This is a genomic window from Streptomyces sp. NPDC043427, from assembly GCF_056436655.1.
The window spans coordinates 113,284-170,954 of sequence record NZ_JBWKCC010000020.1; the positions used below are offsets into that span (position 1 = coordinate 113,284).

Sequence of the window (57,671 nt, forward strand, 5' to 3'; positions counted from 1 at the left end):
TCAGCCGCAGGAAGGTGGACTTTCCGGAGCCCGAGGACCCCACGAGGAAGACGAACTCGCCCTTCTCGACCTCGAGGGACACATCCCTGAGGGCAGGGTGGCTCTGCTTGGGGTAGACCTTGGAGACGTTGTCGAATCGGATCACGGATGCACCACGGGTCGCCGGGGGTAGATGAGCGTGACCATACGCGAAGCGGGTACGCGAGCGCAGGCGCCGGACGGGGTTGCGCCTGTGTTGTGCGCTTTTGTACCGAGTGAGAGCCGCACACCCTTCGTCGAGCCGTCCGCGGGGCCTACCGTCAAGAGGGCCGCGCTGAATTTGCCGGAACCTGGCACAGTGGAGGGGGAACGTTCTCGTTTCCGAGAGCGTTGTCTACGTGGAACCGGTGCAAGGAGGGCGAGCGCATGACGTACGACCGGCTGGTGTGCGCTAACTGCGCGGCGCCCGTGAGCGAGGGCCGGTGCCCGGTGTGCCGCGCCAACCGCGAGCGGCTGCAGCAGGACAACTTCTTGGCGGGGCTGAACCCGATGGCGCTCATCACGCTGTTGGCAGTGCTGATCGCCGCGGTGGCGCTGCTGGCGCACCAGACCGCGTAAGGGCCACAGCGGCCCGCTGAAGACGTGCGAGGGGCCCGGAGCGATGCGCTCCGGGCCCCTTACGTGTGCGACGTCCGTACGTTCCGTACGGCAGCGGCTACCGTCAGGCAGCGGCGCCGCCGCGGCCGCCCACCAGGCGCGGCAGGATACGGAAGCCGACACCGCCGGCGATCATCGTGGCGGCGCCGATCACCAGGAAGGTGGTCTGCGCGGCACCGGTCTCGGCGAGCTCCTGACCGTTGCCCTGGGCCTGTGCGTCGGAGCCGGAGTTGCCGGAGCCGGATCCGGTGCTGTCCGATCCGGTGTCGGTCAGGGACGAGGAGCCGGCCTCCTGGGCGGAGTCGTTGGAACCGCCGTCGGGGGCGGTGCCGGTGCCGCCGTTGCCGTTGCCGCCGCCGTTGTCGCCGGTGCCACCGTTGCCGTTGCCGCCACCGTTGTCGCCGGAGCCGCCGCCGTTGCCGTTACCGCCGCCGTTGTCGCCGGAGCCGCCGCCGTTGCCGTTACCGCCGCCGTTGCCGTTACCGGGGTCGGTCGGCGCCGGGTTGGTGGGGGCCGGGTCGGTCGGGGCGGGGTTGGTCGGCGCCGGGGCGGTCGGGGCCGGGTCAGTCGGGGCCGGGTCAGTCGGGGCCGGGTCGGTCGGGCCGGTCGGCAGTTCGGTGGGAACGGGGTCGGTGTCGACGTCGACGCCGACGCCCACGCCCTTCTGGTCGACGCTCAGGCCGACGCCGATGTCGAGTGCCGAAGCGGCACCTGCGGCGGTCAGCGAGGCGCCGGCCGCGATCACGGCCCCGGCGGCGATCCGCGCGACACGTATCCGCGTCTTCTTCGTCATGTGGTTGCTACCCCCAGTAGCTCATCGTCTATGAGGCGGCGTTCGGGGCCGTGATCAACGGAGAAGGAAGTGCGAAGTCCCCCGGTTCACATGCGCCCCAGAGATACGCATGCCGCGCATCACCCTTCCCATTTTTCAAAGCAACGTCAAGGACGTTGCGGGCGCAATGTCCCTCTCCGCCCTTGTTTACTGGGAATTGGAACCTGTGAGTGAGATGTAAAACCCCGACAAACGACAACTGCCGCCCTCGAGGCGGCAGTTGTAACGCGGTGTTCAAGTCGACAAAGTTACTTCTCTTGCTGCTTGCGCCAGCGAATTCCGGCCTCCAGGAACCCGTCGATCTCACCGTTGAACACGGCCTCGGGGTTGCCAACCTCGTGCTCGGTGCGCAGGTCCTTGACCATCTGGTACGGGTGCAGGACGTAGGAACGCATCTGGTTGCCCCAGGAGTTGCCGCCGTCGCCCTTGAGGGCGTCCATCTTGGCCTGCTCCTCCTGCCGGCGCCGCTCCAGCAGCTTGGCCTGGAGGACGTTCATCGCGGTCGCCTTGTTCTGGATCTGCGACCGCTCGTTCTGACAGGAGACGACGATGCCTGTGGGGATGTGGGTGAGGCGCACCGCCGAGTCGGTGGTGTTCACGCCCTGGCCACCGGGGCCGGACGACCGGTACACGTCCACCCGCAGCTCGGACTCGTCGATCTCGATGTGGTCGGTCTGCTCGACCACGGGGAGCACCTCGACGCCCGCGAAGGAGGTCTGGCGGCGGCCCTGGTTGTCGAAGGGCGAGATGCGCACGAGGCGGTGCGTGCCCTGCTCGACGGAGAGGGTGCCGTAGGCGTAGGGGATCTGCACGGCGAAGGTGGTCGACTTGATGCCGGCCTCTTCCGCGTACGAGGTCTCGTAGATCTCCGTCTTGTAGCCGTGCTGCTCGGCCCAGCGCAGGTACATCCGCTGGAGCTTCTCGGCGAAGTCGGCGGCGTCGACGCCGCCGGCCTCGGCGCGGATGTTCACCAGCGCCTCGCGGGAGTCGTACTCACCGCTGAGGAGCGTACGGACCTCCATCTCGTCCAGTGCCTTCTTGACGCCGGCGAGCTCGGACTCGGCCTCGGCGCGGGTGTCCGGGTCGTCCTCCTCCTCGGCCATCTCGAAGAGCACGGCGAGATCGTCGATCCGTCCGCGCAGCGCCTCCGCCTTCCTGACCTCGGCCTGGAGGTGGGACAGCTTGCTGGTGATCTTCTGCGCCTCGTCCGGGTTGTCCCACAGGGACGGCGCGGCCGCCTGCTCCTCGAGCACGGCGATGTCTGCCCTCAGCTTGTCGAGGTCCAGAACGGCCTCGATCGACTCCATGGTCGAGGAGAGGGACTTGAGCTCTTCGGATACATCGACGACTGCCACGCCCCCAGCGTAACGGCTCCGCCAAGCGGGCAGTGCCGGGCGACCCCGGCCGACGTCCGGCCACCCCGTACCGGCGCGCCGCCCCTGGGGGCCCCGCCCCCGGCCCCCCGGACCTTCGCCCACCCACCATCAGGGGCGAGGGGCACTTTCCGTCCGGCCGAATCGGGTGCTGGGTGGGCGTAGGCGGGGTCCAGGGGCGGAGCCCCTGCCGGGGTTGCAGGGGCAGAGCCCCTGCCCGCCTCAGGGCACCGCCGGTGCTGAGCTCTCCGTCGGCTCGTTCGGCGTCGCTCCCGCGTCATCGCCGGAGGTGGCGAGCCACGTACCGACCCCCACCGCGGCCGACAGCACCACCGCTCCCACTCCCAGCGCCAGCCGACGCCGCCGAGTGGCCGCCCGGTGCCGCGCGGAGCCCGGCCGGGGCGCGCCGGAGGCCCGCGGCGCCCGGGCGGTCCCGCGCGCACCCCCCGCCAACTCGTCCGGCGCGGGCACCCGCATCGACGTGTGGGTGTCGCGGTTGGAGTCCGCCGGTTTCGCCCCCGGCACGAGCGGCACGGCCCCCCGCCGCACCGGCGCCGAAGGGACCGGCTCCTCCGGCGGAGCCTCCCGTACGGACTCGTCCTCCGCCTCCGAGTCCGGCTCGTCCACGTCCAGCGGCGGCATCCCCGTCAGCGTCGGCAGCTGCTCCCGCAACCGCGCCGCGAGCTCCGAGGCCCGCAGCCGCGAGGCCGGCGCCTTCGCCAGGCACTGCACGATCAGCTGCCACAGCTCGTCCGGGATGCCCGGCAGCGGCACCACCGTCTCCGTGACGTGCCGCCGCAGCACCGCGCCCGGGTGCCCCCCGCCGAACGGCGTGAAGCCCGCGAGCAGCTCATACAGAACGGTGGCCAGGGCGTAGATGTCCACGGACGCCCTCGGGGGCAGGCCCTCCACGATCTCCGGGGCGAGGTAGTCCGGCGTCCCGATGATCTTCGTGGCCCGGGTCCGACGCGGCGTGTCGATGAGTTTCGCCACGCCGAAGTCCGTCAGCAGCGCGCGGTGCGAGCCGCCGGGGCCGAGAGGGCCCTGCATGTCCAGCAGCACGTTCTCCGGCTTCACGTCCCGGTGGACGACCCCGGCCGCGTGCGCCGCCGCGAGGCCCTCCGCGACGTCCGCCGCGATCGCCACCGCCGCCTCGGGCGCGAGGCGGCGCTCACGGACCAGGCGGGTGCGCAGGTCCGTACCCCGGACGAGGTCCATGACCAGGGCGAGGTCGTTGCCGTCGACCACCAGGTCGCGGACGGAGACGACGTGCGGGTGCTCCAGGCCGAGCAGCGCCGTGCGCTCCTGGACGAAGCGTCCGACGAGTTCCTGGTCGGACGCGAGGTCCTCGCGCAGCAGCTTGATGGCGACGGGGCCGTCCGGCCCCTCACCCAGCCACACCGTGCCGGCGCTGCCCCGCCCCAGGATCTGGTGGGCGGTGTACCGGCTGCCGATCTTCCGTGCCAAGGCTGCTCCTACAGACGCGTGTTGCCGTTAAAAGTACGCGTCCGACGAGCCAACCTTCACCGCGGAGACAGAAATCACCCGCCAGATGTCGACAAATCCACAGAGTCGTGGAAGTCCCGCCGCCAGGCAGTCCTACTGGCCGGAGCTCCCGCCCAGCTCCCCGATCCACCCGGTCACGGTGTCGAACCAGTCGGTGAGCTGCGCCCAGTAGCTCTTGCCGGTGCCGATCCACTCCTGCAGCGGGCTCAGTTCCCAGACCAGCCATCCCGCGACGAACAGGACGACGATCGTGAACAGGCACCCCTTCAGGCAGCCCAGGCCCGGGATCTTCATCGGGTTGGCGCTGCGCTGCCGCGGCGCCCGGGGCTCCCGTTCGGGCCGCTGCTGCGGCTGCTGCGGGGCGGGCGGCGGGGCGTACCGCTGGGGTTGCTGGGGCTGCGGCGTGGCGTACCGCTGCGGCTGTTGCTGCTGCGGATGGCCGTAGCCGGGCTGCGGCCGCTGCTGCGGCCGCTGCTGGGGGCGTTGCTGCGGCGCGGGCCGTGGCTGCTGCTGCGGGCGCGCGACCTGCCGCTGGGGGCGGCGGCGCAGCGGGTCCTCGCCGGGGTCCAGGTACTGCTGGACCTGCGTCTGCTCGTTGCGGTCGCGGGCGGCCCGCAGCTGGTTCTGCCAGGGGTGGGGCTGTTCGGGCGACTGCCCGCCGGGCTGGTTCTGCGGCACGGGCGGCATGACGGCCGTCGGGTCGGCGGCCCCGGTGTTGGGCAGGACGGCGGTGGGGTCCGCGGCGCCCGCGGGGCCGCCGGTGTGGGGCAGCACACTGGTCGCGGCGTTCGGGTCGTAGCCCCCGGCGCCGTTCTGGAAGGCCTGGGTCGGGTCGGCGGAGCCGGGGACGGTCGCGGGCGTCGGGTCGGGCGCGAGCAGCGCGCCGACGTTCTCCGCCGCGGCGATCTGCGCGGAGTTCGCGTGCACGCCGATGCCCTCGGCGACGACGCGCAGGCCGCGCGCGAGGTTCTCGGCGCTGGGCCGTTCGTCGGGGTTCTTGCGCAGGCAGCGCTCGATGACCGTCCAGAGCGGGTCGGGGACCGTGGAGGGGCGGCGGGGCTCGGCGCTCAGGTGCTGGTGCAGTACCTCGAGGGCGGAGCCGCCGGAGAACGGCGGACGGCCGGTGACCAGCTCGTACAGCAGGATGCCGGCGCCGTAGATGTCGACGGCGGACGTCTGCGGGCGGCCCTCGGCGGACTCGGGCGCGACGTACGCGGGCGTGCCGACGAACTCGTGCGTGCGGGTGAGGCCGGGTGAGTCGGCGAGCCGGGCGATGCCGAAGTCGGTGAGCATCGGGTGCATCTGGCCGCCGTTCTGCTGGAGCAGGACGTTGGCGGGCTTCAGGTCGCGGTGCACGACGCCGTCGGCGTGGCTGGCGGCGAGCGCGTCGGCGATCTGGGCGGTGAGCAGAGCGGCGCCGACGGGTGTGAAGGGGCCGTTCTCGCGCAGGTAGCGGTGCAGGTCGGGGCCGTCGACGAGGTCCATGACCAGGGCCAGGAGGTCGCCCTCGACCACCAGGTCGCGCACCCGGACGATGTTCGGGTGGGTCAGGCGGAGCAGGACGGACCGCTCCCGCAGGAACCGCATCACGATGTCCGCGTCGTTCGCGAGCTCCTCCTTGAGGACCTTGATCGCGACGGTCTCTCCGGGCTGGCCGGCCACGGCCGCCTCGGCGCCCGCGGTCTCGCGCTGGCGGGCTCGCCAGACGGTCCCCGTGGCGCCACGTCCGAGCGGCTCCTCGAGGAAGTACTTGCTGCCTACCGGCCGCACGTCATGCGCTCCCTGTTGCTTGCCAATGTTCCGACCCACTGTAGTGCCGTCCCGCCCGGCACCGGGTTGTCGACTTTCCCGGCGGTTTCCCCGGGGCTTGCCCAGGTCGTACGTACACGTTCCCGTCCATGTTCGAAGGAAAGACGCTCACCCCGGTCCACTGGTTGCCGAAGCCGGACGTGACCGATCTCAAGTGATCAATGTCGATGTTGTGGTCAGGCACTTTTGCGGGCAGAGCCGACCAATCAAGATCACTTGACGCCGAGGCAGGGGCGCGGTGTCAGTGACAGGTGCGAGGATGCTGCCAGTTACTGGCCGACGTGCTGGAAGGGACCGCTGACGGCGATGCAGATCCGGCTGACCGTCATAGACCCGCTGGGCCCGCCCTCCGAGACGCGGGCCCGTGCCGCGAGCTGCGACGTGCTGGTGACGGCGCCCGCCGGCACGGCCCTCGCGGCGGTGGCGTCGGCCCTGGCCTCGGCGGTCTCCGGTGACGGGGGTCCCGCTCCCGCCGAGCGCGGACGCGAGCAGGGCGGTGGTCCCGCCTCGCGCGGCCGGGAGCACACCGGCGCCACCGTGGTGCTGTACTCCGGCGCGGAGCGGCTGGACGCCCAGCGCTGCACCCTCGGCGAGCCCCCACTGATCGACGGCGCCGTGCTGTCCCTGGGCGCCCCCGCCGACCCCGAGCCCCACCCCGAGGTCGACGACGCCCCTGCGCAGCTGCATGTGGTCGCAGGACCCGACGCCGGCGGGGTCCATCTGCTGCACGGCGGGCAGATCCACGTGGGCCGCTCCGCCGACGCCGACGTCCCGCTCGACGACCCCGACGTCTCCCGTCTGCACTGCGCGGTCACCCTCTCCTCCGACGGCCGCGTCACGGTCGCCGACCTCGGCTCCACCAACGGCACCACGCTGGAGGGCACCCGCGTGGGCTCCCGCCCGGTCCGTCTGGCACCGGGCGCCCTGCTGCGCATCGGCGAGTCGGCCGTGCGTCTGGCCCCCGCCGGGGGCCCCGGCGCGCGCGTCCCGACGACGCCCGACGGCGAGGGGCACGTGCGCGTGTCGTGCGGCGGAGCCGCCGAGACGGACACCGGGGACTCCGGCAGCGGCGTTGCGACACCGGCGGCGACCCGACGGCCGTTCACGGTCCACGCGCGCGTGCCGAGCCCCGGGGGCACGGGCGCCACCTCCTCGCGTGAGTCGCCGGCGACGGACCGGACGGCCCATGCCGCGGCCGACGCGACCGACCAGGGCGAGCCGTCCGGGGACACCAGGCACGCCCACGGCGCCGTCGACTGGGCCGCCACCGCCACGCCCCCGGGCGCCCGGCCCCGCGCCTCGGCGGAACCGCCCGTGGTGCCGGGCCAGGGCGGGGCACCACGCATCGAGACCCCAGACGACCCGCACAGCACGCGGTCGCGGGTCAGCGGTACGGCATCCCGCAGCACCGCCGCCGATGCGACGCCCCGACGCTCCGCCCCCGGCACTCCCTCCCACGGCGCCCCCGGCGACGGCGGTGAAACCCACGGCGGCGGGTTCGTCTTCGGTGCGCCCGGCACCGACGGAGCCGCCCCCGCACGCTCCGGCACCGACCGACCGTCCGCCCCCGCCCCCACAGACCCGGACCCCCGCGAAACCGCCCACCGCAAAGGCACCCCCCTCCGCGGCACCGACGTCCCACAGGGCGTCCGCAAGCGCGGAGGCCTGTCCGCTTGGGCGCGCCGCCTGAAGGGCGGGCGCGGCACACAGGAGACGCCCGGGAGCGAGGCGTACGTCGCCGAGGAGGCGACCGGCGCGGTTCCCGAGCCGGTGGTCGTCGCCCCCGGGATGCCGGAGACCTGGCCGGACCCGGCCGCGCTGCTGCTGACGGCGCTGGGCCCCGGCCCCCGGCTGTGGGAGCGCGGACCGGGCCACCCGGAGGCACTGACGGTACGGCTGGGCACGGCCGACCGGGCCGCGCCCGACGGCTCGGGCCTGCTGCCCGCGGTGCCGGTGACGGCGGACCTGCGCGAGGCCGGGTCCCTGGGCCTGGCCGGACCGCGCACGCGGCTGTCCGGGCTGGCCCGCGCGGTGCTGGCCCAGCTGGCCGCGCTGCACTCCCCCGATGCCCTGGAGATCGTCCTGATCAGCACGGACCGCTCGCGTCCGCTGGAGGAACGTGTCGCCGAGTGGTCCTGGTTGGGCTGGCTGCCCCACCTGCGCCCGGGCCACGGCCAGGACTGCCGCCTCCTCCTCGCCCACGACCGCGAACAGGCCGCCGCCCGCACCGGCGAACTCCTGCGCCGGCTGGAGGACCAGCTGTCGGAGACCGGCACGGCACCGGCAGCCGACCGCGGCACCCCCGACCACGCCCCCGCCGACCGGTCCCACCGCCGCCCCTCCTGGGCCCAGGGCGCCGATGCCAAGGACGCCGCTCACCCGGGGCCGTACACCGTGGTGGTCGTCGACGGCGATCCCGGGGGCGCCGACCTACGGGAGGCGGTGGCGCGGCTGGCGGTGGAGGGCCCGCGGGCCGGGATACACGTCGTGTGCCTGGCGGAGACGGCGCCCGCCTCGCCCGCGTCGCCGGTGACGGAGACGTACGAGGCGGCCTGTACGGCGTCGCCGACGTTCCGCGAGTGCGGTGCGGTGGCGCTGCTCAGCGGGGACGTGGCGACGGCTCTGCGGCTGTTGCGGATCGCGCGGACCCCGACGGAGCAGGACCGTGCCGACGGGCACCCGAACCGGCGCTCCGGTCCCGTCGGCCACGGCACGGTGGCCGTCGTGGACGCCGTCTCCCCCGCCTGGGCGGAACGGTTCGCGCGGGCGCTGGCACCGCTGCGCACGGACGGCACCGGCGGCGAGCGCCACGCGCGTGTGTCGGCACCGCTGCCCCAGGCGGCACGGCTGCTGGACGAGCTCGGTCTCGCCCGGGCCACCCCCGCGTCCCTGATGGCGCGCTGGGCGGACGCGGCTGACGACGCCGAGGCGCTGGGTGGGCGGGCCAGGGCCGTGCTCGGCGCCGGTCCGCGCGGGCCGGTCGGTGTGGACCTCGTCGCCGACGGCCCGCACCTGCTGATCGAGGGCCCGGCGAGCAGCGGGCGTACGGAACTGCTGCGGGCCGTCGTCGCCTCGCTCGCCGCCGCCGAGCGTCCCGACCGGCTCGGCATCGTCCTCGTCGACGGCCGGGACACCGTGAGCACGGGCGGCACCGGCCACGGCGAGGGCTTGCGCGTCTGTACGGACGTACCGCATGTCACCACGCATCTCGCCGCGAACGACCCGGTCCGCATGCGGGAGTTCGCGCAGTCGCTGAGCGCCGAGCTGAAGCGGCGGGCCGAGTTGCTCGGGCGGTCCGACTTCGCCGAGTGGCACACCCACCGTGAGGTGTCGGGCCGGATCGTCGCCCAACGCGGCGCGTCGCGCGGCACATCCCCGGCGGGGGCCGGTGCGGGGGATCTCGACACCCCACCCAGTTCCACGCTGCGTTTGCGCCCCTCCGCGGCCGCGCGCCGGCAGACGGAGGCCGCGCCGCCGCTGCCCCGGCTGGTGGTGGTCGTCGACGACCTGGACGCGCTGGTCTCGCCCCCGCTCGGTTCACCCGGGCGGCCTGCGGCCGGGTCAGTGGTGCGGGCGTTGGAGTCGGTGGCCCGGGACGGTGAGCGGCTCGGCGTGCACCTGGTGGCGGCGGCCGCGCTGGGAGGCCGTACGGCGGAGTCGGAGACCACCCGGCGGGCCGCGCTGCGGATCACCCTCGAAGCGCCCGGGGCGGGCCCTGACGAGCCGTCAGCGGGTCGCGGGCGCCTGGCCCACGGGGACGGAGGGCTCATACCGTTCCAGGGTGGGCGCGTCACGGGACGCATCCCGCGCACGGCCACCCTGCGCCCCACGGTGGTTCCCCTGGACTGGCAGCGCATGGGAGACCCGCCGACCCGGCGGCCCGTGCGGGAACTGGGCAACGGCCCCACCGACCTCGCCCTGCTGGCCAGCGCGTTGGAGCGGGCGGCCCGGCAGGTCTCGGCGGCGGAGGTGCCGTCACTGCTCTGAAACCTGCATGGCCGGACCTGACGAACCGTCCGTCATCGGCCGGACCAGTCCGGTCCGTCTGAGACACAGTCACGAGGCGGTCACGATCCCCCGGTTGACAAGGTAGGCGCTCTTGCCGACCCCTGGCTCCCGGCGTAGACCAGTGCCACGGGACACGCTCGAACGTTCGACGAGGACGAAGAACGGGGCAGTGATGGTCAGCAGGAGCAGCACTCACCGGACACGCAGGGCCGCGAAGGCGGCAGCCGCCCTCCTCTCGGGAGCCCTCGCGCTCTCGCTCACCGCGTGCGGCGGCAGCGACGACGACAAGAACAGCGACAAACCCTCCGACAGCAGCAAGGCACCCGGCACCTCCCTCTCCCTTCCCAAGCTGGACGGCACGACCCTGCAGGTCGCCGCCGTGTGGACCGGCGCCGAACAGGCCAACTTCAAGAAGGTCCTCGCCGAGTTCGAGAAACGCACCGGCGCCAAGGTCACCTTCGTGCCCGCGCAGGACCCCATCGTCAACTTCCTCGGCTCGAAGATCGCGGGTGGAGCGCCGCCCGACGTGGCGATGCTCCCGCAGGTCGGCGCGATCAAGCAGGCCGTGGACAAGAAGTGGGCGAAGCCGCTCGGGGCCGAGGCACAGGCGGAGCTCGCGAAGAACTACTCCCAGGGCTGGCAGGACCTCGGCAAGGTCGACGGCAAGCAGTACGGCGTCTACTACAAGGCCGCCAACAAGTCGCTGATCTGGTACAACGCCAAGGTCTTCGAGAACGCGGGGGCGAACGAGCCCAAGACGTGGAAGGATCTCGTCACCGCCGCGCAGGCCATCTACGACTCAGGCGTGACGCCGTTCTCCATAGGCGGAGCGGACGGCTGGACGCTCACCGACTGGTTCGAGAACGTCTATCTCTCGCAGGCGGGGCCGGAGAAGTACGACCAGCTCGCCCAGCACAAGATCAAGTGGACGGACCCTTCCGTGAAGGAGGCGCTGACCACGCTGGCCGGGATCTGGGGCAAGAAGGACTTCATCGCGGGCGGTGCCGGCGGGGCGCTGCAGACGGAGTTCCCGGCCTCGGTGACCCAGACCTTCACCGGCGGCGACCAGCCGAAGGCGGGCATGGTCTTCGAGGGCGACTTCGTGCAGGTCAACATCGGTGAGACGAAGGCCAAGGTGGGCACCGACGCGAAGGTGTTCCCGTTCCCGGCGGTGGGCGACACCGCGCCGGTGGTCTCCGGCGGTGACGCGGCGGTCATCCTGAAGGACTCCAAGGGCGCCCAGGCGCTGGCCACCTTCCTGGCGTCGCCGGACGCGGCCACCGTGCAGGCCAAGCTGGGCGGCTATCTCTCGCCCAACAAGAACGTCGACCTGTCCTCGTACCCGAACGAGGTGCAGAAGAAGATGGCCGAGGCGCTGATCGCGGCCGGTGACGACTTCCGCTTCGACATGTCCGACCAGGCACCGCAGGCCTTCGGCGGCACGCCCGGCAAGGGCGAGTGGAAGGATCTCCAGGACTTCCTGAAGAGCCCGACGGATGTCGCGGGCACGCAGAAGAAGCTGGAGCAGGCCGCGGCACAGGCGTACGGGAGCTGATCCGGCGATGACGTCGCCACCGGCGGCAGGGGTCACCACGGCCCCTGCCGCTCCGCGCAGTCGCAAGAGCGTGACCGGCACCCGCAAGGCCGTGGCAGCCCTGTTCCTGTTGCCCGCCCTGGTGTTGCTGGGCGCGCTCGTGGTGTACCCGATCGGGTACTCGGTCGTCCGCAGCTTCTCCAACCAGTCCGGCGACGGCTTCGCCGGCTTCGACAACTACGAGGCCCTGTTCACCGACGACGGCATCCGCACCGCGCTGAAGAACAACATCCTCTGGGTGGTGTTCGCGCCGACCGTCGCGACCGCCCTCGGTCTGATCTTCGCGGTGCTGACCGAACGGGTGCGCTGGGGCACGGCGTTCAAGCTGGTCGTCTTCATGCCGATGGCGATCTCGATGCTGGCGGCCGGCATCATCTTCCGTCTCGTCTACGACCAGGACCCGGACAAGGGCGTCGCCAACGCCGTCTGGGTGGGCGTGCACGACACCTTCGCCCAGTCGTCGGCGTTCCCGAAGGCGCATCCGGGGCGGGACTCGCCGCTCCAGGCGCAGAGCGGCGGGTTCCTCACCAAGGCCCCCGTCCGCACGGGTGACACGATCCTGCTCCCCCTGGTCGGCGTCGCCCCCGACCAGATGCCCGACAGCGCGAAGAGAGCCGTGGCACCGAAGGCCGAGCCGGGGAAGATCACCGGAACGACCTGGCAGGACTTCACCCGCGGCAAGGGCGTCGGCGTCCTCGGCAAGCCCGACCCGGCGGAACTGGGCTACGCCGGGATGCGGATCGAGGCCGTCAGGGACGGCAAGGTGGTCGCGTCGACGAAGGCCTCCGACGACGGCACCTTCACCCTTCCGGACAAGGCCGACGGGGCTCAGCTGCGGCTGCCCGCGAGCAACTTCAAGGAGCCGTACAACGGACTGGACTGGCTCGGCCCTTCGCTGGTCACCCCGGCGATCATCGGGTCGTACATCTGGATGTGGGCGGGCTTCGCGATGGTGCTGATCGCGGCGGGGCTCGCGGGGATGCCGCGGGAGCTGCTGGAGGCGGCCCGGGTCGACGGGGCCAGCGAGTGGCAGGTGTTCCGCAGGGTCACCGTGCCCCTCCTCGCGCCGGTCCTCGCGGTCGTCGCCGTCACCCTGATGATCAACGTGCTGAAGGTCTTCGACCTGGTCTTCATCATCGCGCCGGGCTCCTCGCAGGACGACGCGAACGTGCTCGCCCTGGAGCTGTACCGGAAGGGCTTCGCCGAGGACCAGCCGGGCATCGCCAGCGCCATCTCGGTGTTCCTGCTGCTGCTCGTCATCCCGGTGATGTGGTTCAACATCCGGCGGCTCAGGCGGGAGGTGCGGCGATGACGAAGTGGCTCGTGCAGAAGGTCAACGGTGGCCTGGTGCGCGTCTTCCTGCTCCTCATCGGCCTGTTCTGGCTCGTGCCGACCATCGGTCTGCTGCTGTCGTCGCTGCGCACCCCGCAGGACATGGCGGCGAGCGGCTGGTGGACGGTCTTCTCCAAGCCGTCCCAGCTCACCTTCGACGCCTACGACAAGCTCCTGCAGAACAGCGACATCACCGACTCCCTGGTCAACACCGTGCTGATCACGGTCCCGGCGACGGTCCTGGTCGTGGTGATCGGCTCGCTCGCGGGCTACGCGTTCGCGTGGATGGAGTTCCCGGGCCGGGACTGGTGGTTCCTGGGCGTGGTGGGGCTGCTGGTGGTGCCGGTGCAGGTGGCGCTGATCCCGATCGCCGAACTGTTCGGCAAGATCGGTCTGTTCGGTTCCGTCCTCGGGGTGATCCTCTTCCATGTGGGCTTCGGTCTGCCCTTCGCGGTGTTCCTGCTGCGGAACTTCTTCGCGGAGATCCCGAAGGAGCTGCTGGAGGCGGCCCGCCTGGACGGCGCCGGTGAACTGCGCCTGTTCGCCCGCGTCGTGATGCCGCTCGGCGGGCCCGCGATCGCGAGCCTGGGCATCTTCCAGTTCCTGTGGGTGTGGAACGACATGCTGGTCGCGCTGGTGTTCACCGACTCCGGCAGCCAGCCGATCACGGTCGCCCTGCAGACACAGGTACGGCAGTTCGGCAACAACATCGACGTCCTGGCGCCCGGCGCGTTCATCTCGATGGTGATCCCGCTGGCCGTGTTCTTCGCGTTCCAGCGGCAGTTCGTGTCCGGTGTGATGGCGGGCGCGGTCAAGTAGCGAGAAGCGGAGCGTTTCTGAGCGGGTGGGCCGACACCGGCCCGCCCGCTCGCGTTCACCCACGATCCCCCGTATGCCGTACCGAACCGTAACCAATTCACTCCATTGGCCGTTCCCGGGCAGAACGCCCGCGCCGACCCATGGATGCCCCTTGCCCAGGTTCAGTGTCATCGTCCCCGCGTACAAGGTTCAGGCGTACCTGCACGAGTGCCTCGAATCGGTGCTTTCCCAGTCCTGTCCCGATCTGGAACTGATCGCGGTCGACGACTGCTCGCCGGACGCCTGCGGCGAGATCATCGACGAGTTCGCCGCCCGCGACCCGCGGGTGAAGGCGCTGCACCTGCCGGAGAACCAGGGCCTGGGCCGTGCCCGCAACGCCGGGATGGAGCAGGCGACCGGCGACTACCTGCTCTTCCTGGACTCCGACGACACCCTCACCCCCGACGCGCTGTTCGCCGTCTCCGACCGGCTGAAGGAGACCGGCGAACCGGACGTCCTGCTCTTCGACTACGCGCGCACGTATTGGTCGGGCGAGGCGGTCCGCAACAAGGTCGCCCCGCAGCTCACCGAGCAGGGCCCGGCCCCCTTCCGTCTGGAGGACCGCCCGGGCCTGCTGCGGGTGCTGATGGTGGCGTGGAACAAGGTGTACCGGCGGGACTTCGTCGAGCGCGAGGGCCTGACCTTCCCGCCCGGCTACTACGAGGACACGCCCTGGACGTACCCGGCCCTGATGGCCGCGGAGTCCCTCGCCACCCTCGACCGGGTCTGCGTGCACTACCGCCAGCGCCGGCAGGGCAACATCCTCGGCACCACCAGCCGCCGGCACTTCGACGTGTTCGAGCAGTACGACCGGGTCTTCGCGTTCGTCGCCGAGCGCCCCGAACTCGCCCGCTGGCGGCCGGTGCTGTTCCGCCGCATGGTCGACCACTTCACGACGATCTTCACGCGGCGGGGCCGGCTCCCGCGCGGCACCCGCGCCGAGTTCCTGCGCAAGGCCCGCGCCCACTACCGCCGTTACCGCGTCCCGGGCGCCCCGGCCCCCCTGCGCGCCCGACTGCGCCACACCCTGGTCCGCCTGGGCCTGCACCGCACGTACCGCGCCCTGCAACTGGCCATGGCGCTGCGCCGCCGCACCCGCGGGCGCGTCGCCAAGCTCGCCCGGTCCCTGAAGGCGGCCCTCCTCCAACTCCACTACAGGATCCAGCTCCACCTGCCCCTGCGCGCCGACCGGGCCGTCTTCAGCGCCTACTGGGGCCGCGGCCACGGCTGCAACCCGGGCGCCTTGGAGCAGGCGCTGCGCACCCACGCCCCACATGTGCGCACGGCGTGGATCGCGCGTCCCGAGTACCAGGACACGGTTCCCGAGGGCACCCGTCGGCTGAGCCCGGGTTCGGCCGCGTACTGGACGGCGCTCGCCCGCTCCAAGTACCTGGTGAACAACGTCAACTTCGACCGCCGTCTGGTCAAGCGCCCCGGCCAGGTCTTCGTCCAGACCCAACACGGCACGCCCCTCAAGCACATGGGCCTGGACCTGCGCGAGCACCCGGCGGCCGCCCGTGACATGGACTTCGGGGAGCTCCTGCGGGGCGTCGACAAGTGGGACTACGTCCTGTCCGCCAACCGCCACACCACACTGACCTGGGAGCGCGTCTACCCCGGCGGCTACACCACTCTCCCTTACGGCTATCCGCGCAACGACGTCTTCCAGCGGGCCACCTCGGCGGACGTGACCCGGCTGCGCGAGTCGCTCGGCATCCCGCAGGACGCGATCGCGATCCTGTACGCGCCGACCCACCGCGACTACCGCCGCACCCAGCGCAGCCCCCTCGACCCGGAGCGCGTCCTGCGCCGCCTCGGCCCGCGCTTCGTGATCCTGGCCCGCGCCCACTACTGGCACGGCGGCCCCCTCGACCCGAGCGACCGCGTCATCGACGTCACCGACCACCCGAGCGTCGAGTCGCTCTGCCTGGCCTCGGACGCCCTGGTCACCGACTACTCGTCGATCATGTTCGACTACGCCAACCTCGACCGGCCGATCGTCCTGCACACCGAGGACTGGGAGGCGTACGACGCGGCCCGCGGCACCTACTTCGACCCCCGCTCCTTCCCGCCGGGCGCGATCGCGCGTAGTGAGGACGAGCTGATCGACATCTTCGCCACCGGCCACTGGCGCGGCTCCCGCTCGGCGCAGCTGCGGGCCGCGTTCCGGGAGCGGTTCTGCCCGTACGACGACGGACGTGCCGCCGAGCGGGTCGTACGGCGTGTCGTGCTGGGCGAGACGGAGGTGTTGCCGGTCGTGCCACTGGCCGAGCGCCACCCGGTGCCGTCGGTGGCGGGCCTGGCCGACTCGCCGTTCGCCGCCGTGCCGCAATCCACCGGTTCCGTGCCCGTCACCGACCGCCGCTGAACACCGTTCTCTCTTCCGGGAGTTCACCCCTCACGGCCTGAGAGCACCGCACACCGCCCGGGCGACACCGGACCGACAACAGAAAGAGCAGAATGCCCCGCTTCAGCATCATCGTCCCGTCCCATGGGGTGGCAGGTCGGCTGTCCCTGGCACTGGACTCCGTCCTCGCCCAGTCCTTCGGCGACTTCGAGCTGATCCCGGTGTGCGACGCGCCCGACTCCCCCGCGGCCGGCGTCGCCACCGGGTACGCGGAGCGGGACTCACGGGTGGCGCCGGTGCACTCACCGCCGTCGGCCGGTCTGGCCGGGGCGCGCAACACCGGGATGCGGGTGGCGACCGGTGCGTACCTGCTGTTCCTCGACGGCGACGACGTCCTCGCGCCGGGCGCCCTCTCGGCGCTGGACGCACGACTGCGAGAGACCGACGGCGTGGACGTCCTGTACTTCGAGCACGAGCGCACCCCCTGGTGGGAGGGCGACCCCACCAACCCGGCCGCACCCCTGCTGGCGAAGGCGCCGAAGGGGGCCTTCGCTCCCGACCAGGCCCCGCAGATCACCGGCGTGCGGCTCCCGGCGTGGAGCGCGGCCTACCGCAGGGCGTTCCTCACCGAGCGCCGACTGGCCTTCCCCGAAGGGCACTTCACGGACCTCGGCTTCGGCGGCCTGGTCACCGTCGCGGCCGAGCGGGTGGCGGTGCTGCGCCGGGTCGTCGTACGGCATCTGCTGCGCAGGCAGGGCAGCCGGCTGAACCTGCCCGGCGCGCACCACGCCGAACTGCTCGACCAGACCGAGCTGGTGCTCACCCGGGCCGCGGAGGAGGAGCTGTCTGCGGAGCGGCTCGGCCCCGTGTTCGAGCAGCTGTTCGCCGCCGTCCTCAAGACGGCCGCCCACCCCCGGCGGCTGCCGCCGCGCCGCCGCCGCGCCTTCTTCCGCCGGGCGGGCAAGCTGTACCGGCGTCACCGCCCCGCCGGTTTCCGGGCACCCGGCGGCAGCCTGCGGGTGCAGCACCAGCTGCTGTCGACGGGGGCGTACGCGGCGTTCCGCGCGCTGCGCGGCGCCAACCGGGCGGCGACGCTGGCCGCCGAGCGGGTCCCCCGCCCCCACCTGCTGCGCACCCGTCTGCACTACCGGCGCCATCTCGGCCGCCGCCTCGACGCGAACCTCGCCGTGTACTGCGCCTACTGGGGCCGCGGCTACGCCTGCAACCCCGCCGCGATCCACGCCAAGGCCCGCGAACTCGCCCCGCACATCCGCTCGGTGTTCCTGGTCGAGCCCGATCAGGCGCACACCGTGCCGAAGGACGTCGACCACGCGGTGATCGGCAGCCGCCGCTCCTGGGAGGTCCTGGCCCGCGCCAAGTACCTGGTGAACAACGCCAATTTCGCGGAGGGCGTGGTCAAGCGCGAGGGCAGCGTGCACCTGCAGACCCAGCACGGCACGCCGCTGAAGAAGATGGGCGTCGACCAGTCGACGTACCCGGTGGTGGCGGCCGCGACCGGCAGCTTCGCCAAGCTGCTGGGCCGCGTGGACCGATGGGACTACAACCTCTCCTCCAACAGCCACTCCACCCGCATGTGGGAGCGCGCCTTCCCGGGCTCCTACGAGCACCTGGAGTACGGCTATCCGCGCAACGACGTCTACTACACGGCGACCGCGGACGACGTGGCCCGCGTCCGGGGGGTGCTGGGCGTCCCGGAGGGCAAGACGGCTGTCCTGTACGCGCCCACCCACCGGGACTACCAGACCGGCTTCGACAGCGGCCTCGATCTGGAGGCGTTCTGTGAGGCGGCCGGCGAGGACGTCGTCGTCCTGCTGCGCGCCCACTACTTCTACGACCGGGGCGGCCGCCGCAGCAGCGGCCGGATCATCGACGTCACCGGGCACCGCTCCTCGGAGGACGTCTGCCTGGCCGCCGACGCGCTGGTCACCGACTACTCGTCGATCATGTTCGACTACGCCAACCTCGACCGGCCGATCGTCGTGTACGCCGACGACTGGGAGGTCTACCAGGAGACCCGGGGCGTCTACTTCGACCTCCTCCAGGCACCGCCCGGCCCGGTGGCCCGCACACCCCAGGAGCTGGCGCGCGTGTTCCGTGACGGCTCGTACGCGGGACCGGAGTCGGCGTCCCTGCGGGCCGCGTTCCGTGAGCGGTTCTGCCAGTTCGACGACGGCCGGGCCGCCGAGCGCGTCGTGCGCCGGGTGCTGCTCGGCGAGCCGCCCGAGGCGATTGCGCCCGTGCTCCCGCTCGCGGAGCGTGTCCCGGCCCCCGCCGCCTCCCCCCTCGTAAGGAGCTGACGTCCGCAGTGCCCCGCTTCAGCATCATCGTCCCCTGTTTCAAGGTCCAGGGCTTCCTGGCCGAGTGCCTCGACTCGGTCCTGGAGCAGTCGTACCGGGACATCGAGGTGATCGCCGTCGACGACTGCTCGCCGGACGGCTGCGGCGCGATCCTCGACGAGTACGCGGCCCGCGACCCCCGAGTGAAGGCGCTGCACCTGCCGGAGAACGCCGGCCTCGGCCGCGCCCGCAACGCGGGAATGCCGCACGCGACCGGTGACTACCTCTTCTTCCTCGACAGCGACGACACCCTCACCCCGGGCGCACTGCGCGCGATGGCCGACCGTCTCGACGAGACCTCGGACCCGGACGTGCTGGTCTTCGACTACGCGCGCACGTACTGGTGGGGCGGCACCCGGCGCAACGTGCTCGCGCACGTGCTGGCCCAGGCCGGGGACGGCACCTTCACCGTGGACGAGCACCCCGAGATCCTCGACCTGCTGATGGTGGTGTGGAACAAGGTCTACCGCCGCGAGTTCGTGCAGGAGGGCGGCTTCCAGTTCCCGCCGGGCTACTACGAGGACACGCCCTGGACGTTCCCGGTCATGCTCAGCGCCGGGCGGATCGCGGCCCTCGACCGGATCTGCCTGAACTACCGGCAGCGCCGCCAGGGCAACATCCTGTCCACCACCAGCCGCAAGCACTTCGACATCCACGACCAGTACGAGCGGGTCTTCGCGTTCGTCGACTCCCGTCCGGAGCTGGCGAGCTGGCGGCCCTATCTGCACCGCAAGATGGGCGAGCACTGTCTCGACATCCTCGCCAAGCCGGACCGGCTGCCCCCGAAGGACAAGGGCGAGTTCTTCCGCCGTACGGCCGAGATGTTCCGCACGCACAAGCCGGCCGACGCGACCGTGGACGGCGAACTGCGGCTGTTGGAGGGTGGTTACCCGGCCTACGTGCTGAAGCGGCAGGCCGGACGGGCCGCCGGGGAGGCGGGGCGCCGGGCGCTGCTGGTGCGCAAGGCGGCGGCCGGACGGGTCAAAGGCGCCTACGCGGCCGCGTACGCCCGCCGCTCCCTGGACCCGAACCTCGCCGTGTACTCGGCGTTCTCCCACCGCGGAGTGCTCGGCGACCCCGCGGCCGTCTACCGCAAGGCGCGGGAGCTCGCGCCGCACATCCGCGGGGTGTGGGTGGTCCGAAGCGAGGAGGAGGCGGCCGAGCTGCCCGACGGGGTCGAGCACGTGCTCCTCGACTCGCTGCCCTACCGCCGGATCACCGCGCGGGCCACCTACTTCGTCAACAACGTCAACTGGCCGGGCACGCTGGTCAAGCGCCCCGGCAGCGTCCACATCCACACCCATCAGGGCACCCCGCTGAAGTACATGGCGGCCGACCTGCTGGCCAAGCCCGGCGCCCGGCACGGCGTCGACGTGCCGCAGATGCTGCGCCGCGCGGACCGCTGGGACTACAGCCTGGTCGCCAACCGCCACTCCGAGCTGGTGTGGGAGCGGGCCTACCCGTGTCACTTCACGTCCGTGCGGACCGGCAGCCCCCGCAACGACGTCCTGGTGGGCGCCCGCCCGGAGGACGGCGCCGCGTTCCGGGAGCGCCACGGCATCCCGGCGGACCACACGGTCGTGCTGTACGCGCCGACCCGCCGTGAGTACCGGCGCGGCGGTCACGTCGACCGCGTCGACCTGGCCCGGTTCGCGGCGGACCTCGGCGAGGGCCACACTCTCGTCGTCCGCCTGCACCCCTCGCTCGCCACCGGTCCGGCGCGCGGCCTCGGCCTCGCTGATCTGCACCGGCGCGGGGTGCTGGTCGACGCGGCGGACGAACCGCACGTCGAGGACGTCATGCTCGCCTCCGACGTGCTGGTCACCGACTACTCGGCCCTGATGTTCGACTACGCCAACCTGGACCGGCCGATCGTGGTCCACGCCGACGACTGGCCGGCGTACGCGGCGAGCCGCGGCGCCTACTTCGACGTCACCGCCGAGCCGCCGGGCCATGTCTCGCGCTCCTACCGGGAGCTGGCGTGGCTGCTGGACTCCGGGAGCTGGCGGGACGAGGAGTCGGCTCGGCTGCGGTCCTCCTTCCGCGAGCGGTTCTGCGAGTTCGACGACGGGCGGGCCGCCGAGCGGGTCGTACGGACGCTGATGCTGGGCGAGCGGATGCCGTCGGCCGTGGACGAGGCAGCCGTCGACGCGTCGGGCGAGGTCAAGGTGCCAGGCCCCGCCACCGGTCGCGACGTACTCACGCGCTCGTCGTGAGGCCTCGCGCCTGGGTGCTCGTCCTGGGCGGTGTGTTCGCGCTGCTCCAGCTCGCGAACGTCACCGGCCGGGACACTCCCGACACCAAGAACTACCTGTCGTACGCCCTCAGTCTGCGCGGCGACAGCAAGCGGGAGGCGGCGGCCGCCACCATCGACTACGCCTGCGCGGGCAAGGCGGCGATCGCGGCCCGCAACCAGAAGGTCCACGTGGTGCGCTTCCACCGCCCCGACCCCACCGAGCGGGTCATGGCGGAATGCCGGGCGGCGGAGTGGCGGAACGTGAAGGCGCGGCTGCGGGCCGGGCAGACCGGCGGGCACACCGTGCCGTTCATGTCGGAGCGGTTCATGCGGATCTTCGAGGCGCGGCCAGGCTATCCGGTGCTCCTCGTGCCGTTCGTCACCGTGTTCGGTGTGACGTGGGGGGTGTGGGCGGCGAGCGTGGTGGTCACGGTCGCGGGCGGGGTGCTGGCGTTCCTGGTGCTGCGCACCCTGCGGGCACCGCTGCCGTCGGCGCTGACCGGTCAGGCCTTGTTCTACGTCCTGCCGTGCGGGACGACCGCCATGCGTCCGATGACCGAGGGTCTGCTGCTGACGCTGACCCTGGCGGCGGTGTGGGGGTGTGCGCTGGCCCTGGACGGCCGGGTGAGGGCGGGGACCTGGCTGGTGGGCGGCTCGCTGGCGGCGCTGTTCACGATCAAGCACTCGCAGGCGCTGTTCCTCGGGGCGTGCCTGATGGTGGCGGGCGTGGCGGTCGCCGTCGACCGGTGGCGGCGATCGGCTGCCTGCCCCGGAGCGGTCGCGGTCGCGGTGGCGGGGTGCTGCGGCGTCCTCGGGACGCTGCTCGTGGCGCGGGCGCTGCACTACCCGTCCGAGTCGGAGAGCCTCCAGGACCTGCTCACCGCCCACTTCGCCCGACCGGACCGCGCCCGTTTGTGGCCGGAGTTCCTGCACCTCCAGGCCAACTTCTGGGTGGAGTGGCTGCGGCGGCAGGCGTGGGAGCCGCTGCTCCTGGCCCTGCTGGCGGCGGGCGCCTGGGGGGCGCTCAGGCGGCGGGCGTTCGGTGCGTTCCTGCTCGCGGCCGCGTTCACGGGGATCCTCACCCAGGCCGGGCACCCCGACATCACCATCTGGGGCGGGCGGCTGATCGTGCTGGTGTGGCTGCTGCCGGTGCTGGGGGTGCCGCTGCTGCTGGAGCCCGACGCGCGCGGGCAGGTGCTGCTGCCGTGGCAGGACTCCGGGCGGGCTCACTCGATGAGGTGATGCACGGTAGGGCTGTTGATGCCGGTGGGAATATACGACCAATGCCCTGTACCTGCGCTTCTGCACCCCTGCGATGAGCGCCGGCCTCCTGACCCGACGGCCGGTGCGCGGTGCCACGGCGTTGCGCGGCGGGCGCGTCTGGCGTCCGACCCCGTACCAGGCCGCCGGCTTCCTGTTCTGGCTGGTGGTGTCGCTGGCGTACTGGCGGGTGCCGCTGTGCTGCGACGCGGGCCAGCACGCGGCGGTCGTCGAGCGCCTCAAGGACCGTCTGCTCCACCCGCGCCATCCGATGGCCGACCTGCCGGGCGCGGGCAGCCCGTACTACTCGCCGTACGCCGTCGCGCAGGGCGCGTTCGCCCGGCTGACCGGTCTGTCCGGCTGGGAGGTGGTGCGGCTCGCCGGGCCGTTCAACCTGCTGGTGCTGCTGACCGGCGTCAACCGTTTCGTGCGGGTGCTGACGCCCCGGCCGTGGGCGCCGGTCCTCGCGCTGGCCACGATGACGCTGCTGTGGGGCACCGAGCGGGCCTGGTGGAGCGGCTACCTCGGGCTGATGTCGATGACCGGCAACCTCGCCTACCCGTCGGCCTTCGCGATCGGACTCGCCTTCTGGGCCTGGGCGCTGACGGGGTCCCGGGCGCGCGACACGCGCCGGGTGCGGTACGTGGGACCGAGCGGCCTGCGCGGCCTCACCGGGTACGGGGTGCTGGGCGCCCTGTACGGGGTGGTCCTGCTGGTCCACCCGATCACGGCGGTGGCGGCGGCGCTGGGCGGCGCGGCCTTCGTCGCCGGATGGCAGCGGGGGTGGTGCCCGGCGCTGGTGGGCCGGTGGGCGCTGGCGGGGGTGGCGGCGCTGGTGGTCGCGTGGAGCTGGCCGTACTTCGACGTGTTCGAACTCGCCGGGGACGGCAGCGTCGACGCGATGCACCGGCGCCTGTACCGGGACCTGGCCGGGCACTTCTGGCTGGCGCTGCTCGGCCTGCCGGCGCTGTGGCTGCGACGGCGCCGCGCGGCGCGCGACCCGCTGGTGCTGATGTTCGCCCTGGACTGCCTGGTCGTGGGGTACGGCTGGGTCAGCGGCCACTACACCTACGGCAGGATCCTCGGACTGACCCTGGTGCCGCTGCAGTTCGCGCCGGCCGTGGAGCTGGCGGCTCCCCGCCCCTGGGGAATGGGCCGCAAGGCACTGTGCGCGATCACGGCGGCGGGGGCCTGCCTGGGCTTCCTCACCGTGCAGGCGGGGGCGGTCGTCCCGCGTTCACTCGATCCCGTCGGCTTCGAGCAGCCGCCACGCTGGCCGACGTACGACTGGGCCGCGCGCTACATCGGGCCCGGCGAGGTCGTGATCACCGACGCCTACTACGCCGTCCACGCGATCGCGGGCCACGGCCCCAACCTCGCCGCGCCCGCCTGGCCCGACGCGGCCCTGGACGAGCGGGAGCGGCTACGCCGCCTCAAGGACGTCCGCGCCTACCTCTCCCCGACGTCGACCCGCGCCGAGCGCACCGCCGTCGCCCGCCGCTACCACGTGCGCTGGCTGTTGCTGACGCGCTGGCATCCGGTGCCCGAGGAGGCGGTGGTGGTGGCGTGGAGCGGACGGACGGGGGAGGTGCTGGCGCGGGTCGCAGGAGCCTCGTGACGACGCGACGGTGACTACTCGACGACGAGGTCGACCTCGATGTTGCCCCGGGTCGCGTTGGAGTAGGGGCAGACCTGGTGGGCCTGCTCGACGAGCTTGCGGCCCGTCTCCTCGTCCAGGGTGTCGGGCAGCTCGACGCGGAGGGTGACCTTGAGGCCGAAGCCCTCGCCCTGCTTGCCTATGCCGACCTCGGCGGTGACGGCGGCCTCGCTGACGTCGACCTTGGCCTGGCGGCCGACGAGGCCGAGGGCGCTGCCGAAACAGGCGGCGTAACCGGCGGCGAACAGCTGCTCCGGGTTGGTGCCCTGCCCGTTGCCGCCGAGCTCCACCGGCATGGCCAGCGCGAGGTCGATCTTGCCGTCGGAGGAAACGGCACGGCCCTCACGGCCGTGGGTGGCGGTGGCGACAGCGGTGTAGAGCGCGTCCATGGAAAACCATCCCTCTCAGGTCCGTTCCGGCGGCCCGGTCCGGCCGCCGCACGACGACAAGTAGAGCACACAATTCAATTGGGCACAACCAAATGGCCCACTCGGGCTATCCTGGAGGCATGACACCGACGACACCGACACCCACCGCCGAGGAGAACTGGCTCCGACTCGACCGCCAGATCTGCTTCTCCCTGCACGCCGCCTCGCGCGCCTTCAACGGTGTCTACCGAGTGATCCTCAAGGACCTCGGGCTGACCTACCCGCAGTACCTCGTGATGCTGGTCCTCTGGGAGCAGGACGAGCTCCCCGTCAAGAAGCTCGGCGAACATCTGCGCCTCGACTCCGGCACGCTCTCCCCGCTGCTCAAGCGCCTGGAGGCGGCCGGCCTCGTACGCCGCGAACGCAGCGTCCGAGACGAGCGCTCCGTGGAGGTGCGGCTGACCGAGGAGGGCGCCGCCCTGCGTGACCGCGCGCTCCAGGTACCGCGCCGCATCGTGGCCGCGACCGGCTTCGGGTTCGACGAGATCCGCGAACTGCGCGAGCGGCTCGACCAGCTCACGGGGGCCCTGGACTCGGCGGCCCTCGAGGAGACGCCGGGCTGCTCGTAGGTGCCCACGAGGCGCCTCCACGCCTGCTTCACTGGTGACCGAACCCGCACATTCACGGGCGAATTGACGAGGGGACGGCCGCACATGACCTGGCTCATCACCGGCGGCGCCGGATACATCGGGGCGCATGTCGTCCGCGCGATGACCGAGGCGGGCGAGCGGGCGGTGGCGTACGACGACCTGTCGACGGGGGTCGCCGAGCGGGTGCCGAAGGGCGTGCCGCTGGTGGTGGGCTCGACGCTGGACGGGGAACGGGTGGCCCGTGCCCTCGCCGCGCACGCCGTCACCGGCGTCGTCCATCTGGCGGCCAAGAAGCAGGTCGGGGAGTCGGTGGAGCGGCCCCTGCACTACTACCGGGAGAACGTGGAGGGCCTGCGCGTCATCCTGGACGCGGTCACGGCGGCCCGGGTCCCGTCCTTCGTGTTCTCCTCGTCCGCGGCGGTGTACGGCATGCCGGACGTGGACCTCGTGACGGAGGAGACGCCCTGCGAGCCGATGTCGCCGTACGGCGAGACCAAGCTGGCCGGTGAGTGGCTGGTACGGGCGACCGGGCGGGCCACCGGCCTGTCCACGGCCTGCCTGCGCTACTTCAACGTGGCGGGCGCGGCGACGCCGGAGCTGGCCGACGTGGGCGTCTTCAACCTCATCCCCATGGTCTTCGAGCGGCTGACCCGGAGCACTCCCCCGCGCGTCTTCGGCGACGACTACCCGACCCCGGACGGCACGTGCGTCCGCGACTACATCCACGTCGTCGACCTGGCCGAGGCCCACGTGGCCGCCGCCCGCGCCCTACGGACCTCCCCCGGCCACGACCTCACCCTCAACATCGGCCGCGGGGAGGGCGTGTCCGTCCGCGAGATGATCGACCTCATCAACGCGATCACCGGCTACGACCGTCCTCCGACGATCACCTCGCGCCGCCCCGGCGACCCGGCCCGCGTGGTCGCCTCCGCCGACCGCATCACCTCCGACCTCGGCTGGAAGGCCAAGCACGACGTCGAGGACATGATTTCCTCCGCGTGGGAGGGCTGGGTACGGCTGCATCCGGAGGCGGCACGGTCGTAGCACCCTTTCGTAGGCTGCCGGGATGACCGACCCGTCCCGCCTCTCCCGCGCCATCGGCACTGTCATCGGCTCCGCCGTGGGCGACGCCCTGGGCGCACCCTTCGAGTTCGGCCCCGAGGGCGCCTTCTCGGCCCGCTTCCCGCACCCCGGCCAAGGCGACGAGATGTGCGGGGGTGGCGGCTGGGACCCGGGTGAGGCGACGGACGACACGCAGATGGCGGTGCTCGTCGGCGAGTCCCTGCTGGAGTGCGGCACCCTCCGGCCACCGGACCTGTTCCACCGCTTCCAGCGCTGGGCAACCGCCGGCCCGAAGGACATAGGCCTCCAGACAGAGGCCGTACTGACCAGCGGCGACCCCTGGGACATGGCCGCGGCCCTGCACTACCAGACCAGCGGACGGGCCGCGGGCAACGGGTCGTTGATGCGTGCCGCCACCTCCGCCGTGCACTTCGCCCGCCAGGGGCGGGACGCCACGATGGACGCGGCCCGCCGTATCGCCGCGCTGACGCACGGGGACCGGGCGGCCTGGGAGGGCACGGCGGTCCTCCAGGAGCTGGTGCGCATCGCCCTGGACGGCGGCGACCCGCTGACCGCCGTCCGGGACACGCTGGCCGAGGTCCACCCCGACCACCGGGAGCGGTACGCCGTCGTCCTCGCCTCCGATTGGCATCCCGACCTGGCGACGGAGTTCAACGGCGCCGTCTGGCCCTGCCTCGGCTCCGCCGTCTGGGCCGTGCGCACCACGTCCACCTACGAGGACGCCGTCCGCGCGGCCATCGACCTCGGCGGCGACACCGACACCGTCGCCGCCGTCACCGGCGCGCTCGCCGGTGCCGTACACGGCATCGATGCCGTACCGCCGCGCTGGACCGAACCCCTGCACGTGCCGCTGCCCGGTTTCGGTGGGCGGGTGTTGGGGGTGGCGGAGCTCGTTGATCTGGCGGGGCAGCTGGACGGCTGAGGTGGGCCCGGGCCGGGCGTGAACCGGTTCGCCGTCAGGTGGCAAGTACAGGTGAATGCCGTCCCCCGACCCCGACCACACGGACCGTCCATGACTGATTCGCCGAGCCGGCCGCCCACCCATGGGCCCGGCACCACCGGCGCCGACCCCGTGGCGGCGGACACCGCACTGGTCGCGGCGTCGCTGAAGGAGCCCGAGTGCTTCGCCGCGCTCTTCGACCGCCACGCACCCCCCATCCACCGGTACGTCACCCGCAGGCTCGGCCGTGACGCGGCCGACGACGTCACCGCGGAGACCTTCCTGACGGCCTTCCGCATCCGCGCCGCTACGACGCCGACAGGGCCGGTGTCCGCCCCTGGCTGCACGGCATCGCCGCCAAGCTGATCAGCCGGCACCGCCGCGAGGAGGTCAGGGCGCTGAAGCTCTGCCTACGCGTTGTCGAGGTACGCCGGCCCGGCGAGCACCCTCCGGTGCCCGCTGTCGCTGGGCGGCAGTCCGAGGTGCAGGAAGACGGTGCCGATGTGCTTGCTGACCGCGACGCCGCCGCCTCGACTCCGGTCACCCTGCGCACGCCGCGCCTCCGCCTCGTTCCCGACGGCCCCCGCGGAGCCCGGCGCCCGTCCGCCACGCGGCGGTCGCGCCCCACCGTGTCACAGCGCCTCGAACGTGCAGCACCGCACCTGAGCCTCTGCGGAAAGCGTCCCGAGCACGGCTCGTGGCTCACAGCGCCTTGATCGCCCCCGCCGTCGCCCGCGCCAGCGCGCCCAGGTACTCCTTCGGCAGCTTCGGGCTGCGGATCACCACCGACCGCCAGTAGAGCGGCCCCGAGATCAGGTCGAGGGCCAGCTCCCGGTCGAGGCCCGCGCGGACCTCGCCACGCTGTTCCGCCGCCACCACGATGCTGCTCGCGACACCGTCCTGCCCCTCCCGCAAAGCCTTCTGCACGGCCTCGTGGATCTCGGGGTTGCGGGCCGCCTCGGCCTGGAGGTCGGGGAGGATCTGCGACGCCACCGGATGACGCAGCGCACGTGACGTCACCTCGTACAGCAGCCGCAGGTCGCCCTCCAGCGAGCCCGTGTCGGGCGCGGGCAGTCCCTGCACGGCGAGCGCCGAGACGATGTCGAGGACGAGGTGCAGCTTGGAGCGCCAGCGCCGGTACACCGCGGTCTTGCCGACGCCGGCGCGGCGGGCGATGCCCTCGATGGACATGCGCGCGTAGCCGACGGCCGCGAGCTCCTCGAAGACAGCCGCGCGGATGGCTTCCGTCACGTCCTCGCGCAGGACGGCCGCTCCGGCGGGGGCCCGGCGGCGGGGACGCGTCTGGGGCTCGTCGGCGTTCGTCGTCATGCGGACCAGCATAGGGCGTTGCGACGATACGGGCCCGTCCCATCGTGGTGCACGTCACGACGAAACGGTTGCGTTCCGACGCCCGATCGGCCTACGCTCACGTTGCGACGATACGGTCCCGTCCCGACGTAAGAAAACGTCAAGAGAAGCGTAAGAAAACGCCGGGCGACCGCCCCCGCACCCCTCCCCCGAGCGAAAGCAGCGGATGTGAGCCAGGTCCTCGACACACCGCCCCTGACACCGCCCCCGGCCGACGACCTCTCGGCCCTGGCCGTCCGTCACGGCCTGTCGGTCAGCGGCGCCCGCCCCTCCCTGCGCGAGTACGTCCGCCAGCTGTGGGCCAGGCGCCACTTCATCGGCGCGTTCGCCACCGCCAAGCTCACCGCCCAGTACAGCCAGGCGAAGCTGGGCCAGGTCTGGCAGGTGATGACCCCCCTGCTGAACGCGGCCGTGTACTACTTCATCTTCGGTGTACTGCTGGGCACCAAGCACGGGGTGCCGGACTACATCCCGTTCCTGGTGACGGGCGTGTTCATCTGGACGTTCACGCAGAGCTCGATCATGGCGGGCACCCGGGCGATCTCCGGCAACCTGGGCCTGGTCCGGGCCCTGCACTTCCCGCGGGCGGCGCTGCCGATCTCGTTCTGCCTCCAGCAGCTCCAGCAGCTGCTGTTCTCGATGGCCGCCCTGATCGTCATCCTGCTCTGCTTCGGCGTGCCGGTGGGCGTGTCCTGGGTGCTGGCGCTGCCCACCCTGGTGCTGCAGTTCACCTTCAACGCGGGCGTCTCGATGATCATGGCCCGCTGGGGTGCGAAGACCCCCGACATCGCCCAGCTGATGCCGTTCGTCCTGCGCACCTGGATGTACGTGTCGGGTGTCATGTGGAGCATCGACAAGCTGACCGCCAAGGACCACCTGCCGCACGTGGTGTCGGTCCTGCTGTCGGCCAACCCGGCCGCCGTCTACATCGACCTGATGCGCTTCTCGCTGATCGACAGCTTCCACGCGAGCCAGCTGCCGCCCCACGTGTGGCCGGTCGCGACCGGCTGGGCGCTGCTCGCCGGCGTCGGCGGCTTCATCTACTTCTGGAAGGCTGAGGAGACGTACGGCCGTGGCTGAGATCGCAAGCTCCACCGTCCCCACCGTCGTCGTGGACGGCGTCGACATCGTCTACCGGGTCAACGGCACCGGCGCGGGGCGCGGCTCCGCGACCGCCGCCCTCAACCGCATGCTGCGCCGCAAGCAGGCCGAGAAGGCAGCGGGCGTACGCAAGGTGCACGCCGTCAAGAAGGTCTCCTTCGTCGCGTACAAGGGCGAGGCGATCGGCCTGATCGGCACCAACGGCTCCGGCAAGTCGACCCTGCTGAAGGCGGTCGCCGGGCTGCTCCCCGTGGAGAACGGCAGGATCTACACCGACGGCCAGCCCTCCCTCCTCGGTGTGAACGCCGCCCTGATGAGCGACCTGACCGGCGAGCGCAACGTCCACCTCGGCGGCCTCGCGATGGGCATGTCCCGTGAGCAGGTCAAGGACCGCTACCAGGAGATCGTCGACTTCTCGGGCATCAACGAGAAGGGCGACTTCATCACGCTGCCCATGCGGACGTACTCCTCCGGCATGGCCGCCCGCCTGCGCTTCTCCATCGCCGCCGCCAAGGACCACGACGTCCTCCTCATCGACGAGGCCCTGGCCACCGGCGACCGCTCCTTCCAGAAGCGCTCGGAGGAACGCATCCGCGAGCTGCGCAAGCACGCGGGCACGGTGTTCCTCGTCAGCCACAACAACAAGTCGATCCGCGACACCTGCGACCGCGTCCTGTGGCTGGAGCGCGGCGAGCTGCGCATGGACGGGCCGACGGAGGACGTCCTGCAGGAGTACGAGGCGTTCACGGGGGCCACGGACAAGGCACCGAAGGCTGCATGAAAGCCTGAAAGGTGACATAAGGCGACAAACGGCCCAACCGGCCCAACCGCACTTATCCCTTTCGCCCCCTTGATGCCACCATGTCACCATGTCAAAGGGTGCATCCGAAAGATCGCACCCCCATGGATGCCCCGGCGGCCACGAGGCGAAGGAGTCCCCCGCGATGCCCGAGCTCAGCGTCATCGTCCACGGACCCAACACCCAGGGGCATCTGACCGGCCTGCTCGACTCGCTGGCCGCCCAGCCCCTCCCGGGCGTCGAGGTGATCGTGGCCGCGGTCGGCGACTGGGCGCGGGAGACCGCGCAGCGGCACACCCCCGAGATGCTGGTGCTGCCCCTGCCGGACGGCACGACCGCAGCCGAGTCCCGGGCGGCGGGGGCCGCGCGCGCGACCGGCCGCTGGCTGCACTTCGTCCACGCCAAGGACGGACTGCCCGCGGGCGCCCCGCACGCCGTCGCCGAACGCGCCGCGGAACTCCCGGACACCGTGGACGTCCTGCTGTTCGACCACGTCCGCTCCACCTGGGAGACCACCGCGGCGCCCTCACCCGACGGCCGTCTCCTCGCCCGCGCGGGCCGCACCGACGTCACCCTCGCCGACGCCCCGCACCTGCTCCGCCTGACCCCGCTCCTCGGCAACCGGGCCGTACGCGCCGAGTTCTGGCGGGCCCACCAGGAGGAACTCACCACGGAGGACGAGGCGTTCGCCGCCCACGCCGTCCTCCTGCGCGCCGACCGGATCGGCTGCCTCGACCAGGTCGCCCACGAACACCGCCGACTGCGCCCCGAGAGCCTCCCCCCGGCCGCCCCCGAGGACCACTACGCCCTCATCGACCGCTACGAGACGCTTCTTCCTCTGGCCAATGACCGCCCCGCCGCCCACGGCGTCCTCTACGACGTGATGGTCCAGGACTGCCTGCGCACCTTCGCCCGCACACCGCTGCCCGAGACTGTGGCACGGGAGTTCTTCCGCCGGTCGTCCGTGGCGGCCCTGCGCCATCGCCCGGCGAACCACCGCCGCCCGGCCGGCCTGGAGGGCGTACGCCGCTCGCTGCTCGAAGAGGGCGCCTACAGCAGGTACCGGGCCTTCCAGGCCGCCAACCGCACCCGCCGCGCCGCCCGGGCCGCCGTACGGACCCGCAAACGGAAGGTCGGCGCGAAGGTCCGCGCCCACCAGTACCGCAAGGCCCTCGACCGCCCGGTCAACCCGCACCTGGCGGTCTTCGCCGCCTACTGGAACCGCGGAGTCGCCTGCAACCCGGCCGCGATCGCCGACAAGCTCACCGAACTGGCCCCGTGGATCCACCCGGTGTGGGTGGTGACACGGGAGAACGCGGCACTCCTGCCGCCGGGCACGGACCACGTCGTCCCGGGCACGCGCCGCTACTGGGAGGTTCTCGCCACGGCGAAGTACCTGGTCAACAACGTCAACTTCGCCAACTCCGTGGTGAAACGCCCGGACGCCGTCCATGTCCAGACCCACCACGGCACCCCGCTCAAGCGCATGGGCCTGGACCAGATGCACTTCCCGGCCGCCGCGCAGGGCCTGGACTTCGACGCCCTGCTGGCGCGGATCGACAAGTGGGACTACAGCGTCTCCGCCAACAGCCACTCCACCCGCATGTGGGAGCGCGCCTACCCGTCCCGGTTCGTCTCCCTCGACCACGGTTATCCGCGCAACGACGCCTACTACACCGCGACCGCCGCCGACGTCCTCGCGGTCCGCGCCCGCCTGGGCATCCCCCCGGGCCGCCGTGCCCTCCTCTACGCGCCCACCCACCGCGACTACGAGGCCGGCTGGACCCCACGCCTCGACCTCGCCGAACTCGCCGACCGCCTGGGCGAGGACACGGTCCTCCTCGTGCGCGGCCACTACTTCTACGGCGGCACCGCCTCCCCCCTCGCCGGCCTGCGCCGCACCGGCCGCGTCGTCGACGTGTCGTCGTACACCCCCATCGAGGAACTCGCCCTCGCCGCGGACGCGCTGATCACGGACTACTCGTCCATCATGTTCGACTACGCCAACCTCGACCGCCCGATCGTCATCTACGCCGACGACTGGGAGACGTACGCCACCACCCGCGGTGTCTACTTCGACCTCCCGGCCGAGCCGCCGGGCCAGGTGGCCCGCACTCAGGAGGAGCTGACGGAGATCCTCACCTCCGGCGCCTGGCGGGACGAGAGCGCGGGCAAGGCGCGGGCGGCGTTCCGGCGGCGCTTCTGCGAGTACGACGACGGACGCGCCGCAGAACGTGTCGTGCGCCGGGTCTTCCTCGGCGCACCCGAGGAGTCGCTGCCCCCGGTACTCCCCCTCGACGAGCGCACCCCGGCACCCAGCCCGCAGGCGGCGGAGGAGGCGAGCAACGCATGAGCACCCGCGGCACGACTCCCGACGTGACGGTCACGGTGATCGTCTACAACGACGCCGAGCGCCTGCCCAGGGCCGTCGCCTCCGTGCGCCGGCAGACGCACCGCGACATCGAGATCATCATCAGCGACGACCATTCGACCGACGACACCCCGCTGGTGGCACGGCGGTTGGCGGCCCAGGACCCCCGTATCCGCCACCTCCGCCTGCCGCACAACAGCGGCGGCTGCGGCGCCCCGCGCAACCGCGCGCTGGAGTCCGCCCGGGCGCCGTACCTGATGTTCCTCGACAGCGACGACGAACTGACGGACAGCGCGGTGGAGTTACTGCTGGCCGCCCACCGCGAGCGGGAGATCGACTTCGCGATGGGCGCGGTGCAGCGCGTGCGCGAGGACACCGGCAACCGTTCGACGTGGATGCCGCGCCTGGTCGCCGAGCGCCGCACCCTGGACGGCATCGAGGCCGATCCCCGCCTGCTCTTCGAGCACCTGGCGACGAGCAAGATGTACACGCGTGCCTTCCTGGACCGCCACGACCTGCGTTTCCCCGAGGACATCCACTACGAGGACCAGTTGTTCACGGCACGGGCGTACTGCCTGGCGAAGTCGTTCACGATCGTCCCGGAGCCGGTGTACCGCTGGTACACCACGCCGTACGCGGCCTCCGACGCGGCGTCCATCTCCAACTCGCGCCACAAGCTGACGAACGTCCGCGACCGCGTCCACGTGCAGCGGCTCATCGACGCCTTCCTCGCCGAGAGCGGGCACGAGTCGCTGCGGGAGGACAAGGACTACAAGTTCCTCAAGCACGACTTCCGCATGTACGCGGGGGACCTGCCGCACCGGGACGAGGAGTGGCTGGCCGCGTTCGCGGAGATCGTGACCCCGTATCTGGCGACACTCGCTCCGGGCGCGTACGCCCGCCTGCCGCGCGCGGAACGCGTGGTCCTCCAACTGGTCCGCGACAACCGTCTGTCCGAGGCCCGCCTGGCGGCCCGCGGTATCGCCCACGGCGCGGCCCCGAGGCAGATCACGACGGACGCCGAGGGCCACGTCTACTGGGGCGACCGCGTCCCGGAGTCCGACTGGTCCCGCCGCGAGCTCGACCTGTCCGACCTGGCTCTGTACACCTGCCCCTTCCCACGGACCCGCTTCCGCCACGAGATCACCGACATCACGCGCGGCCCGGGCGCCTCGGTCGACCTCACCATCCGCACCTACGACCCCGCCCTGCGCCTCCCCGTGGGCCCGCAGCGCGCGTCCCTCCTCCTCTCGCCCGGCCGACGCCGCCTCACCGTCCCCTTCTGCCTCTCGCCGGTCCACCCCGGCCTCTTCGAGGGCCACGTCCACCTCGACCTGGCAGCGGCCCCCTTGCCCCTGCACGGCTTCCACGGCACCCGCCACCCCGTCGTACGCATCCACCACCAGGGCCTGTCCCACACAGCCCTCCTCCTGGCCCCCCTGACCTTCCCCCCCTTCACCACCCGCGTCGACTACCGCAACGGCGCGGCCCCCCACCGACTCACCGTCGAACCAGAACCCCGAGGCCCCGGCCGCCTCCAGATCCACTGGCAGCCCATCGGCATGACGGCCCTGATCCGCCCGGTGGTACGCAGGGCGGCCCGACCCAAGGTGCGACGCGCGGTGCGGTTGGTGTCGAGCCTGCTGAGGTAACGGCACCTCTCGGCCCGGGTGAGACACCTCACCGCACCACCGCGTACAGCACCTGCCCACCCGGCCCCCGAGCCACCACCCGCAGCCCCGGATCCCCCCTCCCCACCCCCGTCCCCCGATCCACAACCCACCGCACCCCATACGCCCGCACGATCTCCCCCCGCTCCCCCGCCGACACCCCCACCGCGAAGTACCTCCGCACCGCCGCCGCCCTCCTCCCCTCATCCGGCAGAAAGAAGTCGGGATACCCGGGCGCCACGGTGTACGCCCCGTACGCCGGAATCTGCCGAGCCACCCGCCCGGCCCGCGCCATCACCACATCCCCGTACCGCACCCACGGCGTGATCCAGTGATACCCCGCCCACGGCTCCCGGTACTTCGCCGCGACCACCCCCGGCAACCACCCCCGCCCCACCACGTAACCGACCGTCCCCACCTGCGTCCACACCCCCACAGCCAACGCCCCGGCGACCACGCACGCCCACCCCACCCGCACACCCCGCCGCCCCACGCCTGCCGCCACCCCCACCACCTCCAGCGCCGCAGCGACCTGCGCCGGAATCAACACCGCCGGCAACGCCCGCCCCCACGCGTAGTGCCCACTCACCCACCCCGCCCCCACCACCACCAGTCCCATCGCAAAGAACAGCACCAACGGATCCCACCGCTCCCGCCACCACCGCACCCCGAGCGCCACCACCCCGACCACCGCCAGCCCGAACCTCCCGACCAGGTCCTCGTACAGCACCCGGTGCAGCGACTCCAGCCCGCCCCCCGCCCCGAACAACGCGAAGAAGTCGTAGTACGGCCACACCCACAGCACCACAACCCCCACCAGCAACCCCACCCCCAACCGCCCCCACACCACCCGCCCGGCCCGCGCCGCGACCACCGTGGCCAGCGCCCCCACCGAGGCGACGACCCCGGAGAACTGGTGGCACAGCAGAATCACCGCCCACAGCACCCCCAACCCACACCACACCCCCCACCCGCGCTCCCCCTCCGCACGCCCCACCACCCCACCCAGCCACGCCCAGAAGTGAAAAGCGAGGCCCAGCGCCAGCACACTCGGGTACGACACCGTCAGCGCCAGGGAGTTCAGCCCCAGGAAACCGCTCCAGTTGAACAGCTCCGTCCCCCACAGGAACACCACGCACAGCAGCGCGAGCGCGGGCGCCGCACGATGCGCGCTCAGCGTCCGGACGTAGCGCCACACCCCCGTCACCAGCAGCCCCAACCCGACGAGCGCCCCCACCCGCAACACCACGAACGCCGAGAACCCCGTCACGCGCGCGAGGCAGCCGAGCAGCAGCGTCCACGGCGAGTAGTACGGGCTCGGCGTGTCCGCGTCGACCAGCGGATTGCCGGGGTCGGTGAGACTGTGCCGCAGCCGTTCGACGGTCGCCGCGTGCATGCCGAGGTCACCGGCCCAGGGAAGCCGGACGACGACCAGCAGCAACAGAACGAGAACGAGGGCGACGGCCGCCCTGGGCACCATGGCGCGCATCCCGCTCGGAGTCACGCGGTCACCTTATCGGAATGACCCGCTTCAGCCCGAAATGCCTCACCGCAGGCAGACCGCCCAACAGCAGGGCGCCCCGAGCCTCAAGGCCCGGGGCGCCCACACCGTCGTACCCCTACGAATGCGACCGCAGCAACGTCCGCATCGTCCGCATCGCCACCGACAGGTTGGCCAGGTCGAACGAGTCGGAGCTCTGGATCTCGTCCAGAGTCGTACGCGCCCGGCCAAGGAGCGCCGCGTTCTTCTCCTGCCACGCCGTGAAGCGCTGCTCGGGAGTGGACGTGCCGTTACCGACGGCCAGGACCTCCGCCGTCAGCGACGCATGCGCCGCGTAAAGGTCCTCGCGGATGGAGGCGCGGGCCATGGACTGCCAGCGGTCGGCGCGGGGCAGCTCGATGATGCGGTCCATGAGCTGGGTGATGTGCAGCCGGTCGGCGAGGTCGTAGTAGACCTCGGCGACGTCCAGCGGCTCCCGGCCCATACGGTCGGCCACCGACACGATGTCGAGCGCCGGGAAGGCGGAGGAGAACCCGGCCACGCGGGTGGCCAGCTCGTCCGGAACGCCGGCGCCCGTCAGCTCGTCGTGGATCTTCTGCCACCACTCCTGGTCGGCGCCGCGCAGCAGCTTCGGCAGCTGCGACCACACCTGCTCGACGCGCTCGGCGAAGAAGCCGACGGTCTCGGCGAGCTGCAGCGGCTGCGGCCGGTTGTTGAGCAGCCAGCGCGTGCCGCGCTCCACCAGACGGCGCGAGTGCAGGCGGATGCGGGTCTGGACGTCGGCGTCGACCTGGTTGTCGAGCGTCTCGACCGCGTCCCAGACCTCGGCGGAGCGGAAGATCGCGCGGGCCGCGGTCTGCGCCCGGACGATTTCCTCCAGGGAGGCACCGGTCTCCTCACGCAGGCGGTGCAGGTACGTCGTACCGCCCGTGTTGACCGTGTCGTTGACCAGGACGGTCGTGGTGATCTCACGGTGCAGCGGGTGGCCGTCGACGCGGTCGGCGAACTGTTCGCGCAGCGCGGTCGGGAAGTAGCAGTGCAGCAGACCGCGCAGGTAGGGGTCGTCGGGCAGCGAGGTGTGCAGCAGCTCCTCGGCGACCGTGATCTTCGTGTACGCCAGCAGGACGGCCGTCTCCGGACTGGTCAGGCCCTGGCCCTGGCTGAGGCGCTCGCGGATCTGGCGGTCGGTGGGAAGGAACTCCAGGGCCCGGTCGAGGTGGCCCTCCCGCACCAGGTGGCGGATGAAGCGCTGCTGGGCGTGGAGCATGTCCTTGGACTGGGCGAGGGCGTTGGCGATCGCCGTGTTCTGCGCGTAGTTGTTGCGCAGGACCAGCGCGCCGACCTCGTCGGTCATCTCGGCGAGCAGCTTGTTGCGCTGCTTGACGGTCATGTCGCCGTCCGCGACCAGGCCGTTGGTCAGGATCTTGATGTTCACCTCGTGGTCGGAGGTGTCCACGCCCGCGCTGTTGTCGATGGCGTCCGTGTTGATCCTGCCGCCGCGCAACGCGAACTCGATCCGGCCGAGCTGGGTGAGCCCCAGGTTGCCGCCCTCGCCGACGACCTTGACCCGCAGGTCTGCGCCGTCGACGCGGATCGGGTCGTTGGCCTTGTCGCCGACGTCGGCGTGGGTCTCGGTGGACGCCTTGACGTACGTACCGATGCCGCCGTTCCACAGCAGGTCCACCGGCGCCTTGAGGATGGCCTTCATCAGGTCGGCCGGCGTCATCTTGGTGACGCGCTCCTCGATGCCGAGGGCCTCGCGGACGTGCGCGTTGACGGGGATCGACTTCGCCGTTCGGGGGAAGATTCCACCGCCGGCCGACAGCAGTTCGGTGTTGTAGTCGGCCCAGCTGGAGCGGGGCAGGTCGAACAGGCGGCGGCGCTCGGCATAGGAGGTGTCCGCGACCGGGTGCGGGTCGATGAAGATGTGCCGGTGGTCGAAGGCGGCGACCAGGCGGATGTGCTCGGAGAGCAGCATGCCGTTGCCGAAGACGTCACCGGACATGTCGCCGATGCCGACGACCGTGAAGTCCTCGGCCTGCGTGTTCACGCCCAGCTCGCGGAAGTGCCGCTTGACGGACTCCCAGGCGCCGCGGGCGGTGATGCCCATGCCCTTGTGGTCGTAGCCGGCCGAGCCGCCGGAGGCGAAGGCGTCCCCGAGCCAGAAGTTGTACGACTCGGCGACCTCGTTGGCGATGTCGGAGAACGTCGCCGTGCCCTTGTCGGCCGCGACCACCAGGTAGGTGTCGTCCTCGTCGTGCCGGACGACGTCCGGCGGCGGGACGACCTCACCGGCGACCATGTTGTCGGTGAGGTCGAGCAGGGCCGAGATGAACGTCTTGTAGCTGGCGATGCCCTCGGCCAGCCAGGCGTCCCGGTCCACGCTCGGGTCCGGCAGCTGCTTGGCGACGAAGCCGCCCTTGGCGCCGACGGGCACGATGACGGTGTTCTTCACCATCTGCGCCTTCACCAGGCCGAGGATCTCGGTGCGGAAGTCCTCACGCCGGTCGGACCAGCGCAGACCACCGCGCGCGACCTTCCCGAACCTGAGGTGCACGCCCTCGACGCGCGGCGAGTACACCCAGATCTCGAACGCCGGGCGTGGGGCCGGCAGGTCCGGGATGGCCTGCGGGTCGAACTTCATGGAGACGTACGCGTGCGGCTTCCCGCCCGCCGCCTCCTGGAAGAAGTTCGTGCGCAGCGTCGCCTTGATCACGGTGAGGAAGGACCGCAGGATCCTGTCCTCGTCGAGGCTCGCCACCTGGTCGAGGGCGGCGTCCAGCTCCTCCAGGAGCGCGTCGACGATCTCCATCCCGGCGCGCTGGCGCTCCGGGGACATCCGCGCCTCGAAGAGGGAGACCAGGAGTCGGGTGGTGTGGACGTTGGTGCGGAGGGTGTCCTCCATGTAGTCCTGGCTGAACGTCGAGCCCGCCTGACGCAGGTACTTCGCGTACGCCCGCAGCACCATCGCCTGCCGCCAGGTCAGCCCGGCGCCCAGCACGAGGGCGTTGAAGCCGTCGTTCTCCGCCTTGCCGGTCCAGGTGGCGGCGAAGGCCTCCTGGAACCGCTCACGGCCGTCGTCGCCGAGGTAGTCGCCGTTGCCGCCGGCCAGCGCCCTGGGGATGCGCAGACCGAAGTCGTAGATCCAGGCGACGCTGCGGTCCGAGCAGCGCAGCTCGTAGGGCCGCTCGTCCATCACCTCGACGCCGAGCCGGTTGAGGACCGGCAGCACGGCGGAGAGGGAGACCGATTCGCCCTTGCGGTAGATCTTGAAGCGGCGCTCGTCGGGTCCGGCGCCCACCGGCTCGTACAGGCTGAGGGCGAAGTCGTTGCCCTCCTCCTCGCTGAGCCGTTCCAGGTTGCACAGGTCGGCGACGGCCGCACGCGGGGAGTGGTCGGCCTTGTAGCCCTCGGGGAAGGCGTTGCTGTAACGGCGCAGCAGTTCGGCGGCGCGCTCCTCGCCGAGTTCGGCGTTCAGCGCGTCCGAGAACCCGTCGCTCCAGGAGCGGGCGGCCTCGACGAGCCGTGCCTCGATGCGGTCCTTGTCGGCGTCGCTGAGCTGCTCCAGCTCGGTGCCCTGCGGGACACGGACGACGAAGTGCAGCCGGGAGAGGATCGACTCGGTGTTCCAGGCGGTGAAGTCGACGCTGGTACCGCCGAGTTCCTCCTTGAGGATGTCGATGATCCGCAGCCGGACACCGGTGGTGTAGCGGTCGCGGGGGAGGTAGACGAGGGCGGAGTAGTAGCGCCCGTACTCGTCCTGGCGGAGGTAGAGCCTGAGGCGCCGGCGCTCCTGGAGGTAGAGCACGGAGGTGACGATGGCCTGCAGCTCGTCGACCGGGGTCTGGAAGAGCTCGTCGCGCGGGTACGTCTCCAGGATCTGCAGCAGGTCACGCCCGTCATGGCTGTTGGGCGAGAACCCGGCGCGCTCCAGCACCTCGTCGACCTTGCGGCGGATCACCGGGACCCGGCGGACGGACTCGGTGTAGGCGGCGGAGGAGAACAGGCCGAGGAAGCGGCGCTCACCGACGACGTTGCCCTGCTCGTCGAACTTCTTGACGCCGATGTAGTCCAGGTACGACGGCCGGTGCACGGTGGCGCGGCTGTTCGCCTTGGTCAGGACGAGCAGATTGTGCTCACGGGCCTTGGCGCGGGCGTCCGCGGGCAGCCGCTCGAAGGACGGGCTGACCGGGTGGCTCTCGTCGCCGGAGTGGTGCGGGTCGGAGCGCAGGATGCCGAGGCCGGTGCCGGGCACAGCGGCGAGGGAGTCGTCGTCTCGCAGCTTGTACTCGCGGTAGCCGAGGAAGGTGAAGTGGTCGGCGGCCAGCCAGCGCAGCAGCTCGCGGGCCTCCTCGATGTCCAGCTCGCGCAGGTCGGAGGCGACGGGCTCCTTGGGCAGTTCGTCGGCCATGCGCAGCGCCGCGTCCCGCATCTTGTCCCAGTCCTCGACGGCCTCCCGGACGTCGGACAGGACGCGCAGCAGATCGGCGGTGATCTGCTTGAGGTCGCCGCGGTCGGTCTCCCGGTCGATCTCTACGTGGATCCAGGACTCGATGTGCGCGTCGTGCGGGAGGTCCTCCTCACGAGATGCGCCGAGCACCTCGATGAGCCTGCCGGTGACGTCGCGGCGGACGACGATCTGCGGGTGGATGACGACGTGGATGCCGCGGCCCTGGCGGGTCAGCTCGTTCGTCACGGAGTCCACGAGGAAGGGCATGTCGTCGGTGACGACCTCGACGACGGAGTGGCTGCACGTCCAGCCGTTCTCCTCGACGGTCGGGGTGTGGACCCGGACGTTGGCGGTGCCCTGTGGGCGGTTCTCGGCCAGCCGGTAGTGCGAGAAAGCGGCTCCGAAGATGTCGACCGGGTCGCGGTCGCCCAAGTCCTCCGGGGCGGTGTGCAGGTAGTAACGCTGGAGGAACGCGAGCACACTGTCCCGGTCCGGGGTGCCCTCGCTCGTGGTCCCGGTGGGAAGGTGCCCCCCGACCGGGCTGTTCTCAGCGACCCGAGCAGCCCTCTCCAGCAACTCGGCCTTGGCTTCGTCCAGCTTGGTCTGCATTGTCCTCTGGCTCCTGTCGCGCGCCGTTGCGTGACGTAGAAGGAAGTACGGTCTCCGCCCTTCCGACGTACCGCCGCGACTCGGGGTGTCCGGTCTGCTTCGACGCTATGCCGCAAGGGGAGATGAGCGGGGAGATATGAGCCATTTTTGAGCTGCCCCACGGGTGTGACGCTGCTCTCTGCGACGCATCGTCCCCAGGGGTGCTCGGCGTCCTGGGAGCTCTCGAGGCCCCGTCCCGCCCGCGACGACCAGCGACCGCCACCCGGTCACGGAGATGATCCGTGCTCACCGGGCGCAGGGCAGGGGCAGCAGCGCCCCCGCGAGCTATCGCGCTGATCACGCCACCAAGGCTATCGCTCCTTCCGGGGGCCCCGTCATGAGCCGTATGTGTACAAAACCAGGTGGGGAAGTTTGACGTTCTGCACAGGGACGGGGCCGGTGCCCTCGTGCAGGGGGTGTGAAAACTCGACGCCGGTGTCCGCGCCGGGGCACCCTGAAAGTGACCGGGACTCTTGGCAGGGTCGCCCCCGAGAGGCACGTTGCCAGGAAGCCACGGTCCTGAGGGGAGCGCACCGACATGACAGCGAAAATCCTCATCGTCACCGGCGACGCGGCGGAATCCCTGGAAGTCCTGTACCCCTACCAGCGCCTCCGCGAAGAAGGCTACGACGTCCACATCGCAGCCCCCGCCCGCAAGAAGCTCCAGTTCGTCGTCCACGACTTCGAACCCGGCTTCGACACCTACACCGAGAAACCCGGCTACACCTGGCCCGCCGACCTCGCCTTCTCCGAGGTGGATCCCGGTCAGTACGTGGCCGTCGTCGTCCCCGGGGGTCGCGCCCCCGAGTACCTCCGCAACGATCCCGAGCTCCGCAAGATCCTCAAGTCGTTCTTCGACGCGGACAAACCGGTCGCCCAGATCTGCCACGGTCCCCTCCTCACCGCCGCGATCGACAGCCTCAGCGGGCGCCGCGTCACGGCGTACCCCGCGCTCGAACTCGACATGCAGACCGCCGGCGCCACCTTCCAGGACGCCGAGGCGGTCGTCGACGGCACCCTCGTCTCCTCCCGCGCCTGGCCGGACCATCCCGGCTGGATGCGCGAGTTCCTGAAGGTGCTACGGGTGAAGGCGCCGGTGAACTGATCCGACGCGCCTCCCGCGCTCCATGGCGCGGCGGCTTCGGGCCCGCGCCATGGGGTGCGGCGGCGTGCCTCGCGCCGCCGGTGCTCACGCCGCCAGTCGCTCGGCCTCCGCCACGGCCTCCTCCAGTGTGTCCACGACGGGCGCGCCCACCCCTTCGAGACTGGCCCGGCTGTGCGAGCCCCCGGTGTACAGCACGGCCTGCGCCCCTGCGTGGCGTGCGGCGACCGCGTCGTCGGCGGCGTCCCCGATCACCACCGTGCGTCTCGCCTCCACCCCCCTGAGGGATCCGAGGTGGCGCACCATGTGCTCGGCCTTGCTGCCCCCGGAGGGCCCTGTCCGTCCGTCGACCCGTATGAAGTGCTGCTCGATCCCGAACCCCCGCACCAGCGGGACGAGCTCGTCGTGCACGTACATGCTGAGGATCGACTGACTCCGGCCGGCCGACCGCCACCCCGTGAGCAGCTCCACCGCGCCGGTGGTGAGCGCGCACGCCACCCGATGCTCGGCGTAGTACCGGTGAAAGGTGTCGTCCATGACCTCCCACTCGGCATCGGTCGGCAGCCGCCCGATCAGCCGCTCATAGAACTTCGGCACCGGCACGCAGTACAGCGCGCGGTACTGCTCCAGCGTGATGGGCTCGATGCCCAGCTCGGCGAACGCGGCGTTCGTCGCGCCGATGATCGCCTCGTTGTCGTGGAACAGCGTCCCGTTCCAGTCCCAGACAATGTGTGCGGCTCCGTGCTTCCCCATGCGCAAAAACGTACCCGCCACCACTGACAATCAAGAGGACCCGCGTCACGGTGCGGATGCGAGCTGCGACACCCGGGGTTCACCGGGGCGCATCCCCCGGGGCACAGCGGAGCACGCCGAGGGACCCGACGTCGACACCCGGCGGGGGCCGGCCTCCATGACTGGCGAGGCCCGGCATCGACACCCGGCGGGGCCCGGCCTCCATGACTGGCGGGCTCGGCCTTCGCGGTAGGCGGGGCTCGACCTCCACGACGGCTGGGCTCAGCTTCTACGACCGCCCAGCTCAACCCCGACCGCCGGCATCGGCCCTCACGACCGCCAGGCTCAACCTCCAGGACCGCTCAGCTCAACCCCCGACCACCGGGCGCGGCCTCCACGATTGCCGGGTTCGATCTCGAAAGACCGCCGGGCTCACCCCCCACGACCGCTCGGCTCAGCCCACGACCGCCGGGCTCACCCCCCACGACCGCTCAGCTCAGCCCACGACCGCCGGGCTTCAGTCCCCCAGTCCCACCAGGTTCGGGATCTCCTGCGTCGCGTACCAGAGCAGCTCGTGGTCCTCGGCTCCGTCCACGACGAACTGTGCGTCGTCGTCACCGCCGTCCGCCGCGTCCAACGCCCGCGCCGCCGCGGCGACGTCCGCTTCCGCGTCGCCCGCGTCCAGGTGCACGGCGGCCGCCTTCGCCAGCGACACGGCCCCGGCGACCCGCACCTCGCCGAGCGCGGCAGGGTCGAGCGCCCGGTCGGGGTCGGAGGTGGCAGCGCGGTCGGGTACGTCGACGGCGACGACGACACGACGCCGGGCCGCAGCCGGGTCCGCGGCGAGCAGCCGCAGCGAGGCCAGTGCGGCCCGGTTCAGTGCCGCGTACTCGAGCTCCTCCAGGTCGTCGGAGACGTACCACTCGCGCAGCGCCGGCGTGACGGCGTACGCGACGAGCGGCGCGGCCCCCAGCTCACCCGTCTTGTACGCCTCGGCGAGACCGGGAAGGGTCAGGGGGACGTAGACGCGCATGGCTGCCGCTTTCGTGGTCGAGGACTCCGCTTCAGGCCCCTGGGAGATCGGCGGACGCCTCCCGGAGGGCCTTCAGGATACGTGCGGGCGTCCCCTTTCGAGTCCCTGCCCACTCCCTCCCAGACGTCCACTCCACGCCCCGGAACTCACCCGGCCCACCCCCACCACCACGGGCTTCCGCCCACCGCGATCACCCTGATAGGTGAACTTCCCGGCCCCCCGCGCCACGCCCCCGCTTCCTTGCCGCCGCCCCGTCCGGACCCGTACAAGATCCCCAGCAGCAAGTTACTGCCCGGTACATCCCGGGCCCACCGAACGGGATCCCCCCATGAACAAGGTCATGACCAGGGCACAACACCCCCGGGGCAACCGCCCGCCCGTCCCCCACGACGCCGCTCACCCCAACGCCTCCGCGCCTCGCCCACCGAGCACCCCCGACGCCACAGCGCCCCGCACACCGGACCCCACTCCTACTCGCCCGTCAGGGACTCGCCCATCGGGCTCGGACGCCGCCGTGCGCCGCACACCGGGCACCATCGCGCCCCGTACCCCGAGCGCCACCTCAACCCCCGCACCCGCCGCCCCTCCCCGCCCCCCGGGCGGCGGCAGGCCCCGCACGGCACCCGGCGGTGGCCGCCCACCAGGCCACTCGAAGGCGGCCGGCCGCGCACGTACGCGCCCCGCGGACACCCGCCCGGCGTCCGGCCCGGGCCGAGGCGCGACGGCCGCCGGAAGGGCCGTGAACGCCGCAGGAACCATCGCCGCCACCACTGCCGACGCCGAGCCGTACGTCACCGCTCCCGACACCGACCCGCGCGTCCCCGCCCAGTCCCCCCGCCGGCCCCTCGCCCAACTCCGCCCCACCGACGTCTTCGCCGACCGCCTCCTCGCGGTACTCAGCGGCCAGCGCCCCGTCCACTACATGCTCGGCCTCACCGCGGGCCGCGCCTACGACGAACTCGCCTGGCTCGCCGAACGCGGCCCCCTGCGGACCACCCGAGGCTCCCGCCCCGTCATCCGGGACATCGGCTACGAGAGCCCCCGCCCCGGCGCCATCGAGGCCTTCGCACGCATCGGCGCCGGCGACCGGCTGCGTGCCATGGCCTTCCGCCTGGAACTGGGCCGGGACCGCCGCTGGCGCTGCACGGCGGTGGAACTGGGCGGCCCGCGCAGGCCCAGCCCGGACGACGAATGACGACGGAAGGGCTGACGGCTGACGGCTGACGCAAAAAGGGCCGGGCACCCTCAGGTGACCCGGCCCTTCCACAGCTACGGCCCAGCGGCCGCACCGTCACTTCTTGCGGCGACGCCCGCCCTTGGCCTGCTTGCGCCGCTCCGCGCGCGTGAGGCCGTCGGCTTCGGAACGTACCGGCTCCTCGTCGTCGGCGAAGTCACCCTCGACGACACCGCCCTCACCGTCCACGGTCGGCGCCGAGAAGTGCAGGTCCCGCCGCTGCGGGGCGTCCAGCCCCTTCGCACGGATCTCGGGACGGGAACCCGCCTGCGCCGGAACCGCGTCCTTCGGTCCCTCGGCCGCCGGCTTGGCTTCCTCGACCGGGACCTCCTCGACCTGCTGCTCGACCTGGACCTCCAGGTTGAACAGGTAGCCGACGGACTCCTCCTTGATGCCGTCCATCATCGCGGCGAACATGTCGAAGCCCTCGCGCTGGTACTCGACCAGCGGGTCCTTCTGGGCCATCGCGCGCAGGCCGATGCCCTCCTGGAGGTAGTCCATCTCGTAGAGGTGCTCGCGCCACTTGCGGTCCAGGACCGACAGCACGACCCGGCGCTCCAGCTCACGCATGATCTCGGAGCCGAGCTGCGCCTCACGCGCGTCGTACTGCTCGCGGATGTCGTCCTTGATGGACTCGCCGATGAACTCGGCGGTCAGCCCGGCCCGGTCGCCGGCCGCGTCCTCCAGCTCCTCGACGGTGACCTTCACCGGGTAGAGCTGCTTGAAGGCGCCCCACAGCCGGTCCAGGTCCCACTCCTCGGCGAAGCCCTCGGCGGTCTCGGCGGCGACATACGCGTCGATCGTGTCGTCCATGAAGTGGTGGACCTGCTCCTGCAGGTCCTCGCCCTCCAGGACACGGCGCCGCTCGCCGTAGATGACCTCGCGCTGACGGTTGAGGACCTCGTCGTACTTGAGGACGTTCTTACGGGTCTCGAAGTTCTGCTGCTCGACCTGCGACTGGGCGGACGCGATCGCGCGCGTGACCATCTTGTTCTCGATCGGCACGTCGTCCGGGACGTTCGCCATCGACATCACGCGCTCGACCATCTGCGCCTTGAACAGACGCATCAGGTCGTCACCGAGGGACAGGTAGAAGCGGGACTCGCCCGGGTCGCCCTGACGGCCGGAACGACCGCGCAGCTGGTTGTCGATACGACGCGACTCGTGCCGCTCGGTGCCCAGCACATAGAGGCCGCCGAGCTCCTCGACCTCGTCCTTCTCGGCCTTGACGGCCTGCTCGGCCTTCTCCAGGGCCTCGGGCAGGGCGTGCGCCCACTCCTCGATGTGCTCCTCGGGGTCGAGGCCGCGCTGACGCAGCTCCGCCTCGGCGAGGTCCTCGGGGTTGCCGCCGAGCTTGATGTCCGTACCACGGCCGGCCATGTTGGTGGCCACGGTGACGGCGCCCTTGCGGCCGGCCTGGGCGACGATCGACGCCTCACGCTCGTGGTGCTTGGCGTTCAGCACCTCGTGCTGGATGCCGCGCTTGCTGAGCTGCTGCGACAGGTACTCGGACTTCTCGACCGACGTCGTACCGACGAGGATCGGCTGGCCCTTCTCGTGCTTCTCGGCGATGTCGTCGACGACCGCCTCGAACTTCGCGACCTCGGTGCGGTAGATCAGGTCCGACTGGTCCTTGCGGACCATCGGCTTGTTCGTCGGGATCGGGACCACGCCGAGCTTGTAGATCTGGTGGAACTCGGCGGCCTCGGTCATCGCCGTACCCGTCATGCCGGACAGCTTGCCGTAGAGGCGGAAGAAGTTCTGCAGGGTGATCGTGGCGAGCGTCTGGTTCTCGTCCTTGATGTCCACCCCTTCCTTCGCCTCGATCGCCTGGTGCATGCCCTCGTTGTAGCGGCGGCCGGCGAGGATACGGCCGGTGTGCTCGTCGACGATCATGACTTCGCCGTCGATGACGACGTAGTCCTTGTCCTTCTTGAAGAGTTCCTTGGCCTTGATGGCGTTGTTCAGGTAGCCCACGAGCGGGGTGTTCACCGACTCGTAGAGGTTGTCGATGCCCAGCCAGTCCTCGACCTTGCTGACACCGGACTCGTGGATGGCGACCGTGCGCTTCTTCTCGTCGACGTCGTAGTCGCCGGTCTCCTCGAGGCCCTTGAGGGGGTTGCCCGCCTCGCCCTTCTTCAGGCGCGTGACCAGCTTGGCGAAGTCGCCGTACCACTTGGTGGCCTGGTCGGCCGGGCCGGAGATGATCAGCGGCGTACGGGCCTCGTCGACGAGGATGGAGTCGACCTCGTCGACGATGGCGAAGTTGTGGCCGCGCTGGACGAGCTCGTCCTTGGACCACGCCATGTTGTCGCGCAGGTAGTCGAAGCCGAACTCGTTGTTCGTGCCGTAGGTGATGTCGCAGTTGTACTGCTCGCGGCGCTGGGCCGGCGTCATGTTGGCGAGGATGCAGCCGACGGTGAGGCCGAGGAACCGGTGGACACGGCCCATCATCTCGGAGTCGCGCTCGGCCAGGTAGTCGTTGACCGTGATGAGGTGGACGCCGTCTCCGGAGAGGGCGTTCAGATACGCGGGCAGCGTGCCGACCAGGGTCTTGCCCTCACCGGTCTTCATCTCGGCCACGTATCCCATGTGCAGGGCGGCGCCGCCCATCATCTGGACGTCGTAGTGCCGCTGGCCGAGGACGCGCTTGGCGGCCTCACGGACCGTGGCGAACGCCTCGGGGAGCAGGTCGTCAAGGCTCTCGCCGTCGGCGTACCGCTGCTTGTACTCATCGGTGAGGGCTCGCAGCTCGGCGTCGGAGAGGTCGACGAAGTCCTCTTCGATGGAGTTGACCTGGTCCGCGATGCGGTGCAGCTTGCGCAGGATCTTGCCTTCGCCTGCACGCATGATCTTCGAGAGGACGGACACGGGGGTTGGTCTCCTTGCCGGTCGGGCCTGGGACGGTCGGTTTCCATTTGACTTACTGAGCAACGGCCATCGTATGCGAGGACCCCACCGCGTCGGGAGGCCCGCACATCCGCTTCAAAGGGCACAACGGCCGGGGCCCTCTGATGGTGCCGCGTACCACCGACGAATTGCGCGAAATGTGATCGCTCGCTCACCCAGCGCAAAAGGGATTGGCGGCGCGGCGCACCCCCGAGCAGAATCGGCCGATGGAACCCGTGACGCTCACCACCGACCGTCTCGTCCTGCGCACGGTCGGCCCCCAGGACACCGACGCCGTGTACGCCGCCGCCCAGGACCCCGACATTCAGCGGTGGACGACCATTCCCTCCCCGTACCACCGTGAACACGCCGAGAGCTTCACAGAACAACTGGTCCCGGACGGCTGGGCCGACTCCTCGATGTTCACGTTCGGCGTCTTCCTCCCCGAAGGGGAGTTGGTGGGCATGCTCAGCCTCACCATGCGCTCCCTGGGCTCCGCCGAGATCGGCTTCTGGGCCGCCAAGGAACACCGCGGCAACGGCTACACCGCCGAGGCCGCCCTCACCGCCTCCCGCTGGGCCTTCACCCATCTCGCCGTGGACCGCGTCGAATGGCGAGCCGAAGTCGGCAACACCGCCTCCCGCGCGGTGGCCGAACACACCGGCTTCACCATCGAAGGCACCCTCCGCTCCGCCATCAACAACAAGGGCATCCGTCGAGACTGCTGGGTGGGCTCCCTACTCCCCTCAGACCTGAACCTCCCCTCAACGGCCCCGTACCTACCGGCCCGCACATAACCGCCCACCCACAACCGCACCCACCGCCCAACCACTCGACTGGTCATCGAGCACGCGCGCTGCCCAACCACCCCACTGGTCCGCGGGCACGCGCAGCGCTCAGCCACGCCGCTGGCCCGCGGGCAGTCGTGCCGCTGGGGCGGCACGGGTGGGCGCGGACGGAACCCCGTAAGCGCCGGGCTGCGCGGCCCACCCCCGCCCGGCGCCAACCCGCCCACTGTCAGACCCACCCCCTATCGTGCGACCCATGACGACCCCGCGCCCCACAACCACCCTCTCGGCAGACGAAGCCCGCCGCATCGCCCTGAAAGCCCAAGGCTTCCTCGGCGCCCCCGACCGCCGCTCCGGCGTCCGCGGCGTCCTCCGCCATCTGGGCGCGGTCCAGCTCGACACCATCTCCGTCCTCGCCCGCTCCCACGAACTCATCCCCTACGCCCGCCTCGGCGCAGTAGGCCGCAGAACAGTCGAGAGCGCCTACTGGCAGGACACCCACGCCTTCGAGTACTGGTCCCACGCCGCCTGCATCCTCCCCATCGAGGAGTGGCCCCACTTCGCCTTCCGCCGCCGCGCCTACCGCAACCGCCCGCAGTGGAACCACGACCTCCCCGACGGCACCTACGACCAGGTCATCAAGCAGCTCCGCTCCGAGGGCCCCCTCACCGCCACGGAGTTGGGCGGCGCGAAGAAGACCAGCGAGTGGTGGGACTGGTCGGGCACGAAGGTCGCCGTCGAACGCGCCCTGATGTACGGCGAAGTGGTCTGCGTCGAACGCCGCGGCTGGAAGCGCGTCTACGACCTCGCCGAGCGCGCCGTCCCCGAAGCCCTGCTGCACGACGAGCTGGACGACACCGAGTGCCTGCGCCGCCTGGTCCGCCTCGCCGGCCAGTCTCTCGGCGTCGGCACCCGCGCGGACATCGCCGACTACCACCGCCTCAAGGGCGATCAGGTCGACCAGGTGATCGCCGACTCGGGCCTGATCCCGGTGACGGTCGAAGGCTGGGGCAAGCCCGCCTGGGCCGACCCGGCGGCCCTGGAGACACCCCCGCGCGGCCGCCACCGCACCACGCTGCTGTCCCCGTTCGACTCCCTGATCTGGGAACGGGCGCGCACGGAACGCCTCTTCGGCTTCACCCACCGCCTGGAGGCCTACGTCCCCAAGCCGAAGCGTGTCCACGGCTACTTCGCGATGCCGGTCCTCGCCGGCGGCCACCTCGTCGGGCGCGTGGACCCGGCCCGCGAGGGCCGCACCCTGGTCGCCAAACAGATCACCCTGGACGGCCCGAACGCGGTCCCGGCGGTGGCGCAGGCCCTGGCCGAGGCGGCGAGCTGGGTGGACTGCACGGACGTACGCGTGGAACGCGTGGCCGCCCCCGAGCTGCGTGAGCCTCTCACCAGGGAGCTCACCCGCATACTCGCCTGAGCCTCGGCCTCGGCCTCGGCCTCGGCCTCAGCCCAGGGCTCACCGGATCTCGAGGATCTTCTCCCGCATCGCGTAGACCACCGCCTCCATCCTGGAGTGCAGCTGCAGCTTCTCCAGGATGTTGCGCACATGGTTCTTCACGGTGTTCTCGGAGATGAACAACTCCTTGGCGATGTCCCGGTTGTTCATTCCGGTGGCCACGAGCTTGAGGACCTCCAGCTCACGGTCCGTCAGCCGTGGCGCGGGCACCAGCCGGCGCTCGTCCGTCCGCTGGATCATCGACTTGAACTCGGTGAGCAGCTTCGACGCCATGGAGGGGCTGATCTGCGACTGCCCGTCGGCGACCGCGCGAATGGCGGTGGCCACCTCGTCCGTGGAGATCTCCTTGAGGAGATAGCCGGTCGCGCCGGCCTTGATCGCGTCGTAGAGGTCGGCTTCCTCGTCGCTGATCGTCAGCATGATGATCTTCGCGCTGGGAGCCACCTCCTTGATGGAGGTGCACGCCTCGATACCGCCGCGCTTCGGCATCCGTACGTCCATCAGAATGATGTCGGGCAGCAGGTCGGCGGCCTTGTCGACGGCCTCGGCGCCGTCGCCCGCCTCCCCGACGACCTGGATGTCCTCCTCGGCCGCGAGCACGATCTCCAGGCCACGGCGGAACAGAGCATGGTCGTCCACCACCAGGACTCTGATCGGCTCCTTGCGTGGAGTGCCCGCGTCCGGGCCCACACCGACGACGCCCTCGTCGGCATCTCGGTCACGCATCGGTCCGAAGCTGTCCGCCATCGTTCCTCCCCCTGAGGCTGTGGCCGTGGTGCTGCGCCATCGCCAACCCAAGGCAACGACCCACCCGTTGAGTCGATGCGGCCATGATTCCATGCCCGGACGACAACACGGTGACAACCGGTGCGCGTAACGGGCGCACACGGGTGCCCCTGGGGGCGCACATGCGCTCCAGGGGCACCGCCTCAGCTGTCACCAGGAAGGTCAGCCACCCAGTGCGCCGCCCGCCTCGGGCGAGTGTGCGTGGGTGACCATGGTGTCCGTCCTGAGATGGATCACGCCGTAGTCGTACGCGTGCCGTCGGTAGACGACAGCGGGTTCCTTCGTCTCGGAGTCGACGAAGAGGTAGAAGTCGTGCCCGACCAGCTCCATCTCGTAGAGAGCCTGGTCGAGGGTCATCGGAGCGGCGACGTGGGTCTTCTCCCGCACCACGAGGGGTCCGTCGCCCTGCACTTCGAGCGAGCCGATCTTCTTCGTCGGCACGCTTTCCGTCTCTTCCGCCGGGACGGGGTGGCCGTTGCCGTTGAGCGTCGCCACTCCCGGAACGTGGTCGGCGACCTCTGCCGCCGTGAGCCGGCGTGCCCCCCTGCGCGTGTAACGCTTGTCGTGCTGCTTGCGCAGCCGCGCGTCCAGTTTCTCCGCCGCCAGGTCGAGTGCCGCATAGGGATCGCTGGCTGCCGCCTCCGCCCGGATCACCGGACCGCGGGAGCGGAGCGTGATCTCCACTCGGTCGCAACGGTCGGCCTGTCGGGGGTTCGGCTCCTTGGACACCTCGACATCGAGGCTGATCACCTTGGCATCGAGCCTCTGGATCTTCTCCAGCTTCAGCTTCTCGGCCACGTGCTTGCGGAACCGCTCGGGCACTTCGGTCTTGCGGCCCTTGACGACGATGTCCACGCAGAACTCCGTTCCCGGGTCGCTCCGCTTCGTTGACGGAGCATCTCCCTTTTGCACCAGGCTCCGGTGATCCCCGGAACCTCAGGACTCGGTGACGTCCACCTCCTGCTCCCCCATGGGCAAGATCTCCACCCCATGTGCTGTGGGCGGTTACGGAAAACCCCAGCACGGCATTCGGACAGAAGAGGTGTGGCCTGCGGCTTTCCCTCTCAACCGAACATATCTCGCCCGGACGGATGTCGTCACCCTCTACTGCGGCGTACCTCCGTTCAGGTGAATTGGCCCTCTCATTACCTGCAACGATGCAAGTTCACTGTCAGTTCCGGTTCATTTCGAAAGAATCTGACATGGCCGCGACCACAGCCGCACGGATCACAACACCGCCGCCGTTCACTCCTGCCATTCCGGGCTCGGCACCCTCCCGGTCCGTGCTCCCTTCCGTGGCTTCCGCCATCCGTTCCCTTCTGCTTTCCCATGCCACACCCGCATACACAGACCTCACCCCATCGAGACCGGCCGAGTTCGACCCCGCCTCCCGTCCATACGCTCTCGACCGCGGCCCCGTCTCAGCACGGCTTTGAACCGTCGCCGCCCGCACGGCCCGCGCCGCCTCCGTCAGCGAAGCCCCCGTTGTCATCAGGTCGTCGACGAGCACGACCCGACCGCCGGAAAGCAACCGGGCCCCGCCGGGCACCACGGTCAGCGCGCCCGCGAGATTGTCCAGCCGCTGCCGGGAGTTGAGCCCCGACTGGTCGGCCACGGCCCGCCGCTGTCGCAACACCGCCAGCACCCGGGCCGGTGTCCCGGCCCGTCGTAACTCGCCCGCCGCCGCGAGCGCGATCCGCCGCGCCGAATCCTGCCCCCTGGCCCGCACCGCCGCACGCGCGGACGGAATGGGTACGAGCAGCACTCCCGCTCCCGGTGCCGTCAGCGCCCGCGCCTCCGCGAGCCCAGCCCGCACCGCTCCCGCCAGCGCCGTGCCGAGCGGCCCCGCGAGCGACAGGGCGCCCCGTTCCTTGTGAGCCAGCAGCACGGCCCGCACCGCGTCCCCGTACCGGGCCGCCGCGTGCACCACCGGCAGCCCGGGCGGTTCCGGCGCCGGCCGCACCCGGCGCGGTACGGCCCCGCTCAGGGCGGCACGGCACTCAGGGCAGAGCACCGTGCGAGGCCTGCCGCAGCCTCCGCACTCGGTCGGCAGCACCAGGTCGGTGAGGTCCTGCCACAACCGCCGCATGCCCTCCACTGTGCCAACGCCCGCGCCGACCGGCCACCCCTGTGGAAAACCCCCTGTGGAAAACTCCACGCATTGCCCACACGACGCTCACCCACACGAGTGCGGCGAACAAAACGGCCGCCTCCGGCCCGAACCCCCGGGACAGAAGCGGCCGTCTCCTCGGCACTCACCCCGGATAGACCGGGCCCGACCCTTCCTTGACCACCTTCTGCCACTGCGCCCCGGACGGCAGTCGTACGATCCCGTCCAGCGAGTAGGCCACCAGCGGCGCCCGGTCGTCGTCGGCCGCGGCGATCTCCTGCACCCCGGTCAGCGCGGCGGGCGCCGGCCCCTCCGGTGTGGAGCCGTCGACCTGGACGTACCGCATCTGCTGCACGCCCCCCTGCTCCTGCCCGACCACCACGAGCCGGCTGTCACCGGCCCACGACATGGTCGTGACCTCTTCCAACTCCGGTGCCGCGGACCTCAGTTCGAGGACCGAGATCACCGGCCGCTCCGTGTCCTTCCCGTCGCGCTCGATCCGTCCGATGAGCAGGGACTGCTTGCCGCCCTTCTCCACGACGAGCGCGATCCGCACCCCGTCCGCGGCCAGCCGCACGGCCTTGATCCGCCCGTCCAGCCCGGGAGTGCGCACCTCCAGCGGTTCACCGGCCCCGTGGCGCAGCGCCACCAGCCGCGGGTGCTTGGGGTCCCGGTCGGCCACCCACAGATCACCCTGCGCGTCCCAGCTGGGCGCCGTCAGCCGGTCGGTCTCGGTCCTGCCCTGGCTGCGCAGCACCGGCTCCTCGTCCGCGGAACCACCCGACACCGTCGCGCCCACGTACAGTGCCTTGCCGTCGAGGCCGACCCCGGCGGCGGACTGCTCGTCCCGCGACACCGCCACCGACCGCAGCGCCTTGTCTCCCTCGCCCAGCGCGCCCGGCACCCGTTCGGCCTTCGTGCCGCTGCTGGCGCTCGCGATCCGTACGAACCGGTGCTCACCGTCGAGGAAGTACAGGTACCCCGGACGTTGCGTCGACCCGCGCGCAGCGACGTCCACGGCCCGTTCCTCGGCGAGGGAGCACAGCTGCTTGTCGCCCGCCCGCAGCGCCACGTCGTCCACCGCGGGGGTGAGGTTCTGCAGCGTGAACAGGAGCTGGGCCGCCATCTCGTTGCACTGGCCCTCACCGATCCGGGCGGCCTTCCCGTTCAGCGGCACGGTCAGCTTGCCCTGGTCGTCGGGCGTCAGCGAGGTGACGCCCTTCTTGAGCTCCGTCCCGGTGGGGAAGCTCGACCGGACGACGTGCTGGAGCCATGTGGTGGGTCCCTTGAGCAGGGAGACCACCGCCTGGGTCATGGGGTTGACACGACGCCGTACGAAAACCGGATCGGCGACGGCCGTCGGCTCCGCCAAGGCCGCAACCGTGGCGTTCGAGGCGAAGTAGTACTTGTTCACGGACATGTAGTTCCGCTGGAAGTCCGACTTGCCCATGACCACGCCCGGGGGCAGGGCGTCGATGCGCCACTGCCTGGTCTTCTTGTCCTTCGTGAGGTGCACCGGCTGGTTGTACGGCCCGGAGGCGGGCGCGTACGACTGCTGGGCGTCGACCGCGGCCACCTTGGTGCCGGTCAGCGTGAAGGAGTACTCGTTGCCGTCCTCCCGGCCCCCCGAACGGTCGGCCTCGGTGCCCGGCCCGTCCGCGAGCACGGTCGTCGACTGCTCCGGGCGCCAGACCTTCGCGGCCTGCCCGGTCAGATACTGGCGGGCCGTCGCATACTTCGGATCGTCACTGGTCAGCGCCTCGAGGAAGCCCTGGACGATCGCGGAGGGAGGCGCGTCCTTCGAGGGCGGCATCGCGAAGACCCGCAGCTGGGTGTCCTGCCGCGGCGTGGACTCGACGTCCCGCAGATCCCCGCTGTCGGGCATCGACGCACACCCCGCCAGCAGTACGACCCCGCAGGCTGCGTACGCCAGCGCGCGCCCGCGCCCCGGCGTACGCCGGGAGCCCCCCTCGCGGTCAGCGCCCACGAAATGCCTCCCCATGCTGGTTCGAGCCCTCCGGCCCGGTGTCCGCGCGGCCCGGGTTCGCGCCGCGTTCGGTGTCCGTGGCGGACCGGTCGTCCTGCCGTCGTGTGCCTCCGCCGGGCCGCGGCACCACGCGCGCGCCGTTGCCGGGCAGCGCCGTCGGGTCCGCCGTGGGTGTCACGGTGGCCAGCCGCGGCGTGATCGGGTCCCGCGAGGTGATCGGTGAAGACTTGCCACCAGCAGGCTGCGCCGGCACGGTGGCCGACTTCTCCCCGCCCCCACGCGGCAGGCCGGCGTCATCGAGTCCACGATTACGACGTGAGTCCTTGGGCTCCAGCGGTATCGGCGAGCCCCGCAGCGGCTCGTCCGCGGTCCGCGGCAGCGTCAACCGGAACTGCGAGCCACCGCCCGGCTCGCCCCAGGCCTGCAGCCAGCCGCCGTGCAACCGCGCGTCCTCCAGGGCGATCGACAGCCCGAGTCCCGTACCGCCGGTGGTACGCGCGCGTGCCGGGTCGGCCCGCCAGAAACGGCTGAAGACCCGGGTCGCCTCACCGGGTTTGAGCCCGACTCCATAGTCGCGCACGGCGATCGCGACCGCCCCGCCCGCCGCGGCGAGCTTGACGACGACGTCCCTGCCCTCGCCGTGCTCGACGGCGTTGACGACGAGGTTGCGCAGCACGCGCTCCACGCGCCGGGCGTCGGCCTCGGCGACGACGGGCTGCTGGTCGCCCACGACCCGTATCGTCGTCCCCTTGCGGTCGGCGAGCGGCTCGGCGCCGCTGACGACCCTGCGGACGACCTCCCTGAGGTCTATCGGCTCGGCCTCCAGCGCCGCGGCTCCCGCATCGAAGCGGCTGATCTCCAGCAGGTCCGCGAGCAGCGTCTCGAACCGGTCGAGCTGGTCGGCGAGCAGCTCCGCCGACCGCGCGGTCACCGGGTCGAAGTCCACCCGCGCGTCGTGGATGACGTCGGCCGCCATCCGCACGGTCGTCAGCGGCGTCCGCAACTCGTGCGACACGTCCGACACGAACCGCCGCTGCATCCTCGACAGGTCCTCCAGCTGCTGGATCTTCAGCTGCAGGTTCTGCGCCATCTTGTTGAAGGCCTCGCCGAGCCGCGCGATGTCGTCCTCGCCGGTGACCTTCATCCGTTCCTGCAGACGGCCCGCAGAGAGCCGCTCGGCGATCCCCGCGGCCATCCGCACCGGCGTGACGACCTGACGCACCACGAGCCAGGCGATGGCCCCCAGGAGCACGACCACGAAGAGCCCGGCGGTCGCCAACGTGCCCTTGACCAGGCTGAGCGACTTCTCCTCCTGCGTGAGCGGGAAGAGGTAGTACAGCTCGTACGGGTCACCGTTGGGGTCGTTGACCTGCTTGCCGATGACCAGCGCCGGCTGGGAGTCCTTCTGGTTGCTGTAGATGATCCGCGTGTAGCTCTGGGCGGCTGAGGTGTTGTCGTTGATCCGCTCGCGCAGGGCTTGCGGCACGCTCTTGTTGGGGTCCACGAAACCCGACGCACGCGGCCCAGGTCCGCCGCCGCTGTCGTCACCCGCGGGCAGGGTCACCACGTCGAAGGCGCCCTGACCACCGCTGGAGAGCGACGACACGAGGCTGCTCATCCACCCGGTGAGGTTCTGCGAGGGCCGCCCGTCCACCGTGGAGGCATCGCCGTCGGTCCCGGCGGCGGCCTCGTCGGCCTTCTGCTTGGCCACCGCGAACCCGCCGGTGGCCTGGCTCTGCGACGCCTTCACCTTGGCGTCCAGCAGCCCGTTGCGCACCTGCCCTATGACGACGAAGCCCAACAGCAGAACGACGCCCAGCGACATCAGCAGCGTCGTGACGACGACCTTGAGCTGGATGTTTCGCCGCCACAGCCGCATGACGGGCAGCAGCGGCCGGCGCACCCACCGCAGGAAGAGCCGGAGAACCGGGCTGCCCTGGACTCCGCCCTGCAGCAGCCCGCCCTCCAGGAAACGTCCCCAGCGCGAACCCGCCGTCTTCCGGCCGACAGGCCGCTCCGGACGGGCCCCGGACCGGCCGGGGGCCGAAGCGGCACTGTCCCCTGACATGTCAGCTCGGCCCTGCCTTGTATCCGACACCACGAACGGTCACCACGATCTCCGGCCGCTCCGGGTCCTTCTCGACCTTGGAGCGCAGCCGCTGCACATGCACGTTCACCAGACGGGTGTCCGCGGCGTGCCGGTAGCCCCACACCTGCTCGAGCAGCACCTCACGCGTGAACACCTGCCATGGCTTGCGCGCGAGCGCGACCAGCAGATCGAACTCCAACGGCGTCAGCGCGATCGACTGCCCCTCCCGCTTCACCGAGTGACCGGCCACATCGATGACCAGGTCCCCGATGGCGAGCTGCTCGGGCGCCGGCTCCTCCGACCTCCGCAGCCGCGCCCGGATACGGGCGACAAGCTCCTTCGGCTTGAACGGCTTCACGATGTAGTCGTCGGCACCCGACTCGAGGCCCACGACGACATCCACGGTGTCGCTCTTGGCGGTGAGCATCACGATCGGCACACCCGACTCCGCCCTGATCAGACGGCACACCTCGATGCCGTCCCGGCCGGGCAGCATCAGATCCAGCAAAACCAGATCCGGCTTCGCCTCCCGGAAAGCGGCCAGCGCCTTGTCGCCGTCAGCTACGAAAGACGGTTCAAAACCTTCACCACGCAGCACAATGCCGAGCATCTCGGCCAGTGCGGTGTCGTCGTCGACGACAAGGACTCGTCCCTTCATAAACGACATCATCCCATTCTCGTAACAGTGACCGGGGCGCT

At 71.3% G+C, this 57,671-nt stretch carries 40 protein-coding genes and 1 pseudogene (1 of these 41 running past the window's edge); 22 read left to right on the top strand and 19 right to left on the bottom strand.

Going from position 1 to position 57,671, the window contains the following annotated elements:
- Window positions 1–145, bottom strand: the beginning of a protein-coding gene (gene ftsE, locus AC067M_RS28530) for a cell division ATP-binding protein FtsE (RefSeq protein ID WP_478699895.1). The gene continues 545 nt to the left of window position 1, outside the view; 145 of the gene's 690 nt are visible here — the first part of the coding sequence; its start codon is at window positions 143–145; its stop codon lies off the left edge, out of view.
- 260 nt (window positions 146–405) lie between these two features.
- Between ftsE and AC067M_RS28535 the strand changes: the two genes are divergently transcribed.
- A complete protein-coding gene (locus AC067M_RS28535; RefSeq protein ID WP_478699896.1) occupies window positions 406–597 on the top strand; it encodes a hypothetical protein in 192 nt (63 codons plus the stop codon).
- A 103-nt stretch (window positions 598–700) separates the two neighbouring features.
- Here the strand turns inward: AC067M_RS28535 and AC067M_RS28540 are convergent, their stop codons facing one another.
- From AC067M_RS28540 to AC067M_RS28555, 4 genes are all read right to left on the bottom strand, one after another.
- On the bottom strand, window positions 701–1,429 hold the full coding sequence (locus tag AC067M_RS28540; protein WP_478699897.1) for a hypothetical protein: 729 nt from the start codon (window positions 1,427–1,429) through the stop codon (window positions 701–703).
- A 287-nt stretch (window positions 1,430–1,716) separates the two neighbouring features.
- Window positions 1,717–2,823: a peptide chain release factor 2 gene (prfB, locus tag AC067M_RS28545; protein ID WP_478699898.1), complete on the bottom strand. Its 1,107-nt coding sequence runs from the start codon at window positions 2,821–2,823 to the stop codon at window positions 1,717–1,719.
- 240 nt (window positions 2,824–3,063) lie between these two features.
- Window positions 3,064–4,308, bottom strand: coding sequence for a serine/threonine-protein kinase (locus tag AC067M_RS28550; RefSeq protein WP_478699899.1), 1,245 nt, complete (start codon window positions 4,306–4,308; stop codon window positions 3,064–3,066).
- Window positions 4,309–4,440: 132 nt separating this feature from the next.
- Complete coding sequence (locus AC067M_RS28555) at window positions 4,441–6,117, bottom strand: serine/threonine-protein kinase (RefSeq protein ID WP_478699900.1); 1,677 nt, start codon at window positions 6,115–6,117, stop codon at window positions 4,441–4,443.
- Between the two features lie 345 nt (window positions 6,118–6,462).
- Between AC067M_RS28555 and AC067M_RS28560 the strand changes: the two genes are divergently transcribed.
- From AC067M_RS28560 to AC067M_RS28600, 9 genes are all read left to right on the top strand, one after another.
- Complete coding sequence (locus AC067M_RS28560) at window positions 6,463–10,143, top strand: FHA domain-containing protein (RefSeq protein ID WP_478699901.1); 3,681 nt, start codon at window positions 6,463–6,465, stop codon at window positions 10,141–10,143.
- Window positions 10,144–10,336: 193 nt separating this feature from the next.
- Window positions 10,337–11,719, top strand: a complete 1,383-nt coding sequence (locus tag AC067M_RS28565) for an ABC transporter substrate-binding protein (RefSeq protein WP_478699902.1) — start codon at window positions 10,337–10,339, stop codon at window positions 11,717–11,719.
- A 7-nt stretch (window positions 11,720–11,726) separates the two neighbouring features.
- Window positions 11,727–13,070 (top strand): carbohydrate ABC transporter permease, encoded by a 1,344-nt coding sequence (locus tag AC067M_RS28570; protein WP_478699903.1) that lies wholly within the window; start codon window positions 11,727–11,729, stop codon window positions 13,068–13,070.
- Window positions 13,067–13,909, top strand: a complete 843-nt coding sequence (locus AC067M_RS28575; RefSeq protein ID WP_478699904.1) for a carbohydrate ABC transporter permease — start codon at window positions 13,067–13,069, stop codon at window positions 13,907–13,909. The genes AC067M_RS28570 and AC067M_RS28575 overlap by 4 nt, the downstream gene beginning before the upstream one ends.
- 151 nt (window positions 13,910–14,060) lie before the next feature.
- Entirely contained in the window at window positions 14,061–16,316 is a 2,256-nt protein-coding gene (locus AC067M_RS28580; RefSeq protein ID WP_478699905.1) for a bifunctional glycosyltransferase/CDP-glycerol:glycerophosphate glycerophosphotransferase, read from the top strand.
- Window positions 16,317–16,408: 92 nt separating this feature from the next.
- Window positions 16,409–18,613: a bifunctional glycosyltransferase/CDP-glycerol:glycerophosphate glycerophosphotransferase gene (locus AC067M_RS28585; protein ID WP_478699906.1), complete on the top strand. Its 2,205-nt coding sequence runs from the start codon at window positions 16,409–16,411 to the stop codon at window positions 18,611–18,613.
- 8 nt (window positions 18,614–18,621) lie between these two features.
- The gene (locus AC067M_RS28590) at window positions 18,622–20,868 is read left to right on the top strand and encodes a bifunctional glycosyltransferase/CDP-glycerol:glycerophosphate glycerophosphotransferase (RefSeq protein ID WP_478699907.1); all 2,247 of its coding nucleotides are present in this window, start codon (window positions 18,622–18,624) and stop codon (window positions 20,866–20,868) included.
- Window positions 20,865–22,130 carry a hypothetical protein gene (locus AC067M_RS28595; RefSeq protein WP_478699908.1) on the top strand — a complete coding sequence of 422 codons (1,266 nt, stop codon included), beginning with the start codon at window positions 20,865–20,867 and terminating at the stop codon, window positions 22,128–22,130. The genes AC067M_RS28590 and AC067M_RS28595 overlap by 4 nt, the downstream gene beginning before the upstream one ends.
- A gap of 73 nt (window positions 22,131–22,203) precedes the next feature.
- Window positions 22,204–23,766 (top strand): hypothetical protein, encoded by a 1,563-nt coding sequence (locus tag AC067M_RS28600; protein WP_478699909.1) that lies wholly within the window; start codon window positions 22,204–22,206, stop codon window positions 23,764–23,766.
- A gap of 14 nt (window positions 23,767–23,780) precedes the next feature.
- Here AC067M_RS28600 and AC067M_RS28605 read toward each other — a convergent pair whose 3' ends face one another.
- Window positions 23,781–24,194 (bottom strand): organic hydroperoxide resistance protein, encoded by a 414-nt coding sequence (locus tag AC067M_RS28605; protein ID WP_478699910.1) that lies wholly within the window; start codon window positions 24,192–24,194, stop codon window positions 23,781–23,783.
- Between the two features lie 119 nt (window positions 24,195–24,313).
- Between AC067M_RS28605 and AC067M_RS28610 the strand changes: the two genes are divergently transcribed.
- The 4 genes from AC067M_RS28610 to AC067M_RS28625 all read left to right on the top strand — a co-directional run bounded on the left by AC067M_RS28610 (window position 24,314) and on the right by AC067M_RS28625 (window position 27,212).
- On the top strand, window positions 24,314–24,802 hold the full coding sequence (locus AC067M_RS28610) for a MarR family winged helix-turn-helix transcriptional regulator (RefSeq protein WP_478699911.1): 489 nt from the start codon (window positions 24,314–24,316) through the stop codon (window positions 24,800–24,802).
- A gap of 84 nt (window positions 24,803–24,886) precedes the next feature.
- Window positions 24,887–25,867 (top strand): UDP-glucose 4-epimerase GalE, encoded by a 981-nt coding sequence (gene galE, locus AC067M_RS28615; RefSeq protein WP_478699912.1) that lies wholly within the window; start codon window positions 24,887–24,889, stop codon window positions 25,865–25,867.
- A 22-nt stretch (window positions 25,868–25,889) separates the two neighbouring features.
- Window positions 25,890–26,828: an ADP-ribosylglycohydrolase family protein gene (locus AC067M_RS28620; RefSeq protein ID WP_478699913.1), complete on the top strand. Its 939-nt coding sequence runs from the start codon at window positions 25,890–25,892 to the stop codon at window positions 26,826–26,828.
- 90 nt (window positions 26,829–26,918) lie between these two features.
- Window positions 26,919–27,212, top strand: coding sequence for an RNA polymerase sigma factor (locus tag AC067M_RS28625; RefSeq protein ID WP_478699914.1), 294 nt, complete (start codon window positions 26,919–26,921; stop codon window positions 27,210–27,212).
- Between the two features lie 44 nt (window positions 27,213–27,256).
- Here AC067M_RS28625 and AC067M_RS28630 read toward each other — a convergent pair.
- Window positions 27,257–27,364, bottom strand: a pseudogene (locus AC067M_RS28630) (DNA-binding response regulator); the annotation flags it as partial.
- 184 nt (window positions 27,365–27,548) lie between these two features.
- The gene (locus AC067M_RS28635) at window positions 27,549–28,175 is read right to left on the bottom strand and encodes a TetR/AcrR family transcriptional regulator (RefSeq protein ID WP_478699915.1); all 627 of its coding nucleotides are present in this window, start codon (window positions 28,173–28,175) and stop codon (window positions 27,549–27,551) included.
- Between the two features lie 207 nt (window positions 28,176–28,382).
- Between AC067M_RS28635 and AC067M_RS28640 the strand changes: the two genes are divergently transcribed.
- The 4 genes from AC067M_RS28640 (at window position 28,383) to AC067M_RS28655 (ending at window position 34,137) form a co-directional block, all read left to right on the top strand.
- Entirely contained in the window at window positions 28,383–29,294 is a 912-nt protein-coding gene (locus AC067M_RS28640; RefSeq protein ID WP_478699916.1) for an ABC transporter permease, read from the top strand.
- A complete protein-coding gene (locus AC067M_RS28645) occupies window positions 29,287–30,096 on the top strand; it encodes an ABC transporter ATP-binding protein (RefSeq protein ID WP_478699917.1) in 810 nt (269 codons plus the stop codon). The genes AC067M_RS28640 and AC067M_RS28645 overlap by 8 nt, the downstream gene beginning before the upstream one ends.
- Window positions 30,097–30,259: 163 nt before the next feature.
- Window positions 30,260–32,467 carry a CDP-glycerol glycerophosphotransferase family protein gene (locus AC067M_RS28650; protein WP_478699918.1) on the top strand — a complete coding sequence of 736 codons (2,208 nt, stop codon included), beginning with the start codon at window positions 30,260–30,262 and terminating at the stop codon, window positions 32,465–32,467.
- The gene (locus tag AC067M_RS28655) at window positions 32,464–34,137 is read left to right on the top strand and encodes a glycosyltransferase family 2 protein (protein WP_478699919.1); all 1,674 of its coding nucleotides are present in this window, start codon (window positions 32,464–32,466) and stop codon (window positions 34,135–34,137) included. The genes AC067M_RS28650 and AC067M_RS28655 overlap by 4 nt, the downstream gene beginning before the upstream one ends.
- Window positions 34,138–34,165: 28 nt before the next feature.
- Here AC067M_RS28655 and AC067M_RS28660 read toward each other — a convergent pair whose 3' ends face one another.
- Window positions 34,166–35,644 (bottom strand): hypothetical protein, encoded by a 1,479-nt coding sequence (locus tag AC067M_RS28660; protein ID WP_478699947.1) that lies wholly within the window; start codon window positions 35,642–35,644, stop codon window positions 34,166–34,168.
- A 130-nt stretch (window positions 35,645–35,774) separates the two neighbouring features.
- The gene (locus AC067M_RS28665; protein WP_478699920.1) at window positions 35,775–40,715 is read right to left on the bottom strand and encodes an NAD-glutamate dehydrogenase; all 4,941 of its coding nucleotides are present in this window, start codon (window positions 40,713–40,715) and stop codon (window positions 35,775–35,777) included.
- A 577-nt stretch (window positions 40,716–41,292) separates the two neighbouring features.
- On the opposite strand from AC067M_RS28665, the gene AC067M_RS28670 reads away from it, so the two are divergent.
- Window positions 41,293–41,859 (top strand): DJ-1/PfpI family protein, encoded by a 567-nt coding sequence (locus tag AC067M_RS28670; protein ID WP_478699921.1) that lies wholly within the window; start codon window positions 41,293–41,295, stop codon window positions 41,857–41,859.
- An 84-nt stretch (window positions 41,860–41,943) separates the two neighbouring features.
- On the opposite strand, the gene AC067M_RS28675 is transcribed toward AC067M_RS28670, so the two are convergent.
- Both AC067M_RS28675 and AC067M_RS28680 read right to left on the bottom strand, forming a co-directional pair.
- The gene (locus tag AC067M_RS28675; protein WP_478699922.1) at window positions 41,944–42,609 is read right to left on the bottom strand and encodes an HAD family hydrolase; all 666 of its coding nucleotides are present in this window, start codon (window positions 42,607–42,609) and stop codon (window positions 41,944–41,946) included.
- 496 nt (window positions 42,610–43,105) lie between these two features.
- Window positions 43,106–43,621 (bottom strand): DUF6912 family protein, encoded by a 516-nt coding sequence (locus AC067M_RS28680; RefSeq protein WP_478699923.1) that lies wholly within the window; start codon window positions 43,619–43,621, stop codon window positions 43,106–43,108.
- Between the two features lie 739 nt (window positions 43,622–44,360).
- Here AC067M_RS28680 and AC067M_RS28685 point away from each other — a divergent pair.
- A complete protein-coding gene (locus AC067M_RS28685) occupies window positions 44,361–44,816 on the top strand; it encodes an Rv3235 family protein (protein WP_478699924.1) in 456 nt (151 codons plus the stop codon).
- A 96-nt stretch (window positions 44,817–44,912) separates the two neighbouring features.
- Here AC067M_RS28685 and secA read toward each other — a convergent pair whose 3' ends face one another.
- Window positions 44,913–47,726 (bottom strand): preprotein translocase subunit SecA, encoded by a 2,814-nt coding sequence (secA, locus tag AC067M_RS28690; protein ID WP_478699925.1) that lies wholly within the window; start codon window positions 47,724–47,726, stop codon window positions 44,913–44,915.
- Window positions 47,727–47,971: 245 nt separating this feature from the next.
- On the opposite strand from secA, the gene AC067M_RS28695 reads away from it, so the two are divergent.
- Both AC067M_RS28695 and AC067M_RS28700 read left to right on the top strand, forming a co-directional pair.
- On the top strand, window positions 47,972–48,541 hold the full coding sequence (locus AC067M_RS28695) for a GNAT family N-acetyltransferase (RefSeq protein ID WP_478699926.1): 570 nt from the start codon (window positions 47,972–47,974) through the stop codon (window positions 48,539–48,541).
- Between the two features lie 247 nt (window positions 48,542–48,788).
- Complete coding sequence (locus AC067M_RS28700) at window positions 48,789–49,961, top strand: winged helix-turn-helix domain-containing protein (RefSeq protein WP_478699927.1); 1,173 nt, start codon at window positions 48,789–48,791, stop codon at window positions 49,959–49,961.
- Window positions 49,962–50,000: 39 nt separating this feature from the next.
- Here AC067M_RS28700 and AC067M_RS28705 read toward each other — a convergent pair whose 3' ends face one another.
- The 6 genes from AC067M_RS28705 to mtrA all read right to left on the bottom strand — a co-directional run bounded on the left by AC067M_RS28705 (window position 50,001) and on the right by mtrA (window position 57,642).
- Window positions 50,001–50,747 carry a response regulator gene (locus tag AC067M_RS28705; protein WP_478699928.1) on the bottom strand — a complete coding sequence of 249 codons (747 nt, stop codon included), beginning with the start codon at window positions 50,745–50,747 and terminating at the stop codon, window positions 50,001–50,003.
- 201 nt (window positions 50,748–50,948) lie between these two features.
- Window positions 50,949–51,641: a ribosome hibernation-promoting factor, HPF/YfiA family gene (gene hpf, locus AC067M_RS28710; RefSeq protein ID WP_037675250.1), complete on the bottom strand. Its 693-nt coding sequence runs from the start codon at window positions 51,639–51,641 to the stop codon at window positions 50,949–50,951.
- A 316-nt stretch (window positions 51,642–51,957) separates the two neighbouring features.
- Window positions 51,958–52,875, bottom strand: a complete 918-nt coding sequence (locus AC067M_RS28715; RefSeq protein ID WP_478699929.1) for a ComF family protein — start codon at window positions 52,873–52,875, stop codon at window positions 51,958–51,960.
- 166 nt (window positions 52,876–53,041) lie between these two features.
- Window positions 53,042–54,883: an LpqB family beta-propeller domain-containing protein gene (locus tag AC067M_RS28720; RefSeq protein ID WP_478699930.1), complete on the bottom strand. Its 1,842-nt coding sequence runs from the start codon at window positions 54,881–54,883 to the stop codon at window positions 53,042–53,044.
- Window positions 54,873–56,951 carry an MtrAB system histidine kinase MtrB gene (gene mtrB / locus AC067M_RS28725; protein WP_478699931.1) on the bottom strand — a complete coding sequence of 693 codons (2,079 nt, stop codon included), beginning with the start codon at window positions 56,949–56,951 and terminating at the stop codon, window positions 54,873–54,875. The genes AC067M_RS28720 and mtrB overlap by 11 nt, the downstream gene beginning before the upstream one ends.
- Window position 56,952: 1 nt before the next feature.
- Window positions 56,953–57,642 carry a two-component system response regulator MtrA gene (gene mtrA, locus AC067M_RS28730; RefSeq protein WP_187281934.1) on the bottom strand — a complete coding sequence of 230 codons (690 nt, stop codon included), beginning with the start codon at window positions 57,640–57,642 and terminating at the stop codon, window positions 56,953–56,955.
- Window positions 57,643–57,671: the final 29 nt, after the last annotated feature.

What these genes read in the sequence shown, in the direction of transcription:
- AC067M_RS28705 (WP_478699928.1), bottom strand. Translation starts at nt 50,747, where the DNA reads ATGGCGGACAGCTTCGGACCGATGCGTGACCGAGATGCCGACGAGGGC.
- AC067M_RS28665 (WP_478699920.1), bottom strand. Translation starts at nt 40,715, where the DNA reads ATGCAGACCAAGCTGGACGAAGCCAAGGCCGAGTTGCTGGAGAGGGCT.
- mtrB (WP_478699931.1), bottom strand. Translation starts at nt 56,951, where the DNA reads ATGTCAGGGGACAGTGCCGCTTCGGCCCCCGGCCGGTCCGGGGCCCGT.
- AC067M_RS28585 (WP_478699906.1), top strand. Translation starts at nt 16,409, where the DNA reads ATGCCCCGCTTCAGCATCATCGTCCCGTCCCATGGGGTGGCAGGTCGG.
- AC067M_RS28565 (WP_478699902.1), top strand. Translation starts at nt 10,337, where the DNA reads ATGGTCAGCAGGAGCAGCACTCACCGGACACGCAGGGCCGCGAAGGCG.
- AC067M_RS28605 (WP_478699910.1), bottom strand. Translation starts at nt 24,194, where the DNA reads ATGGACGCGCTCTACACCGCTGTCGCCACCGCCACCCACGGCCGTGAG.
- AC067M_RS28575 (WP_478699904.1), top strand. Translation starts at nt 13,067, where the DNA reads ATGACGAAGTGGCTCGTGCAGAAGGTCAACGGTGGCCTGGTGCGCGTC.
- AC067M_RS28610 (WP_478699911.1), top strand. Translation starts at nt 24,314, where the DNA reads ATGACACCGACGACACCGACACCCACCGCCGAGGAGAACTGGCTCCGA.
- AC067M_RS28700 (WP_478699927.1), top strand. Translation starts at nt 48,789, where the DNA reads ATGACGACCCCGCGCCCCACAACCACCCTCTCGGCAGACGAAGCCCGC.
- AC067M_RS28670 (WP_478699921.1), top strand. Translation starts at nt 41,293, where the DNA reads ATGACAGCGAAAATCCTCATCGTCACCGGCGACGCGGCGGAATCCCTG.
- AC067M_RS28655 (WP_478699919.1), top strand. Translation starts at nt 32,464, where the DNA reads ATGAGCACCCGCGGCACGACTCCCGACGTGACGGTCACGGTGATCGTC.
- AC067M_RS28560 (WP_478699901.1), top strand. Translation starts at nt 6,463, where the DNA reads ATGCAGATCCGGCTGACCGTCATAGACCCGCTGGGCCCGCCCTCCGAG.
- AC067M_RS28715 (WP_478699929.1), bottom strand. Translation starts at nt 52,875, where the DNA reads ATGCGGCGGTTGTGGCAGGACCTCACCGACCTGGTGCTGCCGACCGAG.
- AC067M_RS28570 (WP_478699903.1), top strand. Translation starts at nt 11,727, where the DNA reads ATGACGTCGCCACCGGCGGCAGGGGTCACCACGGCCCCTGCCGCTCCG.
- AC067M_RS28635 (WP_478699915.1), bottom strand. Translation starts at nt 28,175, where the DNA reads ATGACGACGAACGCCGACGAGCCCCAGACGCGTCCCCGCCGCCGGGCC.
- AC067M_RS28535 (WP_478699896.1), top strand. Translation starts at nt 406, where the DNA reads ATGACGTACGACCGGCTGGTGTGCGCTAACTGCGCGGCGCCCGTGAGC.
- AC067M_RS28620 (WP_478699913.1), top strand. Translation starts at nt 25,890, where the DNA reads ATGACCGACCCGTCCCGCCTCTCCCGCGCCATCGGCACTGTCATCGGC.
- AC067M_RS28625 (WP_478699914.1), top strand. Translation starts at nt 26,919, where the DNA reads ATGACTGATTCGCCGAGCCGGCCGCCCACCCATGGGCCCGGCACCACC.
- AC067M_RS28680 (WP_478699923.1), bottom strand. Translation starts at nt 43,621, where the DNA reads ATGCGCGTCTACGTCCCCCTGACCCTTCCCGGTCTCGCCGAGGCGTAC.
- mtrA (WP_187281934.1), bottom strand. Translation starts at nt 57,642, where the DNA reads ATGATGTCGTTTATGAAGGGACGAGTCCTTGTCGTCGACGACGACACC.
- AC067M_RS28540 (WP_478699897.1), bottom strand. Translation starts at nt 1,429, where the DNA reads ATGACGAAGAAGACGCGGATACGTGTCGCGCGGATCGCCGCCGGGGCC.
- AC067M_RS28695 (WP_478699926.1), top strand. Translation starts at nt 47,972, where the DNA reads ATGGAACCCGTGACGCTCACCACCGACCGTCTCGTCCTGCGCACGGTC.
- AC067M_RS28600 (WP_478699909.1), top strand. Translation starts at nt 22,204, where the DNA reads ATGAGCGCCGGCCTCCTGACCCGACGGCCGGTGCGCGGTGCCACGGCG.
- AC067M_RS28660 (WP_478699947.1), bottom strand. Translation starts at nt 35,644, where the DNA reads ATGCGCGCCATGGTGCCCAGGGCGGCCGTCGCCCTCGTTCTCGTTCTG.
- galE (WP_478699912.1), top strand. Translation starts at nt 24,887, where the DNA reads ATGACCTGGCTCATCACCGGCGGCGCCGGATACATCGGGGCGCATGTC.
- AC067M_RS28650 (WP_478699918.1), top strand. Translation starts at nt 30,260, where the DNA reads ATGCCCGAGCTCAGCGTCATCGTCCACGGACCCAACACCCAGGGGCAT.
- AC067M_RS28675 (WP_478699922.1), bottom strand. Translation starts at nt 42,609, where the DNA reads ATGGGGAAGCACGGAGCCGCACACATTGTCTGGGACTGGAACGGGACG.